The sequence below is a fragment of the Arthrobacter ipis genome (genome assembly GCF_014694315.1).
In the GTDB taxonomy this organism is placed as follows: Bacteria; Actinomycetota; Actinomycetes; order Actinomycetales; family Micrococcaceae; genus Arthrobacter; species Arthrobacter ipis.
This window is the reverse complement of sequence record NZ_JAAOXD010000007.1, coordinates 561121-617397: the sequence shown is the minus strand read 5'-3', so window position 1 is coordinate 617397 and position 56277 is coordinate 561121. Positions and strand designations below refer to the sequence as shown.

Sequence of the window (56277 nt, the reverse complement as noted above, 5' to 3'; positions counted from 1 at the left end):
GCACTGACGGAGCACCGGCATGCCCGCAACCCCAAAAAGACGGCTGCCGTCGTGGACGCACTATTCGACAAGCAGCGCGCAGTGGTGCTGTGCACGCACCGGCCGGCCCTCCCCACCGTCCTGGGCCAGCTCGCCGGTTACATGTCCCCGCGGCTCAAGGGCCTGCTGCCGGTGGCGGACCCCTACCTCGCCCCGGGGGAAATGATCATCTGCCACGTGGCGCACGGCAGCAAGAGCAGGATCGTCTCGGTGGAGCAGTTCAAGCCCTTCGACGACTGAGTCACCGCCTGCAGGCCTCCACCTTGACCGCGCCATCTTTGTATCAAATACTTGGTACAAAGATGGCGCTTCACGTCAGGCGCTTTGAGGATCATTGGGGGGATCTGATGCCACTACAGTTTGAGTTGCCGCCCCTGGCGCTGCTGGGACCGCTGCTGGCCGCGGTGGGCATTTACGGGTTGTTGCGCTGGGTGGTCTGGGCGCCGGGCGGCGGTACCTCGCCGAAGTCCATTTCAGATCATGCGCTCTGGGTCGGCGTCATCGGCTGGCTGGCCAGCACCCTGCAAGGGGCAGCAAACGCCGGCATCATTTTCCTCAACCCCCAGACGCCGTCGCAGACGCAACCTGCGGAGATCCTGGAGGCGCTGGCCTGGCCGGTAGTCGGCTGCCTCGGTGTCCACGCGCTGGGCCAGCTCAGCTACCCGGGTCCACGGGGTTCGCGCCGGCTGGCAACCCTGTCCGTCCGGCGTGTCAGGGATTTTCTGCCCTGGAGGCTCGCTTGGACGACGCTCGGCATTTTCGCCGCGTCCGCCGCGACCATCACATGGGCGGCCATGCAACCCGGGTACCGTCCGTTGCCCTACACTTCCCCGCCCTACGGGGAATCTGGCCCCAATGTGGGCGGCGACGGACGGATTCCCGGGACAGAACTGGCGGCGTGCCTGGCTACTGCGCTGATTCTGCTCGCGGCCGGTACCGTTCTGGTGCTGTGGCTGATTTCCCGCCGCCGGCAACTGGAAGCCCTGGATTCCGGCGACAACGTTCTCCTCCGCACGATCGCGATGAACCGGCTGCTGCGGACGGTCTCGACTGTCGCCGCAGGACTGGCAGCCATCGCCGGCAACTTTGCTTCCCGTCCGGATCCCGCTGTGACCACTGATTGGACCAACCCGACCGCACTGGTCGCCATGGTGGTGCTGTTCGTGATGTGGCTGTGGCAGCCGCCGCAGCTGGCCAGCGTTCGGCCCCGCAAAGCCGAAACCCGCCGGGCCTCGTCTTCCGGCCCGAAAAACGTCCGGAACCTGCGCAGCGAGAAGCATCCTGCCGCGGTGCTCACCGCGTCCCTCGGCGCCCTCCTCGGGCTGGCCGCGGTGGCGCCGGGGATGGCAGTCCTGCTCGTGCTGGGCTCCACCAATCCGGCCCGTGCCACCGTCATCTCAGCTGTAATGGCCGCGTGCGTCCTGCTGGCCATCCTGGCCGGCGAGCTGCTCCTCGAACGGAATTACGGCTCTGCCTCGGCAGTCCGCGGCTGGCCCGTCCAGCCGGTGGCGCCCGCCCTCCTCACCGCTGCGATCATTGGCCTGCTGCTGCTGGCAGTCGTGACTGTGATGACTGCCGTCGGAGAAGCGACGCTTCCGTCCGGAACACCTGCAGCCCCGGGCTGGATTCCGACGGCGGTGGCCACTGCCGCCGTCGCCGTCACCGCGGTGCCCGCCACCCAGGCCGTTCGCCGGCGCCGCGGCATCGTCACCTCCGATGACGGACTGGACGCGGCGCTGCGCGCCGTCACGCTCAACAGGATCGTTCGGATTCTGGCCGCCTTCCTGCTGGCACAGGCGGGTGGCCTGCTGATTTCCGCAGGCCCGGCTTGGGGTGCGCTGCTGGGAACGCGGACGGTCCCGGCGGAACTGTGGGAAGGGACGGCAGCGGCGGCCGGGTACGTGCTGGTGGCAGCCGCCGTGGCGCTTTCCCTGATTCCCGTGACCGCTTTCGGCCCGAGGAGGGCTGCGGCCGCCCGGCGCGCACCGGTGGCACCTGCGCGATGACGGTGGGCATTTCGGTAGACCTCGGCTCCCCCACTCCCCCGTACGAGCAAATCCGGCTGCAGGTCAGCGCGCTGATCGCGGCGGGCGGGCTGACACCCGGGACGCGGTTGCCGGCAGTCCGCAGCCTCGCGGCAGACCTTGGGCTCGCCGCCGGGACCGTCGCCCGGGCGTACAAGGAACTGGAGCAGTCCGGGCTGATCGAGACCCGGCGCCGGAACGGAACCGTCGTCGTCGGGCCACCGGCATACAGCGCGCCGGACGCCGGGGCGACTGGCTCCGGTGCCTCCGGCTCCGGTGCGTCCGCAGCGGAAGTGGGTGCCGCCGTCGAACATGTCATCCAGGCTGCAGCCAAGGCCGGGCTGCCCGACGAGGAGCTACTTGCGCTGCTCCGTGTTGCTCTGCAGAAGCGCCGCGGCCTGCCTCCTGGCGTCGACTAGACTGGACGCGTGAGCACCCCAACGCCCTATGAAGACCTTCTGCGCGACGTCATGGCCAACGGCACGCACAAATCAGACCGCACCGGCACCGGAACCAGCAGCGTTTTCGGCCGCCAAATTCGCTTTGATCTGGGCGAAAGCTTCCCGCTGATCACCACCAAGCGGGTGCACTTCAAGTCCGTTGCCGTCGAGCTGCTGTGGTTCCTCCGCGGCGACACCAACGTCAAGTGGATGCAGGACCAGGGCGTGACCATCTGGAACGAATGGGCCGACGCCGACGGCGAACTCGGGCCGGTCTACGGCGTCCAGTGGCGCAGCTGGCCCACTCCTGACGGCGGACACATCGATCAGATCGCCGAGCTCGTGGAGAGCCTGAAGTCGAACCCGGACTCGCGCCGGCACATCGTCTCGGCCTGGAACGTGAGCGAGCTCAAGGACATGGCACTGCCGCCCTGCCACGCGTTCTTCCAGTTCTACGTCGCGGACGGCAAGCTCTCCTGCCAGCTGTACCAGCGGTCCGCGGACATGTTCCTGGGTGTGCCGTTCAACATCGCTTCCTATTCGCTGCTGACCTGCATGCTGGCCCAGCAAGCCGGGCTCGAGCCGGGTGAATTCGTCTGGACCGGCGGCGACGTGCACATCTACGACAACCACATGGATCAGGTCCTGAAGCAGCTGGAGCGGGAACCGTACGAGTACCCGCAGCTGAAGATCACCCGCAAGCCCGCATCGATCTTCGACTACACCCTGGACGACTTCGAAGTGGTGGGCTACCGGCACCACCCCACGATCAAGGCGCCGATCGCCGTATGAGCACGGAGGGCACAATGGATGCGCAGGCTTTCAGCGAGGACATCGCCGCAGGGATGTCCGGGATCGGACTCGTGTGGGCCCAGACGCCGGCCGGAGTCATCGGCAAGGACGGGGACATGCCGTGGAACCTGCCCGAGGACCTGAAGCACTTCACCAGGGTCACCACCGGCCACCCCGTCATCATGGGCCGCAAGACCTGGCTGTCCTTCCCGGCGAAGTACCGTCCGCTGCCCAACCGGACCAACATCGTCATCACCCGGCAGGAGAACTGGGGCAGCTCGCCCGAGGCGGAGGGCGCCGTCGTCGTCAAATCCCTCGATGATGCCCTGCTGGAATCCCAGTTCGCGCCGGGCTGCGAAGCAGTCTGGATTCTCGGCGGCGGCGAAATTTTCAAGGAGTCCATGGGCCTGGCCAACGTCGCGGTGGTCACCACCATCGATGTGGATGCCGACGGCGACACGTTCGCCCCGGAGCTCGGCGACGGCTGGGTGGCCGGCACATCCGTGCCTTCCGACGGCTGGCTGACGGGCGCCAACGGCACCCGTTACCGGTTCACCAAGTGGAACCGCTCGGAAGGTTAGACCATGCTGCGTAAACCCGAAACCCTCTTCGTGCTCGGCTACATGCTGCTGCCGCTGCTTGCCCTGCTGTCCGCGATTGTCGGGCTCACCATGATCCTGGGCGGCAACAAAATCGCCGGTGTCATCGTCCTGGTGGTGGTGACGCAGGTGTTCGCTTTCGGCGCCTTCTTTGCCCTGCGCGCCCGCAAGACCGCCCTCCTGGAGGAGCCCGACCGCCAGTAGCCCCTCGGATGGGGAGTGCTGCCCATCGCAGCGGCCCGGGGCGCGAACTAGAGTTATGGCTGGACTTAGCAGCAACTGTGCCCGTTTAAAACGGTCAGATTTTGGGGGACGATGTGACAGGTAATTTGTGGGGCGCCGACGTCGCGCAACTGCGCACACTCGCGCAGCAGTTCGGAAACGTCTCCGACAACCTGATGCAGACGTCGTTGCAGCTGACCAACCAGATCAACAGCAACCCTGCCTGGAAGGGCAACGACGCCACCCAGTTCCGTTCGGACTGGAACGGCAACCACAGGGCTCTTATCCAGCGGACGGTGCGCGCCCTCAAGGATGAATCCCGCAAGTTGCTGGACAACGCCAACGAGCAGGAGAAGGCCAGCGACGCCGCCCCGGGCTCCGGCGGCGGGCCGATCACCCTTGGCGATCCAGGAGGATCGCTGGCAGGCGTGCTGGGCGGGGTTCTGGGCGGTGGGATTGCGGCGCTCAAGGCGGGCATGACCATCCAGAAGTTCATCAAGGCCCCACTCACACTGGCCAAGCACGCCGGGCAGTACGGCTGGGTGCTGAAGAACCAGCGGGCGGACTTCATCAAGTCGTTCCTGCAGGGAAGCCACCGCATCGGCGGCCCCGGGTTTGCTGCACACCGGCTGCTCGGCAATTCCGCTCTTGAGGGCCTGCTGAAGGGCTCCGCGTCCGCCAACCGCGGGCTCGGGCTGATCGACAAGGCTACTGACATTGCGTCGCTGAAGAACCTGAACAAACACGTCGGCTTCCTTTCCAAACTCGGCCCTGTCCTGGAGGAGAAGCCCTGGCTCGGTGCGGGTACCAAGCTCGAATGGCTGGGCAAGTCGGGCCTCGCGCGTGGACTTGGCTGGGCCGGCGTCGGCTTCAGCGCTTATGACTCCGTGAAGAGCTTTTCCGATGGCGACATCAAGGGTGGGTTTGTGGGCGTCGGCAAGACGGCGCTCGGCGTTGGCTGCTTCCTGCCGCCTCCGGCCGGGACCGTCTGCCAGGTCGCCAGCGTCGGCATAGCCGTGTACGAGAACTGGGACACTATTAGCAGCGTCGGCAAGGACATCGGTGAAGGAGTGGTCAACGCCGTGCAGGATCCCGGAAAATTCGTCAGCGACACGAAGGATACGTTGGTTGATGCAGGTAAGTCCGTGGGCAAATTCCTCGGATTCGGCGGCTAGGAGAGAAGCATGACTGTTCAGGACCCAACCCAGCAGGAGCCGCGCCTCGGCGTTGACGTCATCGGGTTTGGCGTGGGCGAGTTCGCCTACCTGCTGAACGTTTTTGAGGGCCCTGCCCGCGACCGTTCCGTCAGCGTTTTCCGTGCCGAGGAGATGATCGACGACGTCACCCTGTCCACCGCCGGGGCGTCGTCGCTGCTGGCACGTGATCTGGCCGCTGTTGACGACGACGGCGATCTCGGCGTGAAGGGCGTGGCCGCTGCCGTGGCCACCGCGCTGGGTCAGGCGACCCGGTGGACTGAGATCTCGCTCCTGACCGGCGAGTCGATGGACAATGTGGCAATGCTCGAAGCACCTGGCGTGTCCCTGATGCTCCAGCCACGATTGCTGGGCACCTGGTTCGTCTTTGCCCAGGATCCCGCCCTTTCCTCGGCGGAGGCGACACTCCGGGTGGTCCGCCAGCACGTGGAGCAGAACCAGGGCGGGTCCGCGTACTTGGTTTTCAAAACCCTGGCTTCGGAACAGCACCTCCTGATCCGCCGCGAAGAGAACACATGGACCACCGGCGTTCCCGACTTCGACAAGGACGAGGTGGCAGAAACAGCGGGCCTGGATGATGCCGGGCTGCTTGCCGCGATCGAGGATGCCCGTGGCGAGGCGTAGCGAGGGTGTCCCGCAGGAACCGGGCTACGTTCCGTCCCAGGACCCCGACGACAAGCTGATCTACCGCCGGGCCGAGAACGGCGAGGTGGTGGGCTACTCCCGCGCCGAATACGGCGTGCGCAAGGACGACGGCCGCGGCCTGGTCAAGCCCGTCAACAGCTCCGGCGGGCTGCTCTTCCTCTCAATACTGCTCACCGCCTGTCTGGGGGGCCTTGTTTACGGCGTGGTGCAGGTGGCGCTCACTGACCAGTGGCACATTCTGGCCGAAGTATGGTGGGTGTTCCCGGCCTGCCTCTTCCCTTTCCTTGCCGCGTGGGCGGGTTATTTCAAGGAGCGGAAAGCCGAGAGGCTGCGCCGGGCCCGTAACCTGCCGCGGCCCGTGGACTGAGTCCTGCACTCGCTGCCGCTGCCCGGCAGTGACGTAACCGACTGCGGCCTGCCGAATCGAAAGATAAACTGGCCCAATGACTACAGCAGCTACTCCGTCCGTTGGACTGGTCGGTTGGCGTGGCATGGTCGGCTCCGTCCTGATGCAGCGCATGCAGGAAGAGGGCGACTTCGCCAACATCAACCCCGTATTTTTCTCCACCTCAAACGCAGGAGGTGCCGCGCCTTCATTTGCTGAAGGCGCAGGCAAGCTCGAGGACGCGTTCGACGTCGACACGCTGGCGAAGCTGCCCATTATTGTCACCGCCCAGGGCGGGGATTACACCAAGCAGGTCCACGGCGAACTGCGCAACCGCGGCTGGGACGGCCTCTGGGTCGACGCCGCCTCCACCCTGCGCATGAACGACGACTCCATCATCGTCCTGGACCCGATCAACCGCGACGTCATCGACAAGGGGCTCGCCAACGGCACCAAGGACTTCGTCGGCGGCAACTGCACCGTGTCCTGCATGCTGATGGGCCTCGGCGGCCTCTTCAAGAACGGCCTCGTCGAGTGGGGCACGTCCATGACCTACCAGGCCGCCTCCGGCGGCGGCGCACGGCACATGCGCGAGCTGCTCAGCCAGTTCGGCACCCTCAACGCCGAGGTCAGCACGGAACTGGATGACCCGGCGTCGGCCATCCTGGACATCGACCGCAAGGTGCTGGCCCACCAGCGGAGCGACATCGATGCCACCCAGTTCGGCGTGCCCCTGGCCGGCTCGCTGATCCCGTGGATCGACGCCGACCTCGGCAACGGCCAGTCCAAGGAAGAATGGAAGGCCGGCGTCGAGACCAACAAGATCCTCGGCACCTCGGATGACAACCACGTGATCATGGACGGCTTGTGCGTGCGGATCGGGGCCATGCGCTCGCACTCGCAGGCGCTGACCCTGAAGCTCCGCGAGGACCTCTCCGTTGCCGAGATCGAGAAGCTGCTCGACGAGGACAACGAATGGGCCAAGGTTGTGCCCAACTCCAAGGAAGCCTCGATGGCAGACCTGACTCCCGTGGCTGCCTCGGGCACGCTGACCATTCCGGTGGGACGCATCCGCAAGCTTGAAATGGGCCCGCAGTACATCAGCGCCTTCACCGTCGGCGACCAGCTCCTTTGGGGTGCCGCCGAGCCGCTGCGCCGCATGCTCAACATCGCCACCGGCACGCTGTAACCAGCTTCGCCCCACTCAACCGGCCCTGCCCCGCACGACCTGCCCGCCCTGGCCGTTCATGCGGGGCGGGGCCGGTTTTGCGCCTGCGCCCGGGCGGTCGAGGCCAGGACACGCAGTTTGACGGCAGCGGGAGACGCCAGATGCTGCCAATCAAGCCGCAGGACGACCCACCCCTCCTCGGTCAGAGCGTCTCGCGGGCACGCTCAGCCAACAGCACCTCTTCGGTTGGCGTACGTCATGCGGGGCCGGACCGGTCATGTTTTTTTGCGTCTGCGCCCGGGCGGTTGCGATGGCGGGAGGGCGTCAGGACGCGAGGAACCGCTCGTACCGTTCCGCTGCCCGGCGGAAACCCGCCAGGGCCGCCGGCCCCAGGGGCTTGGTCTCATCGAAGGGAACGTGCACGACGGCGGCCTTCCGCCCGCTACCCTCCCTCGCCCAGGTGCCGGTCACTTCGCCGCCGGCCACGACGGCCTTCTTGAACACGCCGTTCCCGCCAGGAACGATCTTCTGCGCATGCTCGGGCGGCAACACGACGCTCCGGTCCGTGTAGCCGAGGACAAACTCATCGAACCCCGGAAGAGCAAGAACCGTGCGTTGTCCCGGCACCCCGTCGTCCAGCAGTGCTGCGGCCTCCGGTGACATCCAGTACTGAAGCCCGTCGTACTCAAGCTCCACCAAATCGCTGTTCACCGCTGGCAGGGCTCGCCGCACCTCAGTCACAGGAATGCTGGACCACCACGCGAAGTCGCGCAACGTTGCGGGTCCGTGGCCGCGCAGGTACCTCAGCAGCAGCTCGGCGATCCCCTCCTCACGGCCCAGGTCACGGGACGTTGTGATCCAGTGGCTGAACGCAGCGAACTTCTGCTGGTTGCCGTGGAGCGGCCCGGGCACCAGCGTGGCGCTCTGGCACAGCATCCACAGCAGGTGGATCCCGCGCTGCGCCTTAGTGACCTGTCCGGCCGCTTCGAAGGCCGCGAACAGCTCCTCCCGGCTGGCGGCCCGTCCGCCGTCGACCAGGCCGAGGGCAACATGCCGGCACGCTTCGACGTCGCTGCCGGTGATTTCCAGTTGCCGGTGCCGGCCGCCCGTGCCTTGGATCATCCGAGCTTTGGTGATGTTCAGGATCCAGCGCAAATCCTCGGGAGCCAGCAGGTGCAGCGTGCCCCGCATGGGCCATGACCGGACCACGGACCCGTCATCCAGGGCACGGCGAACGTCGCTCAAGCCGGCGCCGGGAACCCGGGCACCCACCGCCCACAGCGCCGCTTGGAGATCCTGGGCCTGCATCGCGGTCATCGAGCGGACTGCCTCCGGCACCCCGGTGAATCCGGTCCCCAGCAGGCCCTGCGACGCCAGCCTCAGCCGGCCCATCACCCTGGGCGTAACCCGGATCCGCACCGCTGCTGCCATGGACCCATCCTAGGGCTCCCCGTAACCGAACAACCCGGTTACCGGAGCAGGCGCCACCAGACCTAGAGCGAGAGACCGATCAGGAGCGGTTCGGGGTGCAGTTCGATGCCAAAACGCCCGACGACGCCGGCACGCACCTCGCGTGCGATCGCCACCATGTCGGTGGCGCTGGCCGAGCCGCGGTTGGTGATGGCCAGGGTGTGCTTCGTGGACAGCGAGGCCCGGCCGCCGGAGACGCTCCCGTCCTCCAGCCCGAAGCCCTTGCCGAATCCGGCGTTGTCGATCAGCCACGCCGCGGACAGTTTGACCGCGCCATCGGAGCCGCCCGGGTAGCGTGGGGCGTTTTCGGGCAATCCGTCCGCCACAGAAGACGGCACGATCGGGTTGGTGAAGAAGGAGCCCGTGGAATAGGTGTCGCGGTCCGCCGGGTCCAGCACCATGCCCTTGGACGCGCGCAGCCGCAGCACCTCCCGGCGGACGTCGTTCGAGTAGGCACGCTTGCCCTGCTCCACGCCCAGGACCCGCGCCAGCTCGGCATAGCGGATGGGTGCGCTCATGCGGCCCAGCGGCAGCTGGAACTCGACGGTCAGCACCACGTAGCGCGGAGAGCCGTTGACGGTGGTCTGCTTGAGGATCGAATCCCGGTACCCGAATTTCAGCTCCGAGTTGGTGAAGGTCTTCACAGCGTTGCGCTCCCGGTCCCAGGTGCGGACCGCGGCGATGGTCTGCGACACGTCCGCGCCGTAGGCACCGACGTTCTGCACCGGGGTGGCTCCGGTGGCGCCGGGGATCCCGGACAGCGCTTCAATGCCGGACCAGGCGTGGAGCACGGCGTGCTGTACAAGCGCGTCCCAGTTGTGGCCCGCCTGGACCACCACGGATACGCCGCCGCAGGAGTCCTCCGCGTTGACGGTAAACCCCTCCGAGGCGATCTTCAGGACGGTTCCGGGGAACCCGTCGTCGGAAATCAGCAGGTTGGAACCGCCGCCGATGATCAGCAGCTGCTCACCGGCGGCGTCCGCTGCACGCACCGCCTCGATGATCTCGGCCTCGGTGCGGGCCTCGACGTATTTGCCGGCGGGACCGCCGACTGCGGCCGTGGTCAGATCGGAAAGCATTGGAGGGGTCACCATCACGTCACGCCAACCGGACGAGGGCCTGGGCTTTCATGAGGACCTTCTGACCGCCGAACACCACAGTGAGGTCCACGCGCGCGGTGCGCGCATCGGCATCCAGCGCGCCGACCGCGCCGCTGACGTCGATCACGGCACCGGCGTCGCCGGTTCCCGTGGTGTCGGTGACCAGCACCGGCTTGGTGAAGCGGGTCTGGTAGTCGACGACGGCGGCCGGGTCACCGGCCCAGTCGCTGACCAGCTGCACGGCGGCGCCCATGGTGAACATGCCGTGGGCGATGACGCCGGGAAGCTCAACGCCCGTGGCGAAGGTCTCGTTCCAGTGGATGGGGTTGAAGTCGCCCGAGGCGCCGGCGTACTTGACCAGGTCCTGCCGGGTCACCTCGATGCTGCGGCCGCCGATGTCCTGGCCGACGCTGAGTTCTTCGAATGTGGGGCTCATGGCTACTGTCCCTCTCCGCGGACCAGGATGGATGACTTGGTGGTGGCTACCGGCTCGCGCCCGTCCCCGTCCGTCAGGGCAAAAATCTCGCTGCGGGTGGTGATCATGGCTCCTCCACCCATCGCGCGCACGCCGTCGACGTGCAGTTCCGCCACGAGCCGGTCCCCGGCAAAGATGGGGCGGTGGTGGGTGAAGCGCTGGTCCGCGTGGACGACGCGGAAGAAGTCGATGCCGGCCTCCGGATCCTCGATCAGCTGGGCGTCGGCGCGCTGCGCGATGATGATCGCGAACGTGGGCGGTGCCACGAGGTCGGGGTGGCCAAGGCCCTGCGCGGCGTCGACATCGAAGTGGGCGGGGTGGGTGGCCTTGACGGCGCGGGCGAACTCGCGGATTTTCTCGCGGCCAACGTCATACACCTCAGCGGCAGGGTAGCTTCGCCCCTGCAGGTCCGGATTGATAGTCATGGGTTCCAGCCTATCGGGGCGTGCGTTCAGGTCCCCTATTTCGGGATGTTCTTGCGGACCGTCTGGCCGCGGACCACCATGCCGACCATGTGCAGCACGAGGCCCAGGCCGATCACCGGCAGGGACGCGATCATCAGCACCTGGTTGGCCGTGACGTTGCCCACGATGTTGAGGATCAGACCGGCGGCGATGAGGCCCATCGCGGTGAAGACCAGGATTTTATAGGACTTGGGGGCGGTGACCCAGAATTGATGCAGCACCGTGCCAGTTTACCCAGTCATGGTGCCGGACCTCAGAACAGCGCTTCCTGCACCGCCGGCACCTCCGAGCTGTACTCCCCCGGTTCCACCAGGCGCCCCTTCAGCAGCCCGAGGTTCACCACGAAGTCGAGCTCCGATCCGTCCAGGCCGGCCAGGCCTTGGCTGCCGCACAGGGCCCTGAGGGTGAAGCCGTGGCTTCCGCCGTGCATTCCGTGCGGGTAGGCCTGCCGGGAACCAGCTGCGCACAGCTCTGCGGCCTGCGCCGGGCGGATCCACTCCTCATCCACAATGGCAAAACCCCCGACGGCGGTGCCCGCCAACAGTGTCCGGACATCCTCCGCCCGGCGCCGGTTGAGGAGGTCAAGCTCATGGGCGGGAAGCGGATCCGTCAGGGCGGCGGCCTTCGCCGTGCCCCGCACCTGCTGGGCAAGGCCCGCTTCGCTCGTGGCCAGGTCCTCAAGGACGCGCACCAGCCGCCCGTCCTCCGCCAGGGCGACGTAACGGGCCACCACGGCACCCTGCTCAGCCAGCCGGTTCCATTTGCGCGGCTGGGAGGCCGTGCCGATTTTGCTGGCACCGTTGGCGAACGTGGCGACGTAGAGCCAGTGCGGCTGCATGAGATAGTCCCGGAGGCCGGCCGGGACCCGTCCGCCACGGTGGAAGTCGTGGGTCAGCCGGGTGTCGTCTGCCAACTGGCAGGGCTCACACTGGCTGCCCCGGACCTCGTGGGCACTGTCCGGGCAGGTGACGTGCCGGCGCTCGGCGGCGGAGAAGACCCTGGTGTGGCCGAGGCAGTGCTTGCCGCCGTCCGCAACGCGGAACCCGAGGCGGGTGCCGGCGTCGAGCGCCATCTCACTGAACCCGCCGGAATGGTGCTGGAGGCGCAAAACGGGCCTGCCGCCGTCGGACGCTGCGGAAACGGCCGGCGGCCCATCCCAAAAGACCCCGTGCACCAGATAACGGGTATCGGTCACGGGGCCTCCTGGTAATACTGATAGCGCTTACAGCGCGGGCTGCACGCCAAACGCTACCGCGAGCTTCATGATCTTCTCTGCGCGGCCGAGGCGGGGCAGATCGGAGCCGTCGCGGATGACGCGGCCGTTGGCCTCGAAGTCGGCCATGAAGTCGGTGGCCCAGGCGACGTCCGACGGCGTGGGGCTGATGACCTCGTTGATGACGCTGGTCTGGTCGATGGCCAGGCAGAGCTTTCCGGTCATGCCCATCATCACCGTGACGCCGGTCTGCTCGCGCAGGATCGGGTGGTTGGTGCCCACGGTGGGTCCGTCGATGGGGCCCGGCAGGTTGCCCACCCGGCTGGCCACGACAAGCTTGGCGCGCGGGTAGGCCATGGCCTCCTGCGTGTTCGCCATGCCGGTGTCGCGGCGGAAGTCGCCGGAGCCGAACGCCAGGCGGAATGCGCCCTGGGCCTTGGCGATGTGGTTGGCCTCTTCAATGCCGAGCGCGGATTCCACGAGCGGGATGACCGGCGTCTTGCCGTCCATGCGGTGGAAGCTTTCGGTGACCTGGTCTGCCGACTCCGTCTTGGCCAGCATGACGCCGAGCAGCCCCGGCGTCCCACGCAGGCCCGCGAGGTCGTCGGCCCAGAACTTGCTGGTGGCGTCGTTGATCCGCACCCAGGCCTGGCCGCCGGCGGAGAGCCAGTTCACCACGTTCTCGCGGGCGGCATCCTTCTGCGAGGGGTCAACGGCGTCTTCGATGTCCAGGATGATCGAGTCCGCGCGGGACACGGCGGACTGGTCGAAAAGCTCGGTTTTCATTGCGTTGACAAGCAGCCACGAGCGGGCGATCTCGGCGGGGATATTGCGTTCTTGCCGGGTGATCTCGGCTGTGGAAGAAGACGTCATGGTTCTACCGTATCGGGCGGTCGCCTGTATGCGCGACGCAGATCGGCCCCGCAGGGCAGACCAATACGAACAAAAGCCACAGTGTACCGCCCAAATCCCACAGTGTACCGCCCATCGCTGGGATCTTTGCTGCCGCCTGTCACGGGGATTCACCGGCCGCAACGGCGCGCCTCATGTCCCGCTGTTGCGCCGTGTTTCCGCGGATTTCCAACGGTTTCCCGCCGTGACCGGGGCACTTTTCTGCGTCGTCCGAGTGCGCTTACATCGATCCATCGGCCGTTGCAGCGGCCGGAGCGAACGTGGCGAACCAGCCAAACCAACCCCTGAAGGAACCCCTAATGAAACGACACCTGACCATCCTGAGTGCTGCGGCCGCCGTCGTCATCGCCCTGACGGTGTCCGGCTGCGGCGGGAGCGCCGCCGGCGATGACGCAGGCGGCACGGGCGCTCCCGGCGCCAGCGAAGTCAAGGAGCTCCGCTACCAGGGCTGGGCCAACAGCGTGACCCTTCCCGAGCTGGCGGAGAACCTCGGCTACCTGGGTGACGTGAAGCTGAACTGGGTGGGCAACACCATCGGCGGCCCTCAGGACATCCAGTCCGCAGCGACGGGCCAGACCGACTTCGGCGGCGCCTTTGCCGGCGCCGTGGTGAAGCTCGTGGAGGCCGGGGCTCCGGTGAAGGCCGTCATCAACTACTACGGCGAGGACAGCAAGACCTTCAACGGCTTCTACGTGAAGGAGGACAGTCCGATCAAGACGGCTCGGGACTTCATCGGCAAAAAGATCGCCGTGAACACCTTGGGCGCCCACTCCGAGGCAGTCATCAACACCTACCTTCGCAAGAACGGTCTGAGCGCGGACGAGATCAAGCAGGTCCAGCTGGTGGTGGTTCCGCCGAACGACACGGAGGAAGCCATCCGCCGCGGCCAGGTGGACGCCGGCTCCCTCGGCAGCATCCTGCAGGACCGGGCCGTCGCGAACGGCGGGCTGCGGTCCGTCTTCAGCGACTTCGACCTGTTCGGCACGTTTGCCGGCGGACCTTACGTCTTCCGGGAAGACTTCCTCGCCCGGAACCCCAACACGGTCCGTACCTTCACCACGGGCGTGGCCAAGGCCATCGAGTGGGAGCGGGCCACGCCCCGCAAGGACGTCATTGCCCGGCTCACCAAGATCCTGAAGGAACGCGGCCGCAACGAGAACCCCGCCGCCCTGCAGTACTGGAAGAGCGTGGGCGTCCCCGCCAAGGGCGAAATCAAGGACGAGGACTTCACCCGCTGGGAGGAGTACCTGAAGTCCGTTGGCATCATCAAGTCCGGCCTGGACACCAAGAAGCTGTACACCAACGAGTTCAACGGTCTCCTGACCGCTTCAAAGTAACGCCCGATCCAAGCACCGCACGATTCAACTAACCGCACGATTCAAAAAGTATCCGCAGCACAAAGTGAGGAAAGAACGATGACTGTCATTACCGAAACAAAGCTCGAATTCTCCAAGCTGGGCTCCCGCATCGGCGCCGAGATCCGCGGCCTGGACCTCAGCGGCGACCTGCCGGCGGAGACCGTCGCACAGATCCGTGCGGCCCTCAACGAGCACAAGGCCCTCGTGTTCCGTGAAGCCAGCATCCTTACCGACGAGGCGCAGGTGAAGTTCGCCAGCCACTTCGGCCCGCTCACCAAGGCACACCCCACCGTTGCGTCGGTTGAGGGTGAGGAGAACGTACTGCCGGTGGACAGCGAGAACGGTTCGGCCAACAACTGGCACACGGATGTCACGTTTGTGGTCAACCCGCCGCAGGCGTCCACGCTGCGCAGCATCGACCTGCCGGCTTACGGCGGCGAGACGCTGATCGCCTCCTCCGCCGGCGCCTACGCCGATCTTCCGGACGAGCTGCGGAACTTTGCCGACACACTCTGGGCCATCCACACCAACGACTACGACTACTCGGTGCCCAAGAACCTGGAGCACGCCAACGCCGAGGACCGACGCAAGGAGTTCACGCGGCTCAAGTTCGAGACGGCCCACCCCGTGGTCCGCGTCCACCCGCTGACCGGCGAGCGCGGATTGTTCATAGGGGGCTTCGCGCAGCGCCTGCGGATCGTGGGTCTGTCCAACACCGAATCCAAGGACATCATCCGGCTGCTCCAGGCCTACGTGACCCGTCCGGAAAACGTGGTCCGCGTGAACTGGGAGCCGAACCAGCTGGTGCTCTTCGACAACCGGATCACGCAGCACTACGCCCCGGACAACTACGACGGCCAGCCGCGCAAGCTCAACCGCGTCACCATCGCCGGGGACATCCCGGTGGGCGTGGACGGCAAGCAGAGCCAGGCCCTGAAGGGTGATGCCTCCACGTACTCAGAGATCGCCCCGCTCTAGGGTCGCTTCCCGCCGGGAGGGCGCCGCCCCCAGGTAGGTCGCAGCAGATGGCGTTCTGAGCCCTCAGAACGCCATCTGCTGCGACCTACTTGGGTTTAAGGGATGTTGCTGCCGCGGGCCGTGACCCACAGCCGGTACCACTCGGCCCGGGTCATGGTCTGGGCCGCGCGCGAGGCCCCGGCGCAGGCACGGATCCGGTCCGGGTTGGCGGTTCCGATCACCGGCGCGATCCCGGCCGGGTGCTTCATCAGCCACCCCAGCAGGACCGCCTCGACGGTGGTGTCCTTCTCCCGGGCCATCTCGGCCAGCAGCGAGGCCGTGGCGCTCTCGGCCGGGGTGGGCCGCTCGGGCGGGTTGCCGGTGTAGTGGCCCCGGGCAAGTGCACCGTAGGCCTGCAGGGTGATCCCTTGCCGGGCGCAGTACTCCAGCGTCCCGTGCGGAAAGCTGTAGCCGTGGGCATCGGGGTGGTTCACCAGCACGGTGCTCTCCAGCCAGTCCCGCTTGAGCAGGCTGAGCTCCAGCTGGTTGGCCACCACCGGGGTTTCCAGGTTGTCCTGCAGGAACTCGATCTGCGCGGCGGACATGTTGGACACGCCCAGTGCCCGCACCTTCCCGTCGGCCATCAGTTTCCCGACGGCGGCGGCCACCTCCGCGGGTTCCATCAGGGGATCCGGGCGGTGCAGCAGGAGGATATCCACATAGTCGGTGCGCAGGCGCTCGAGGCTGCCGTTCACGCGCTCGATGATGGCGTCGGCGCTCAGGTCGTAGTGGGTCTCCAGCCCCCGCTCGTTCAGCCGGATCCCGCACTTGGTCTGCAGCTGGATGCGCTCCCGCAGGCCGCTGGTGCCGGCCAGCACCTCGCCGAAGACAGCCTCCGCCTTTCCGTGCCGGTAGATGTCGGCGTGGTCAAAGAGCGTGACACCGATGTCCAGCGCCGCATCGACGGCCTCAGCCGCCGCCTCGACGTCGGTGATTTCGTGGGGCTCCGTCGACCAGTCCCCGCCCAGGCCCATGCAGCCGTAGAGCAGCCGGCCATTCGGTGCTGCAGTCTGTTCAGTCATGGCATCACTCTTTCACTTGTTCCCGGCCCCGCACAGGGGCCCGGTAGCCGGGCGTTTAACGATCCGCTGGCGGCCCCCGGTCCAATCAGACCAAGGGCCGCCAGCGGCAGGTATCCAGTTAGGTTCAGCGCAGCCAGGCCGTGGTGTTGGCCGGCAGCTTGCCACCTTCCAGCGGTGCGCTGCTCACCAGCACCGTGCCTGCAGGGAGGTCGACGGCGGTGTCCCCGAAGTTGGTGACCGCCTGCCAGCCACCGGGGCGGCTGAAGTGCAGGACGTCCGGGTTTCCGGTTTCGATCCATTCCAGCTCTTCGTCCGCCTGCAGCTCGCGGCGGAGCTTCAGGGCCGCGCGGTACAGCTCGAGCGTCGAGCCCTGGGTGCCGTCCTGCGCCTCGACGGCGTAGCTGCTGAACCAGTGGGGCTGCGGCAGGTGCGCGCCGCCGTCGCCGAACCCGAAGGACGTCCCTTCCACGGCCCACGGCAGCGGCACGCGGCAGCCGTCACGGCCCACTTCCACTCCCCTGTTGCGGAAGAACGACGGGTCCTGGCGTTCGGCCTCCGGGATGTCCGCAACTTCCTGCAGGCCCAGTTCCTCTCCCTGGTACAGGTACGCGGAGCCGGGCAGTGCAAGCATGAGGAGCGTCGCGGCGCGGGCGCGGCGCTGGCCGAGTTCGACGTCGAGTTCCTCCCCAGGTCCGCCGGCGAGCAGCCAGGCCTTGCCGTCCTGGCCCTTGGCGTGCTTGCCCTTGGAGCCCTTGGGCAGCCCGTAGCGCGTGGCGTGCCGGACGACGTCGTGGTTGGAGAACACCCACGTGGAGGAGGCGCCGGTGGCGCCCGCCTCGGCCAGGTTGCGGGTAATGATCTCGTGGAACTCCTCGGCGTCGAAGTCGGCCTGCAGGAGGTCGAAGTTGAAGGCCTGGCCCAGGCCCTCGGGGCTGGCGTAGCGGGCGCGGCGGGTGGCGTGCACCCAAGCTTCGGCGACGGCGGTGCGCGGCGGGTTGTATTCGTTGAAGACCTCGCGCCACTCGGCATAGACCTCATGCACCTCGTCGCGGTCCCAGAACGGGTGCGACCCGTCATCGAACCCGTCGGTTCCGCTGTTGGCAGCGCTCAGCTCCAGCTTGGAGAGCAGTGGTTCGGTGAGGTCCTTGGTGAGCGCATGCGCCACGTCAACGCGGAAGCCGTCCACGCCGCGGTCGGACCAGAAGCGGAGGGTCTTGAGGAAGTCGTCGCGGATTTCCCGGTTGGCCCAGTTCAGGTCCGGCTGCTCCTTGGCGAAGATGTGCATGTACCACTGGCCGGGCGTGCCATCGGGTTCGGTGATGCGCTCCCAGGCGGGGCCGCCGAAGACGGAGTCCCAGTCCGACGGCGGGAACTCGCCGTTGGGGCCCTTGCCGTCCCGGAAGATGTACCGGTCCCGCGCTGCGGATCCCTTCGGGGAGGCCAGTGCTTCCTTGAACCATTCGTGCCGGTCGGAGGAGTGGTTCGGCACGATGTCCGCGATCAGCTTGATGCCGGCGGCGTGGAGCGCGTTGGCCATCTCGTCGAAGTCGTCCAGTGTGCCGAGCTTCGGGTCCACGTTGCGGTAGTCGTCCACGTCGTAGCCGCCGTCGGCGAGCGCCGAAGGGTAGAACGGGCTGAGCCAGACGGCGTCGATCCCGAGGGACTTCAGGTACGGGACCTTGGCCGTGATGCCCTTGATGTCGCCCAGGCCGTCACCGTTCGAGTCGGAGAAGCTGCGGGGATAGATCTGGTAGACGGACGCCTGGCGCCACCAGTTCGGATCGGCCAGGCGGTCGGAATCGGAAAGGGTTGCCAGCGTGGCGGTGGTGGACAAGGGATGATCCTTTTCTAGGGTTGGGTTTGTTGCTGGACTGGTTTGATGGGTCTACTTGACGGCCCCGCGCATGACTCCGGAGAGTACCCAACGCTGGGCCAGGATGTAAACCACCAATGTGGGGGCCATGGCCATCAGGTAGGACGCGAACGCGAGGCTGTAGTTGGTGTTGAACTCTCCCTGGAAGAGCATCTGCACCACCGGGAGGGTCTGCAGGGCGGGATCGGCGATCATCATCTGCGGCAGCAGGAAGTCGTTCCATGAGCCGAGGAAGGCGAAGATGCCCACGGTGGCGTTCATGGGAGCCAGCAGCGGGAAGATGATCTTGCGGAACACCTGCCAGGTGGTGGCGCCGTCGAGCCGGGCCGATTCCTCCAGCTCCACCGGAATGGAGCGGACGAAGGCGATATACAGCAGCGTGTTGAACGAGATGCCGCCCAGTACGTGCAGGAACACCACGCCGCCCGGGTTGTCCAGGCCGAGGAGGGCCGTCTGCTTGATCAGGGGCAGGATGATCACCGGGAACGGGATGAACATGGCCGAGAGCAGGTACACGAAAGAGCCGCGGAAGAACCTCCGGTTCCAGTTCCTGGCGATTGCGTAGGCCACCAGCGAGCTGCAGGCCAGCGAACCGAGGACGCTGAAGACCGTGACAAAGGCGGTGGACATGAAGGCAACCGGGAAGTTGGTGGCCACATACGCGGCGGCGAAGTTGTCCCAGTTCATCGGGTTCGGCCAGGCCAGGCCTGTGCCCGTTCCGATCTGGTCCGGGGACTTTAGTGCCATGGCCACGGTGAAGTACAGCGGCAGCAGGACGGTCAGGGACGCCACGAGCATCAGCGCGGTGAGCCACCAGTTGACCTTGTAGCCCTCCCGGCCGGACTTGCGGGTCCTGCCGGACCGGTTCTTCAGGCCGAGCGGGGCCATTTTGTTCACCGGCTTGGAAAATGTGGATGCGGTCATTACAGAGAAACCCCCCGGCGCTGGATGAGGCGCAGCTGGATGACGGAGATGAGCAGGGTGATCAGGAAGTAGATGACCGCGTTCGCCATCTGGTAGGAGTAATCCCCGCCCGTGAAGCCGGAGAAGATCCGCATGGCCACGGACTGGGTGGCCATGCCCGGCCCTCCGCCGGTGAGGCCCACGATGATTTCGTAAGTCCCCAGGAAGCCCTTGAAGCCGAGGATCACGTTGATGACGAGGTACCCGAGGATCAGCGGCAGGGTCAGGCTAAGGAACTGCCGGAAGCTGCCGGCACCGTCGAGGTCGGCGGCTTCATACACCTCGGCCGGGACGCTCTGCAGCCCGGCCAGATAGATGATGGTGGCGCCCGGAGCCACCTGCCAGACCGTGACCAACACGATCGCCAGCCAGGCAAGGTTCTCGTTCGCCAGGATGCTCGTGGCCAGCGGCGTCACGCCGAAGCGCTCCGCCAGCACGGGCAGGGTGTTGGAGAACAGGTAGTTGAACACGAAGGACACCACCAGGGCCGAGAGCACCATCGGGATGAAGAAGACGGTGCGGATGCCTGTACGCCACTTGATTTTGGCGTTCAGGCCAAGGGCGATTGCGAGTGCCACGATGTTGACCACCACGGTGGTGGTCAGGGCGAAGATGAACGTGAAGATGTAGGACTGCAGGATCGCCGGGTCTTTGAAAATGTTGACGTAGTTGGACAGTCCAATGAACTTCCAGTCACCGTAGCCGGCGTAGTTCGTCAGGCTGAAAAACACGCCCACGAGTGCCGGAAGGGTGATGAAGAAGGCGAACAGTGCCAGGACCGGCACCACCATCCAGTAGTAGGTGGGGTCGATCCTGTTCTTGGACCTGACAGCCCGCGACGCGGCTTTCGGGGGAACGGTCGAAGCGGCGGGCGGTGCTGCCTGCGCCGTCTCTGAGGTTGTAGTCATGGGGACTCCTGGATTCGGGCGGATCAGACCGCGGTGCGCTCGGCGACCCGGCGCCATTCGTCGTCAAGGGCGGAAAGGAACTGCTGGCTGTTCTTGCCGTACACGAAGGCCTGGACGTAGTTGTACAGCGGGACCGACGGCGGGAAGTAGGTGGTGGCTCCCTGGTAGTAGCGCCCCTCCCGCACCGAGGCGGCGAGGCCGGTGATCTGGGGGTTTTCGACGGCGGGAGCTTCCTTGAGCGGCGAGAACGCCGCGTTCTTCTCGTTGTAGGCGTTCACCACCGAGGGGTCCAGCAGGTAGCTGACGAACCGCCGCGCGGCCGCCATGTTGGGGGTGTTGCGCGTGATGGACAGGGCCATGTCCACGTTCACCCGGACCTTGGTGTCCGCGGGGTTGTTCGTGACGGGCAGCGGGAAGCTGCCGAGCCTGACGTTCTTGTTGGCGGCCACGAGCTGGGAAAGCGCCCACGGGCCCTGCAGGTACATCGCCGCCTGGCCCTTGGCGAACGCAGCATTGCCGTCCGCGTAGTTCTTGCTGGCGGCGCCCTTCTGCGAGAAGGAAGCCAGCTCCAGCATCTTGGGCAGGGCGGGACCGAAGTTGCTGGTGAAAGACTCCGCGGCGTCCGCGCTGATGGCGGCGCCCTTGGCCGTGAGCCTGGCGAAGAAGTCCGCGATGTCGAGGGCGCCGCCGGCCACGTAGTCGAACATGCCCTGCCCGAGGGTCCAGTTGTCCTTGAAGGTGCCGTAGATGGGGGTAATGCCGGCGGCCTTGAACTTCTCGCAGGCAGCGACGAACTCGTCCCACGTCTTGGGGACGGACACGCCCTGGGCTTCGAAGATGTCCCGGCGGTAGATGACCCCGGCAGCGGCGAGGGAGAACGGGAGGGCGCTGGTCTCATGCCCGTTGTACTGTCCCCACGAGCTGACCAGGTCCTGGATCTTGGGGTCGATCGTGGACGCGGCGGGCAGGTCGGAGAGGTCCGCGAACACGCCCTTGCGGACATAGTCGGCGGTGGCCTGGGCGAAGCCGCGGGTCACGACATCGGGCGGGTCGTTGCGGACCAGGCCCGGAACGAAGTTGCCCTCGTTGAAGTCCTGGATGACGCGGATGTCCGGGTTGAGCGCCTCGAAGTCCTTGATGACCTGGTTAAAGTAGGCCACCACCTCGGGCTTGTTCTGCATAAAGCGCAGCGTGCTGACGCCGTTCTGGCTGCTGGGCCCAGAACCACTGGGCACGGAGCCGCAGCCCGCCAGCGGAAGGACGGCTGCCGCGCCGGCGAGCCCGGCGGCCTTGAAGAGCGCGCGGCGGCTGAGCGGGGTTGCGCTCACAGCGCGGAGGCCGGGGCGGAGTGCCGGCAGGTGGCGCGCGGTTGCGGGTTGCGGAATGGGGAGTAATTCAAAGGGCTGATCACAGTTGCTCCTTTGCAAAAGGCGGAGAAAAGCTGGAGGGAAATTTCCGTGGCCGGTGGCCGTCCGGCCCACGTGGTTATTTTATATGGAATCTAAATTTAGTTCCTCAAGTATTATGTGGGGCAGAGCACAAGGAGGTCAACACCATGTCCGAAATGACGGCGGCCACGCCCCAGCTGCTGCGCCGCGTGAGCGCCGGGGCGGTCCTGGACTTCATGCGCGCCTCCGGTGCGGTGACAGTCACTGAGGTCATCCAGGCCACCGGCCTGACCCGGGCCACCGCCATCTCCGTGTGCGAGGACCTCATGCAGCGCGGGTGGATCACCGAACTGGAGAACCAGCGCGCCTTCGGCGGCTACCAGAAGGGGCGGCCTGCCCGGCGGTTCGAACTCAACGAGCGGGCCGGCTACGTCCTGGGAATGGACGTGGGCTTCTCGAAGGCAACGGTGGTGGTGTCCGATCTTCGCGGCAAGGCGCTGGGACGGGCCAGCCAGCCGTTTGACATTGAGGACATATCCGCTGAGGAACGGGTGGCTGTCATTGACCGGGCCGCCATGATGGCGCTGCACGGCGTCGGGGCCTCCCCCGACGCCGTGCTGGCCGTAAGCGCCGGCATCGCCGCCCCGGTGGATCGGAAGGGCAACGTCCTCGCGTCCCAGCACTTCTGGGGGCTGTTCGACGTCGGCCTTGGGTCCGCGCTGCACAAGCTGCGGGGATGGACGGTGCTGCTGGAGAACGACGCCAACCTGGCAGCCCTGGGCGACCGGTGGCGGGGAGCGGCGGCGGGTGTGGACGACGTCGTCGTGATCCTGGCGAGTGAGCGCTTCGGTTCCGGCGTCATCGAAGGCGGCCGCCTGCTCCATGGCAGCGGCGGCGGCGCGGGTGAACTCGCGTACCTGGACCTGGTGGAGGGCGTGGGCGACACGTTCGGCATAGCGATGCTGGCGCGGATCTGGGCCGCGGAGGCGCTGGAGGGCACCGCAAAGACGTCCCTCCGCGACCATGCGGCCACGGGGGCCGAGGCGGAGCACGTCTTTGCCGCGGCGGCCGCCGGCGACTCGGAGGCGCTGAAAATCCTGGACCGGCTGGCCGACAGGATGGCCCGGGTCATCGGCTCGGTGGCCACCATGATCAACCCCGAACTCGTGGTGATCGGCGGGGCCGTGGCCAACTCTGCGGGGGTCCTGCTCGGGCCCATTGCCGCCCGGCTGCCGGAGTTCACGGCCACCCCGCCGCGGGTGGCGGTCTCGCCGCTGGGCGATTCAATCGTGACAGTGGGCGCGGTCCGGCGTGCCCTGGACTACGTGGAGACGAACACGCTGGACCTGGAGCTCAACCTTCCGGCGTAAAACAAGACAGGTGCGTACGTACACCTGGGGCCCCAAAGTCAAACACTCTTGGGCCCCAACTGTACGTTCGCGCTGTTCTACTCCGGCATGATCATGGTCCGCAGGTCGAGCTGGCGCAGCACCCTGTCCGCCACTTCGGGGTCCATGTCCGGTTCACTGCGGGCCGCGACGACTTCCTGCCGCGCAGCATCCAGCGCGATGGTCTGGACCGCGATGGCCAGCTCCCTGCCCCGCTCACGCTTCTCGGCCAGGCTCTCGTTGCGGAGGCTGCCGTCCAGCAGTTCGGCATGGAGCCGGGTCATCTTCTCCTTGACCAGCGCCACCTTCTCCGGCGGCAGCTCCTTCATGAGCTCGTTGTCCTTCAGCGCGGCCACGGCGGCCGCCTGGGCACGGCGGGCCAGGAGCCGGGCGGCGTCGCGCTCCTCCGTGCCGTCCTGGGACGCGTTCAGGACCTTCATCAGCCACGGCAGGGTCAGGCCCGGCAGCACCAGTGTGGCCAGCAGCACCGCACAGGCGATGACCAGCAGTTCATCCCGCGCCGGGAACGGCGTGCCGTCCGCGAGCGTCAGCGGCAGTGCCAGCGCAAGGGCCAGGGTGGCGAGGCCGCGCATGCCGCACCACGTCAGGATCAGGACCTCCTTCGCGGAGGTCGGCTGCAGCAGGTTCTTCCGTTTGCGTGCTGACACCGCCAGCAGTCCCAGCCAGCCGAACCGGACGGCGAACACCAGGACACAGACCACGACGGCGGTTCCCACCATGCCGAAGATTGCCGCGCCCTCCGTATGGACCACGTCCTGGATCTCGAGCCCGACGAGTCCGAAGGCAAGCCCCGTCACCAGGAGCTCCACCACGTCCCAGAAGGCCGTCCGGGTCACCCGTTCCGCGGCGTCCTGCGGGCGGGTGTGCCGCTGCATCTCCAGGGCGGTGACCACAACGGCGATAACGCCGGAGGCGTGGAATTCCTCCGCCAGGATGTAGGCGGCAAAGGGCACCACCAGGGTCACGGCGCTGCGGGCCACCATGGAGGCCACGAGCCGCGTGATCAGCGACGTTAGCCAGCCCATGGCGATGCCGACCACGACGGCAAGTGCAGCACCCACGACGAACTTGAGCACGACGTCGGGCCCTATCCGTGTACCGCCGACGGCGGCGGCAACAGCTGCCTGGAAAATGACGATGGCGGCGGCGTCGTTGAACAGCCCTTCGCTCTGCAGCACCGTGATAAGCCGCCGGGGCATGTGCACGCGGCCGGCAACGGACTCCACCGCGACAGGGTCAGGCGGGGCCACCATGGCTCCGAGCGCGATGGCGGCGGGGATCCCGATGCCCGGGATCATGAGCCAGGCGGCGCCGGCGACCACCGCTGTGGAGATGACCACCAGGGCCACGGCCAGCATGATGAGTGTGCGCCACCGGACCCGGAAGACGGCCCAGGAGCTCCGCTGTGCCGTGGCGAATAGCAGCGGCGGAAGGAAGATCGGCAGGATCAGCTCCGGCGGAATCTCGATATCCGGGAAGCCCGGGATGAATGTCAGCGCCACAGCCAGCAGCAGCATCAGGACCGGATAGGGCAGCCGCAGCCGGTCCCCGAGGCCTACGGCCACCACGGTGGCGAGCAGGAGCCCGATGATGAGTGCCAGCTGGTCCATGTGCCCACTTTCCCCGGAATGCGCCGCGCCTCTGGACGGAGGGCGGCCGTGCCTTTCAACACTACCGGGAACACCCGGGGCGGACTCGTCAGCTGCGCTGCTTCCTGCCGGGCTACCCCCAGGGCTACTGCAGGGCGTCCAGCGCGGCCGAGACCGGCTCCGTGCCGTCGCGGAATTCGATGGTCCTGCGGGCAGTTTCCGGCCGCTCCAGCACCGCGGCGGCAACGATGGCCACGTTTGCGCGCGAGGTGTGCGTGCCGGAGCCGGCGTCCTCGGGGTTCACGTCGATCAGACCGTTCCCCGGCCCCTCGGTCAGGGAGCCCGGACCCAGGATGGTCCATTCGAGGTTGGTGCCGCGGAGGTACGCGTCGGCGGCGGCCTTGGCCTCGGCGTACGCGTGGAAGCTGTGGCCCTCAGGAACGCCGTGGTCCGGGCCTGCGCCAAAGTAGGACACCATCACGTAGCGCCCGACGCCGGCCTCCGCGGCCGCGTCCATGGAACGGATGGCGGCGTCCCGGTCCACCGCGTACGTGCGGGCCGGGTCCCCTCCCCCGGCGCCGGCTGACCAGACCACGGCGTCGTGGTTCCGGAGTGCGGCGGCGATGTCCGCCGTCGTCGAGTTTTCAACGTCAAGGACCGACGGCGATGCACCGGAGGCGGCGACGTCGGCCGCATGGTCGGGGTTGCGGATGAAGGACGTGACGCTGTGCCCCTGTTCGGTGAGGAGGGCGGACAGTTGCAGGGCCACCTTGCCGTGGCCGCCGATGATTGCGATGCGGGTCATGTCCCCATTGTGTCCCACCCCTGTCCCAGTCGCTGCGCCGGGCGCAGGCCATCAGCCCGCCCCTCTGCATTCAACCCGGTCATTCGGTCCGGTTGGCGTAGCGGAGGAACACCGTGCCATTGCCGAACCGCCGCTCCTCGAGCAGCTCAAGCCGGAGGCGGACGTCGTCCGGGAGGAAGCGCTTGCCGCCGCCCACAGCCACGGGCGAGAGGAACATCTGGAACTCGTCCACCAGCCCGGCCCGGATGGCCGCCGCGGCGAGCTCCGCGCCGCCCACCGCCAGGTCCCGGCTGGCGTCTGCCTTGAGCCGTCCGACAGCGCCGGCGCTGAAGTCCCGCTCGATCCTGGTCCGGGCGGTGGCCACATCCTGCAGGGTGCGGGAGAAGACCACCTTGTCCGCTGCCTTCCAGAGGTCGGCGAAGTCACGGATGTAAGCGGGCAGGTCGGCGATCTCGCCGAAGTCCTCCGGATGCTCCCAGGCGGCCATCACCTCGTACATCCGGCGGCCCAGCAGGTGGGTTCCCGCCGGCCGCATCTGCTCGTTGACGAAGGCGTGCACCTCGGCATCCGGCTGGGCAAAGTCGAATTTGCCGTCCCGGTCCGCGACGTACCCGTCGAGGGACATGAGTCCGGAGTAGATCAGTCTGGCCATGCCGGCTCCTCTTGTCCGTCTGGCTGTTCGTATGCCTCCTGCAGCAGTCCGACCTTAGGTTCATGCCGCCCGAAAGACAACGCTTGCGCTGATTTTGGCGGCAGTCGCAACGTTCCCACAGGATTGCGTCAAGACCCGATCAAGGATCCGGTTCTCCCATATTCCGGCTGACATGCTGGTTGATGCATCAAGCAATCCGTACTGTTCCAGGAATCATCATGGGGGAATCATGCCGCTAGGCACGTTCAATCACACAGGCCCGTTCAAACAGGCACGACGCCGGGCGGTTGCGGTCACGGCGTCCATCACGTCCGGCCTTTGGGTCCGGTCGCTCTCCGCTACCGCCGTGGCCGCCGGCCTGCTGCTCACCGGGCTGGCCGTCCCTGCCGAGGCTGCCAGCTACTATTCCGCCCCGCTGCGCACCGCCGCCCGCGCCCTTTCGGTGGCCGCGGAGAACAATGCCGGCTACGACCGGACGCGCTACTTCGGCACCTGGCTGGACACCAACCGGGACTGCCAGAACACCCGGGCGGAGGTCCTGCTGCAGGAGGCAAAAGCGGCCGCGACGTACACCACCACGCGCCGCTGCACCGTGCGCACGGCCCGCTGGGTCACCAGGTGGGACAACCGCACGCACACCCTGGCGTCGGCCGTGGAGATCGACCACACCGTGCCCGTCCACGAGGCGTGGGGCTCAGGTGCCCGCTACTGGTCGCAGGCTCGCCGTGTGGCGTTCTACAACGACCTCGCTGACAGCCGGTCCCTGAACGCGCAGACGGCGGCGCTGAACTCCGCCAAGCAGGCGAAGGGTCCTGAGGCCTGGATGCCGCCGGCCAACCGCTGCGAGTATGTCGGCAACTGGATCGCGGTGAAGATCCGGTGGAGCCTGCGGGTGGACAGCGCCGAGAAGGCAGCCCTGATCCGCTACGCCGACTCCTGCCCCAACGTGCGCATCAGCGTCACCAAGGTTTAGGCCTGCGCGGGAGCCCCGCAGCCGAAAAAGCCCCGCACCGCCAGACTGAGCAGTTCAGAACGGGGATGCGGGGCTTTTTCGTACTTTGAGCCGTGGGGCCGGTCCAAGACGGGGCACTTCGGCACGGGAGACGCCGGCCGCCGTCGTGATTTACGACGCCGGCGCGCCCAAAGTGCCCCACGACGGATCCGCGTTGGCCGGGCCCCCAAAACCAGACCATGCCCAAAACAAAAGCAGGCCAGGGGCTGAATGCCTCTGACCTGCAGTCTCTGTAGCGGTGGGGAGGCTCGATCTCCCGACCTCACGATTATGAGTCGTGCGCTCTAACCAACTGAGCTACACCGCCATGAATGAGAAAAACCTGTGTCAAGCCGGTCAAGACCGCCTTGACACAGGCCCTCATTCAGAGCCCCCCACCGGAATCGATCCGGTGACCTCGTTCTTACCAAGAACGCGCTCTACCACTGAGCTAGGGGGGCAACGAGTAAATACTCTACCGGAAGATTTCGCACTCAACAAATCGGCGGCATAACGGGGTCCGCAGGGCCGAAAAAGCCCGGAAATACAGGCTCGGAGGGGGCTGCAAGCCACCTCCGGATGCTTCTTGAGGACCTTTCCGGACGCGGATGTGACGAAGGAAACACACCGCCAGGTAGAGCGGCCTTTAAATAGAAACAGGCCGGCTGATCAGCCGGCCTGTTTCTATTCGGATGCGGAATTCACCGCAGCGTCATCATCGCGGGAATTATCGCGATGATGTGACTACCACTTGCCCTTGCGGTTGAAGTCGCGGTGGCCGCCCTCGTTGCCGTGGCGCGGCTTGCGCGAGCCGTCGCCGTGGCCGCCGAACCGGGAGTCGCTCGACTGGCTGCGGTCACCGAAGGAACGTTCGGAACGTTCGCTGTACGAACGGCCGCCACGGTCAGCCGAGGATCGCTCGCCGTCGTTCTTGCGGAATTCCTTCTTGAAGCCGCCGCCGCCCTTGAAGTTGCCGCCGCGGTCGCCGCCACGGTTGCCCTGGTAGCCGCCGCGGTCACCGGAAGGCTTGCGGCCGGAGTCCAGCTCGAGGTGGATCAGCTCGCCGCCGATCCGTGTGCGGGACAGGGCCTTCAGCTGATCGGGGCTCAGGTCGGCCGGCAGCTCGACGAGCGAGTGGTCCGAGCGGATGTCGATGCCGCCGATCTGCGACGACGAAATGCCGCCCTCGTTGGCGATGGCGCCCACGATGGAACCCGGCATGACGCGCTGGCGGCGTCCGACGGCGATCCGGTAGGTGGCATTGCCCTCAGTGAGCGTACGGGTCGGGCCGCGTGAGCCGAAACCGTCCTTGGACCGTTCGCGCTTCTGGTACTCCGGAGCAGCAGGCAGTTCCTTGACCAGCAGCGGCTGGCCGCCTTGGGCCATCACGGCCAGTGCCGCAGCGATTTCTGCTGCCGGCACGTTGTGCTCTTCCTCGTAGGACGCGATCAGGTCACGGAATGCCGCCACGTCCTCGGACTCGAGCGTCTCGGTGATGCGCTCGGCGAACTTGCCCAGACGCAGGGTGTTCACTGTTTCGGCGGTGGGCAGGTGCATCTGCTCCACCGGCTGGCGCGTGGCCTTCTCAATGGAACGCAGCAGGTACTTCTCGCGCGGAGTCATGAACAGGATCGCGTCGCCGGAACGGCCGGCACGGCCGGTGCGGCCGATACGGTGCACGTAGGACTCGGTGTCGTGCGGGATGTCGTAGTTGACCACGTGGCTGATGCGCTCGACGTCCAGGCCGCGGGCGGCGACGTCGGTGGCAACCAGGATGTCGATGCGGCCTTCCTTGAGCGCGTCAACGGTGCGTTCGCGCTGCTGCTGCGGGATGTCGCCGTTGATGGCGGCAGCCTGGAAGCCGCGGGCGCGCAGCTTGTCGGCGAGGTCCTCGGTGGCCATCTTGGTGCGGACGAACGCGATGACGCCGTCGAACTCTTCGACCTCGAGGATGCGGGTCATGGCGTCGAGCTTGTGCGGGCCCATGACCTGCAGGTAGCGCTGGCGGGTGTTGGCGCCGGTGGTGGTCTTGGACTTCACCGAGATCTCGGCCGGGTTGTTCAGGTACTGCTTGGACATCCGGCGGATCTGGCTCGGCATGGTGGCGGAGAACAGTGCCACCTGGCGGTCCGACGGGGTCTGCTGGAAGATCTGCTCCACGTCTTCGGCGAAGCCCATGCGGAGCATTTCGTCGGCCTCGTCCAGCACCAGGTACTGGAGCTCGGACAGGTCCAGGGAGCCCTTGGCAATGTGGTCGATCACTCGGCCGGGAGTACCGACGACAACCTGTGCACCGCGGCGCAGGCCGGCGAGCTGGGGTCCGTAGGCGGAGCCGCCGTAGACGGGGAGGACAGTGAAGTCATCGATGTGCTTGGCGTACGAGGTGAAGGCCTCGGCGACCTGGAGCGCGAGCTCGCGGGTCGGGGCGAGAACCAGGGCCTGCGTCTTGCGGGACGGGCCGTTGAGGTCGTGGAGCTCGGCCAGACGGGACAGTGCCGGTACTGCGAATGCTGCAGTCTTACCGGTGCCGGTCTGGGCGAGGCCCACGACGTCGCGGCCTTCGAGCAGCAGCGGGATGGTTGCTGCCTGGATCGGGGAAGGCTTTTCGTAGCCGACGTCCTGAAGTGCGGCCAGCACGCGGCCGTCGATGCCGAGATCGGCAAACTTCACGCCTTCCTCATCGTCCTCATCGGCCTTGGCACCCGGGGCGGGGGTCTCAGCGGCAGGGGCAGCGGCTTCGGCGGGCTCGGCTGCGGGGGCAGCAGCCTCAGTGAATTCAACGTTGGCGGTTTCGGCGGTTGCCGTCTCGGTGGCGTCGATGTTCTGGGCGTCGTCGTGATTTTCGGGCATAGGGAGATGTTCCTCATCCATAGGGGGCCAGGCGGCACAACCCGAGGTGAGCGGAGCCGCAGTACATGTGCCGTGGGCGCCGGGCATACATTGACCGGCCGGTCACGTAGAAGTCCGGCGCTTTCGCAATCCCGTGGCAGGACTTCACACTGCATCTCTTGGCTGCTATCCCAGCAGTCTGTACAGCGTTTTCTTCAGCCGGCTCTCCCTATGAAACTGCCCGCATCACATTTGCGGGCCCCAACACTTGCCAGTCCTGCCTCAAAAATTGGGCAGGAATAAGGGATTTCCGGAGTGGGGGATATTTCAAGTGTAGGGCATGACCCCGCATGCGGACGAACCGAGGGACCGGCAGGGGCGGTGAGCTTGCGCACACAGGGCCGGCGGCCAGCTTCCGCGCACTAGCGGCCGACGCGCCGGAGCATCTTCTCGAAGCGGTCATGGTACTCGGGCTGCAGCCGGATTTCGCCGTCGGCCTCGGCGTCGCGAAGGGCCTCGATGGCGTCGACGTCGGGTTCGCTGAACCAGCGGCCGACGGTCACTCCATGCTTCGGAACGAAGAGGCGGTGGATGTGGTCGCCGGCCTGCACGGAGCCGGTCTTGGTAACGCGCAGGTAGGCGCCCACCCGGCCTGCCTGCGTGAAGCGCTTGACCCACTGGGCCTCGTCCATCCGCCGCTGGAAGGTCGCGCACGGAACCCGCGGCGAGGTGACCTCAACTTCAACGTCCAGCCCGATCCGCCAACGTTCACCGATGATGGCTCCCGTGGTTTCGATCCCCGCGACGCGCAGGTTCTCACCGAAGATTCCCGGCGGCAGTTCGCGCTGCAGCTCGCCGATCCAGTAGTCGGCGTCGGCCTGGGAGTAAGCGTAGAGTGCCTGGTCCTCTCCCCCGTGGTCGATGCGGCTGGCCTGGATGTCGGCGTGCAGACCAAGCTTGTGCACCTTGACCGGGCCGTCCACCGGCCGTTTGTCGATGGCGGTGACGCCCACGCTTCCCTCGTCCGGGAGGAGCTGGTGGACCCGGCAAACGGCAAGAAGAGTGGCTGTGTGCATGGCATTAGTCTAGGTTCTCGGCCTGACCAGCGCTTTTGGTGGTTTCGAGGGAATAGTTGGGCATGGAAATTTATTCACCGCAGCACCTTCCAGCCACTAGGCTTGCTGCAGTGTTCACCGGCTGGACGGACAGCCGGTTCTGCCGGCCGCAGACAAGCGTTCCGGCTGCCAACAGCACCCGCGTTCAGCAGCACCCGTATTCAACAGCACCCGTATTCAACAGCATGGAGCAGCAGAGGGGAACCATGGACCCGGAGAAGGACCCGAGCAAGGACGCTCACGGGGGCCGGAGCGACGACGTGTCGGGCGGGGACGGCCCGTCGTCGGGCGGCCCGGCCAAGCCGCCGCCATGGCAGGTGCCAAAGCCTGAGCTCCACCCCGAACTGCTGACCCCCGGCACGCCCGGACAGGAAAGCCGCGGACAGGAGGGCCCTGGACAGGAAAGCCACGGAAAGCCGCCGACGGGCAAGGCCCGCAAGGGAACCGCAGGTGCACAGAAGCAGGGCGCAGGCAACCAAGGCCCAGGTAACGAGAAACAAGCCGGCTTCCCCCAGCCCAGCCCCGTCTTCGACCCGTTCGCCCGTGACCGCGAGCGCGACGCCGCGGCACGGAAGAAGCGGTCGCAGCGCCGCACGGTGGTGGTGGGCCTCGGCGTCACTGCGCTCCTGGCCGGCACCATCACGGCAATTGTGGCCAGCAACGAGCAGGACCCCGACTACGCCCAGGTCTGCTTCAACGAGGAAACCGGTGAGCGCGTCGAGGACACCCAGTGCAACAGCTCGGCCGGGCGCGGCGGGGCCCTCTATGCCTGGTACTTCTATGCGCGCGGGGCCAGCGTCCCGGGCATTGGCCAGAACCGGACGGCCTACCCGAACTTCACCAGGACGGTGCCGCAGGGGGCCAAGACGTCCACGGGCTACAGCAGCAAGGGCGGCACAGTCAGCAGGGGCGGCTTCGGCAGCAGCTCCAAGGGCGGAAGCACGGGAGGCTAGGACTTGAAGCGGTTACTTTCGGAGCCCCGGCCGGACTGGAAGCAGAAGATTGAAGAGCAGGGCCTGGTGTTTTCCACCACCACCCTGCCCGGCGGCAAGAAGATCGAGTACTGGAACGAGGCCGCGTACTACGAATTCACCATGGACGAGGTGGAGGCGCTCGAGGTCACAGCGGAGGACATGCACAGGATGTGCCTGGAGGCCGCGAAGTTCCTGGCAACGGGTGCCATGGGCCCGATCGGCATCGGTCCGCAGGCGCTGGAACTGGCCGCAGAGTCGCTGCAGGCCGGCGACGTGGACATCTATGGCCGCTTCGACTTCATCTATGACGGCCAGGGCGGCGCCGCCAAGATGCTTGAGTACAACGCGGACACTCCCACCGGCCTCATCGAGGCGGCCGTGGCCCAGTGGTTCTGGCTGCAGGACGTCTTCCCGGAGAAGGACCAGTGGAACGGGATCCATGAGGCCCTGATCCGGCAGTGGAAGAAGCTGCAATACCGCACAGGGATGAGCACCTTGCACGTGGCCCACTCCGAGGCCGAGGAATCAGGCGAGGACTGGATGACGGCCGCCTACATGCGGGACGTGGCCGGCCAGGCCGGGTGGACCACCATCGGCATCAACATGTCGGACATCGGCTGGGACCCCAACCTCAAGCGCTTCGTGGACATGGACAACTTCATGATCAGCACCATCTTCAAGCTCTACCCCTGGGAGCTGATGATGAAGGAGCCGTTCGGCCACCGCCTGCTGCAGCGCTCGCACAATCCCCGCTGGGTGGAGCCCGCCTGGAAAATGCTGCTCTCCAACAAGGCGCTCCTGGCCGCCCTCTGGCACCTCTACCCGGACCACCCGAACCTGCTGCCCGCCTACCTCAATGATCCGGGCCCGCTGCGGGAGTGGGTGGCCAAGCCGCTGCACGGCCGCGAGGGCGACAACATCCGGATCCATGCGGAGGGCATCAGCCTGGAGAAGCCGGGCGGATACGGCCGCGAGGGCTGGTGCTACCAGCAGTACCACTCCCTCCCCGACTTCGACGGCAACCACCCGGTCCTGGGCCTGTGGGTGGTGGACGGCGAATCGGTGGGTTGCGGCATCCGCGAGTCGGACGGGCCGGTCACCGATTATTTCTGCCGCTTTGTCCCGAACACCATTGACGCGCCGGCGCCGCTGAGCATCCAGGCGGCACAGGCCAACGCGAACAAGGCAGGTATAGCTTTATGAGAACCCGAACGACGACGGCGGCCGGCGGCGCCGGGGGCCAGCCCGGCAGTGCCGTCCCCGGCAAGGGGCTCCGCGCCGGGATTCTGGACCTTGGGGACTCGGTGATGCTGGGCCTCGCCTCCACCGCGCCGGTGTACTCGCTGGCCGCGACGCTGGGCCTGATCGTCGCCGTCAACGGGAACTACACGCCGCTGATCCTGGTCCTGGGCTTCATTCCCGTGCTGTTCATCGCCTACGCCTTCCGCGAACTCAACAGCGCCATGCCGGACTGCGGCACCACCTTCATCTGGGCCCGCCGCGCCTTCGGCCCCTGGGCGGGATGGCTGGGCGGCTGGGGCGTGGCCCTGGCCGGCGTCGTTGTCCTGGCCAACCTGGCGCAGGTGGCGGGCCAATACCTTTGGCTCCTCATCGGCGACGGGTCACTGGCGGGGAACAAGGCGGTGGTGACAGCCACCGGCGTCGTTTTTATCGGCTTCATGACAATGGTCAACTACCGCGGGATCCGGCTGGGTGAGCACGTCCAGCGCACCCTGACGTACGTGCAGTACATTTCGCTGGGCATCTTTGCCGTGGCCATCATCGCCAGGATCGCCGGCCTCACCGGCGGGGCGCCGGCGGGCCAGCCGTTCGACGTCGAATGGTTCAACCCGGCCGGGGCCTTCGCCGATCCCGGCGCGGTGGTCCACGGCATCCTGCTGGCCCTGTTCATCTACTGGGGCTGGGACACGTGCCTGGCGGTGAACGAGGAGACTGAGAACCCGGCCACCACCCCGGGCCGCGGGGCGGTGATCTCGGCGTTCGTGCTGGTGGCCATCTACGTCTCGGTGGCGCTGCTGGTGATGATGTACGCCTCCGTGGGAACAGAGGGAATCGGGCTTGCCAACGCCGAAAACCAGGACGACGTGTTCCTTGCGATGAAGGACGTGGTGCTGGGTCCGTGGGGCTGGCTGATTGTGGTGGCAGTGCTGGCATCCGTGCTGTCCTCCACCCAGACCACCATCCTGCCCACCGCCCGCGGCACCCTGTCCATGGGCGTGCACCGGGCCCTGCCGCCGAAGTTCGGGGAGGTCCACGAACGGAACCAGACCCCCGGCTTTTCAACCCAGGTGATGGGCGCCGCCGCGGTCGTCTACTACGTGGCCATGAGCTTCCTCAGCGAGAATCTGCTGTCCGATTCCATCAGCTCCATCAGCCTGTTTATCGCGTTCTACTACGCCCTGACCGGCTTTGCCTGCACCTGGTACTTCCGGAACACCCTGCGTGAATCCGCCCGCAACCTGTGGTTCCGCGGCATCCTTCCGCTGTTCGGGGCCCTGCTGCTGACCGCGGCATTCTTCGTGTCCGCGGCGCAGATGTGGGATCCGGCCTACGGGAATACGCAGATCTTCGGCGTGGGCGGGGCGTTTGTCAGCGGCGTGGTGCTGCTGGCCCTGGGCGTCGTGCTGGCCGCGGTCTGCCGGTTCCTGCCGTCAACCCGTGAGTACTTCGTGGGCCGGAAGCAGGTTCCCGCAGGAAAATAGGGCGGGCACGTAGGATGCTGCAATGAGCAACGACGCCGGCAATGACGCCCTTGATCCTGCGGAAGCCACGGCCGAGTACGGGCTCCCGGACCCTTCAGATGTCCTGGCGCTGGACTCCCTGCTGTCCCACGATGAGCTGGCCCTGCGCCAGCGGATCCGGGACTTCACCGACCAGCAGATCCGCCCCGACATCGCGGACTGGTACGACCAGGGTGTCTTCCCCATGCACCTGCCCGCGCAGCTGGGCGAGCTGGGCGTCCTGGGCATGCATTTGGAGGGCTACGGCTGCCCGGGCCGGTCTGCCGTCGAGTACGGCCTGGCCGCGATGGAGCTGGAGGCCTGCGATTCCGGAATCCGCACGTTCGTCTCGGTACAGGGGTCGCTGGCGATGAGCGCCATCCACAAATGGGGTTCGGAGGACCAGAAACAGGAGTGGCTCCCCCGGATGGCCGCCGGCGAGGTGATCGGCTGTTTCGCACTGACGGAGCCGACGGCGGGCTCCGACCCGTCGTCGATGACCACCACAGCGCGGCGGGACGGAACCGGCGAGGACGCGGGCTGGATCCTGGACGGCGCCAAGCGCTGGATCGGGCTCGCCTCCGTGGCCGACGTCCTGGTGGTCTGGGCGAGGACCGACGACGGCGTCCGCGGCTTCCTCGTTCCCGCCGCCACGGCGGGCGTCACCGCCGCGCCGATCGGGCGGAAACTGTCCATGCGCGCATCGATTCAATGCGATGTGACGTTCGACGGCGTCCGGTTGGGTCCGGAGGCGCAGTTGCCGGGCGCCCACGGACTGAGCGGCCCGTTCAGCTGCCTCAACGAGGCACGGTACGGCATCGCCTGGGGTGCCATGGGCGCGGCCCGGGACTCCTATGAGGCAGCGCTGCGGTACTCGATGGAGCGCCAGCAGTTCGGCAAACCGCTGGCCGGTTACCAACTGACGCAGGAGAAGCTCGTCAACATGCTGCTCGAAGTCCAGAAGGGCACCATGCTCGCACTGCACCTGGGCCGGCTCAAGGACGCCGGGCGTCTCCGTCCCGAGCAGATTTCGCTGGCCAAGCTGAACAACGTCCGCGAGGCCATCAAAGTGGCGCGGGAAGCCCGGACCATCCTGGGCGGCAACGGCATCACGCTTGACTATTCGCCCCTGCGGCACGCCGCCAACCTCGAGTCGGTGCGCACCTACGAAGGGACGGACGAGGTGCACACCCTCATTCTGGGCCAGCACATCACGGGGCTCCCGGCGTTCCGGTGAGCCTTGCCGCCGCCCAACCCGCGGTCCAGAGTAGGGAACATGACTAACCCGACAGACACGAGCCGCGAGAGGAAGCGGGCGGCGGTAGGCACGGCGGTGTTCGCTTTGGCTCCGGCGACGGCGGCGGGCCTCGTCCCTTGGCTGCTGACGCGCTGGGAGGTGCAGAGTCCGGTGCCCGGCGGCGCGGTGGCCCAGGTAGCCGGCGCACTCTTCGTGGGGGCGGGCGCTTCCGTTGTCGCAAACTCCTTTGTGCGGTTTGCCACTGAAGGCGTGGGAACGCCTGCACCCTTCGCGCCGCCGAAGCATCTTGTAGTCAGCGGGCTGTACCGCCATGCCCGGAATCCCATGTACGTGTCCATTGCCGCCGCCGTGGTTGGCCAGGGCCTGCTGCTGGGCCAGCCGAAACTGTTCGGCTACGCCGCGCTGGCGGCGGTCCCGGTTGCGGGCTTCGTCAGGTTCTACGAGGAGCCCGCGCTCGCGCGCAAGTTCGGGGCTGAGTATGAGGAGTACCGAAAGAACGTTCCGCGCTGGCTGCCGCGGCTGGCGCCGTGGCGGCCAGACCACTGACGACATAGGGGTCCGGCGCCTAAAACGCGTTCGGCAAGGTCTGGGAAGATGCCTATGCTGGGCGGCTCTTGAGCATCCAGAGGGCGAGCCAGATGACCGAGGCGCCCAGTAGCGCGAGGGCTGCATCGAGCGCGAGCTCCGGGACGAGGCTGCGCAGCGCGATTGGAATGGTGGCGATGGCGTAGGCGATTGTTGGGATCCGGGGTGCGTTGCCGTCCCGCAGCAGCGCAAGGCAATACAGGATCGAGCCGAGTAGGAAGACTATTGAACCTGCCAAAAGGGCTGTTCCGAGCGGCCCGCCCCGCAACGCGGCGATCTGGAAGGGATCGAGCCGGATAAACACCAGGTTTATCACCCATTCCGCGCCGGTCGCGGCGCTGAGCCCCACGACGTTCAGCGCGAGGGCGACCGAGGAAAACTTTGATGATCGGCGCAGGGCAACCCGGCCGAGGCCCACAACCAGGATGATCGCGAATGCCTGCGCCAGGGGCGCGGCAAGCTGCGTCGCAGAGCTGACCGGTATCAGTTCGGCACGCTTGGCCGCATTGACGAACAAGACGGCGGCTGCGGCCAGGCCGGTAACTGCTGCGAGGGGGGCCGGAAGCAAGGTAGTGGATAGTTTTTCCAGGGATGGATTGGCGAGCGTGAGCATGGCGTTCATCTTTCGGGAGGGTGCAGTGGGTAGGTTCTGATGGGCTGGCGGGCTTCAGGACGCCGGTGTTTCGGTGTTCAGGCGGGGACGCCTCTATGCGTGGGTGCTGAGACGGCAGCCGTCATGCCTTTCGTGATGGGACTGGGGCTGAAGCCTTTGGCGACCAGCCAAACGCCCAGCGAAAACTCCCAAAGCGCGATGGGGGCGGTCGCGATCACCGACCACACGGAGAGCGTGTTGTTGAGGCCGAAGTATGTTGCGGCGGTGGAAGCGAGAAGCAACGGGGCACCGACGAGTCCCAGGAGCGGAAGAACCCGGGGCACCAGGCGGGACCTGTACAGGAGGGAGCCCAGGAGCAGCGCGTTCACGGCAGGCATGAGGGTTTGTCCGAGGAGGAACGTCCAGCCATACATCGCAGCCAGCGCCTGGCCCGTGGGCAAAGCGTTTGCTCCGGCTCCGGCCTGCCGCAGGGTCACGACTGAGAGAAGGCAAACGACGCCGGTGACAATGGCAGCGGCTTCGAGGACGCGCGCGCCGACGAAGCCGAGCGCGACCACTTCGTTTTGTTTCTTAACGACCGGGTACAGTGCGACCGCGGTCCCGATGCAGGCTAGGGCTACGATCATTTCCAAGGCACCGCCCCAGAGCGTGGCGGTGTCCGGGCCGGGGCCGGTGATGTAGTTGGGGTCCGTTCGCACCGGCCCGTAGAGGGTGAGTGTCGGGATTGAGACAAAGGTGATCAGGTAGAGCACGCCCGCGGCCAGCGCGGTCTTCCGTAGCGAGTCCATGGGCACTCGTTTCGTTGCGGCCTCTGGTCGGATGCTGGTCATGATGTCGTTCTCCTTCGTGGGATGGTGGTGGAAGATTAGCTTCGGAGGTTTGTGGCGGACCCGGGCTTGTCGGCTTCAACCTGAGCTACAGAGAGCAGGGGCAGGCCGATATCGCGCACTTTCTGGAGCAGGCCGTACAGGGCGGACTGGTCCGCCACCTGGCTCCGGAAGACTGTGGTGCCGTCGCTCTCATTGGTCAGGCTCAGTGCGTCGAACCAGGCAGCCCACCGGGAATCCAGGTGGCCTTCGATCCGGACTTCGTACCATCCGGAGTCGTGATGATGTCTGATCGGCATGTCAGGCACGGGCCCTCCTTTCGCTTCATCCGGCCAATGGACCTCAGCCGGCGTCGCGTCTGTTCGTTGTCCTGATCGAACAGTAGAAGGAGACCTAAGGAGCGCGCCTCACCACATGTGGTGATTACCGTGGTGATTTAGTGCCGGTCGCTGTCCCGGGAGAACAGATCGAGTTCCTGGCCCTGACGGACCGCGGCCCGACGGTTGTTCACGCCGAGCTTGGCGTAGATGTGTCTGGTGTGAGTGCGCACCGTGTTCAGGGACACCACGAGCACGCGGGCGATGTCCGGGCCGTCGAGGTCCGTTCCGAGCAGCTGGAGAACGTCCAGCTCACGTTCACTCAGCGGCTCGATCAGGCCCCCGCTGACAGGCGCAGTGGCTTCGGCGTTGTTCATGAACGTCATGAGCCGGCGGAGGTAACCCGGGGCTATCCGTTGTTTCACAGCCGCTCTCAGCAAAGAAACCATCGGGTCGCCCTCATCAGCGAAAACGCGAACGTAGCCCTCCGGCTCCGCCAACGCTACTGCTCGACGCAGTGATGCAAGAGCGGCCGGGATGTCGCCCCGCGTCTGGTCGGCGAGCGCCTGAAGCACGAGGATCTCGATGACGCTTCCCGTTCGCCCGCCGTCGTCTGCCGCTCGCAGCAGGCGCCCCAGCAGCCGGATGGCCTCCTGGAGCGAGGGCGATGAGCCCTCTTTTGCATACCGGGCCAGGAGCACCCTGGCAAGAGTGATGTGCTCGAACTCCCGAAGGTAAGTGAGGTCATCGTCCACCGACAGGCCTCGCTCCCGGACCCAGCCGAGGGCTTCACCCAGCCGCCCTTGCGCGGCCTGGATCCGGGCCCTTGAAGCCGGCACCGGACGTACGTTGGGGAAGTAGTCGCCCACATAGAGTCGCTCCGCCTCAGCCAGGAGGTCGAGCGCACCGGCCAAGTCACCTTCCCCCTCCAGGATCCGCGCCATGGCGACCCGCCAGCGATACAGGTTCTGAGGCAGCTCGCCAAGGGGACCCAACTCCTGGCTGCGCGCCAGGAGTCGGATTGCTTCCTGCTGGTCGCCGCGCTCCCGGCAGACCCCGCTCATCCCCACAAACATGTCCGCTTCCCCCCGCAGAACCGAGCCGCGCCGGCCAGAAGCACGCTCCAAAGCTTGTTCGTAGGTGCACGTGGCATCGGTGAGACGCCCTTGCGCCAGCCGTATGTCCGCCAAGGCGAGCGCGCATCCCAGGGTGTCCGCGAGGTGCCCTGCACGGTGCAGGCCAGCCATGCATTCGTCATACCCCCGATGGGCTGCCTCGAGCTCCCCACGCCCCCAGTAGGCGAGTCCCAGCAATCCGGAGGCTGCGGCGCGGCCGACATGGTCATCCTCAGGTGCAAGATCAAGCGCACGCTGGGCGTGACTCACCGTCCCGGGTCCATCGCCCCGGCCAAGCGCCAGCGCGGCCCGGTACACTTCTATGGTCTCGGGAAGGCGGCGAAATTCCTCGTCGTCGGCTAGGACCATTTCCGTTGCTCGGCCTTGAAATTCCTGGCTCACACCTTCCGGTGGATCCAACCACTGTTCGACGTCCCGCAGCCGGGCTTCGACTCCCTCGACATCGCCACACACCACCAGCGCGCCGACCAGCCCCACGCCCAGCACCGGCCTGACTCGGACCACATCGTACGGGAGCAGCTTCAGCCAGCCGCGCAGCATGGCCTCCTGCCTGTTCCGCCGAATGTCCGGAACCGCCCGCTCGATGAGGTCCGCCGCCCGTTCGAAATCCTCCCCAGCCAAGGCATGGCGGATGGCGCCGAACGCCTCACCGTTCTGTTCGTACCAGATGCTCGCGCGCCGATGCAGACTCGGGAGCTCGTCGCCGCGTTCCTCCACCAAGCGCGCCTGCAGAGCATCCGCAAAAAGCTGGTGATAGCGGTACCACTGACGGCGGTCATCCAAGGGAACCAGGAACAGGTTCGCCCGCTCCAACGCCGCCAGCCTGGGCTTGCCGTTGTCCTGTCCTGTGACGGCATCGCACAGAGGGCCGCTGAGCCGATCCAGGATGGAGGTCTGGAACAGGAAGTGTTGAACATCCTCTGGCTGGCGGTGCAGGACCTCCTCGGCCAGGTAGTCGACGATGTATCGGTCGTCCCCGGCAAAGCCTGCGATGAAGGCGGCGACGTCCTCGCGGCCCTGCATCGAAAGCGCAGCGAGCTGGAGTGCCGCGATCCACCCTTCGGTGCGATCTTCCAGTGCTGCTACATCCCGGCCCGCCAGCTCCAAGCCCATGGAGCCGTTAAGGTAGCCCTCCGCCTCCTCTGCGGTGAATCGCAGATCGGCGGCGCGGATCTCGACGAGCTCGCCCCGGGCCCGTAACCGCGCCAAGGGCAGCACCGGGTCGGCCCGGCTGGCGATGACCAGGTGCATCTGCGGGGGCAGGTGCTCCACCAGGTAGGCGATCCCGTCCTGCACGTCGGGCGCGTCGATCACGTGATAGTCATCGAGAACCAGGACCACATCGTTCGAGACAGCGTGGAGGTCGTTGAGAAGAGTGGCAAGGAGCACTTCGATGGGGGGCTGCGCCGACTGCAGGAGCGAGAGCGCAGCGGCGCCAACCCCGTTGGACGCCCTCTTCAGTGCCGTAACGAAGTAAGTCCAAAACAGCGCGGAATCGTTGTCACGCTTCTCGAGTGAGAGCCACGCCGCCGACCATCCATTCGCGGAAATAGTTGCCAGCCACTCAGTCAGCAGCGTCGTCTTACCGAACCCGGCCGGAGCCGACACGAGCGTCAGCGTGGAATCAGATCCACGGTTCAGGCGCTCGATCAACCTCGGGCGCGTCGCCAGTCCGGGCCGCCGCCTGGGGACGTGAAACTTGGTCTCGAGAAGTAGGCCCATCCTGACCGCCTCCCCTCACCGCCAGTGTACGGCTGCCGCGGCTGCGGTCTCCACTGTCTGGTCGCTCGGGCGCTCTGCATCCGAAAGCGTCAGGCAGAGAACCCGCCGTCGGCCTTAATGAGCTGCCCGGAAACCCAGCGGCCCTCCGGGGACAGCAGGAACGCCACGGTTCCCGCCACGTCGGCGGGGGTGCCCAGGCGGCCGCCGGGCTGGCGCCGGGCCAGCTCTTCGCGGATCCGGCCGTTCATACAGCCGGTGTCCACGGGTCCGGGGTTCAGCACATTGGCGCTGATGCCCAGCGGTCCAAGCTCACGCGCCGCCGCGATCACGATCCGGTCCAGCGCCCCCTTGGACGCACCGTACGGCAGGTTGAACGCTGTGTGGTCGCTGGTGAGCGCGACGATCGCGCCGCCGTCGTCCGCTGCCTGCTGTGCGAAGCCGCGGACCAGCTGCCAGCTGGCCCGCGTGTTCACGGCGAAATGCCGCTCGAAGCTTTCGAGGGTGGTGTCCAGGATGCCCGAGTCGACGGATTCGGCGTGGCTGAGGACCATTCCGTGCAGGGTCCCCGCCTGCGCGGCCACGTCTGCCATCAGCCGGTCGACGGCGCCCGGGTCCTGGAAGTTGGCGGGCAGCGCCACCACCTTGGAGCCGATGGCCTCCAGTTCGGCGGTGAGCCGGCCGACGTCGTCCGGCTGGATTCCCCAGGGCATGCGGGCGTCGTAGTCCTGCCAGTAGGTCAGCACCAGGTCCCAGCCGTCGGCGGCCAGCTGGCGGGCGATCCCCGCGCCTATCCCGGCAAGGCGGCCGGCGCCGGTGACCAGTGCGGTGCTCATGCCGCCAGCTCCGCCACCGCATCGCGCCGCAGGGCCACGAGCCAGCACACCATGATGGCCAGCGCGCAGAAAACTCCGGCGCTGGATGCCATGATCCACAGCACCGGCGTCTGGAGATTGAGGTTTTCGGCGCCGAGGGCCGTGCCGATGGTCTTCGGCGAGAACAGGAAAGCGACGGTGGACACGCCCAGGACGGCGCCCATCACCCCGCGCTGCAGCCGGTACCGCTGAGGCGTTTCGCGCAGCGTCCAGGCGAACGCCGGAAGCACGGCGGCCATCCAGACCCAGTGGTGCGACCACGAGACGGGGCTGATCAGGAGCATGGTGAGCGCCGTGGCGGAAATGGCCACCACCCTTGCGCCGTGGCTGCTGGCCACCTTAATGAGGGCGGCGCCCAGACCCACAACGAGCAGGCTCAGAACCAGCCAGGGCACGTTTACTGCGTCCGCCGGAACTCCGAAGTGGAGCAGCGCACCCTTGATGGAAAGGTTGTCCACGTAGCCGGCGCCGCCGATCCGGGACGTGTCGGGAAGAATCTCCAGCCAGAAGCTGAGGGATTCGGCCGGGCGGAGCAGCCAGCCCAGCAGCACGGTGAACGCGAAGCCGGCGCACATGTTCAGCAGCCCGCGCCAGTCCTTCCGCATCAGGAAATACAGGCCGAAGACCAAGGGTGTCAGCTTAATTCCTGCGGCAACGCCCACCAGGAAACCGTTGCCGGGCAGGCCATTCCGCCAGCGGGGGCTGCGGGACAGCAGGTCCGCCGTCATCAGCCCCAGCAGGAGGATGTTGATCTGGCCGAAGGCCAGCGTTTCGCGCCACGGCCCAAGATTCAGGACGGCCAGAAAAAGCAGGACGGCGCCGAGCCGGTTGAGCGCGGACCGGAGGGTCAGCGCAGCGAAGGTGCTGCGCCAGCTGGGCTTGCTGTTCCAGTAGCGGACGCCGAGCGCCGCCACCCAGACTGCCACCGCAACGCCGGCGGTGTTGAACAGCATCAGCGCGGCGGCCTGCGGCAGTTTCGCCAGCAGACTGAAGAGCAGCGCCGCGAACGGCGGATAGGTGAAGGGCAGTTCCGGGCCGCCGGCCCAGTTCACAGTGGGCTGGTAGAGGCCCGACGGCGCCAGGCCGGCGTCGTTGAGGATCTTGCCGCCGAACCAGTAGACGCTGAAGTCCAAACCTTTGTCGCCCCAGGCGTTCAATCGCGACGCGACGAAGACGGCGGCGGCAAGCACGGCGAGAAGAACCACCAGTTCGACGGCGGCCAGCGCGGGCCGGCGCCGGCGCTGCTGCAGACCGGACGTCTGATCAGGTCCCCCGGCGGGTTTGTCGTTCTTTGTTCGGGCAGTAAGCAGTGCCATTCAGTGTCCCCCAGCTGTAGTCCGGCAGTGCGCGCCTCCGGGACGCGTAGCGCGTTCTGCCGCAAGAGCCGGCGCCGCCGCGGGCGCCCCGCTTAGTCTACTGAAGCCGCGGCCACCGCTGCGGGCGTCCGTCGCCCGGCGTCTTTGCGAATGGTGGCGCTGATCACCGCGGCGATGGTGCACATCGCGGCGGCGCCGAACCATGCGTAGGTGTAGTGGCCCGTGGCGTCCCGGATGGCTCCGGCGGCCAGGGCTGCCGCGGCGGCGCCGAGCTGGTGCGCCGCGAACACCCAGCCGAACACCACGCTGCCGTCGGCCCCGAACACCTGGCGGCAGATCGCCGCGGTCGGCGGAACCGTGGCCACCCAGTCCAGGCCATAGATCACCACGAACACGATCATGCTGGGCTGGACCGAGGAGCCCAGCAGCAGCGGGAGCACCAGGAGCCCGATCCCGCGGAACTGGTAGTACACGGCCAGCAGGATCCGGGGGTTGAACCGGTCGGTCAGCCAGCCGGAGGCGATGGTGCCCAGGATGTCGAAGATCCCGACGACGGCGAGCAGGCCGGCCGCCGTCGTCTCCGGCATGCCGTGGTCATGGGCGGAGGGGATGAAGTGCGTGCCGATCAGCCCGTTCGTCGTGGCGCCGCAGATGGCGAACCCGGCCGCGAGCGCCCAGAAGGTGCGGTTCCTGCTGGCGCTCCGCAGCACCTGCAGAGCCCGGACGGCTGCGTTGCGGCGGGGTTCGGCAGGCCCGGCGGGGGCCACTGCCGTCGTTCTTTCGGCCGCACCTGACAGTTCCTCTGTCCCGTAAGGCAACACCCCGACGTCGGCCGGTGAATTTTTCAGCAACTTCAGCACCAAGGGAACCACGGCCAGGGCACCGGCGGCGATGAGCAGCGAGGCCTGGCGCCAGCCCGGGTCCTGGGCGAGCATCGCGATGAAGGGCAGGAAGACCAGCTGCCCGGCGGCGCTGCCGGCGGTCAGGATGCCGATCACCAGTCCGCGGCTTTTGCTGAACCAGGTGTTGGCGATGGTCGCCGCGAACACCAGCGCCATCGATCCGGTGCCCAGGCCGATGAGCAGGCCCCAGGTGAGGAGGATCTGCCAGGACTGGGTGACCAGAACCGTCAGGGCACTGCCGGCGCCAATCATCCCGAGCGCGACGGCGGTGACGGCCCGGACGCCGAACCGTTCCATGAGGGCCGCGGCGAAGGGGGCCGTCAGCCCGAACAGCACGAGGTTGATGCTGACCGCGGCCGACAGCACGGTGGTGGACCAGCCGAACTCCTGCTGCAGCGGCACCATGAGCACACCGGGCGCGGCACGGAACCCGGCAGCCCCGACGAGCGCCAGAAACGCCACCGCGGCAACGGCCCATGCCGGATGCAGCCGGCGCCGTTTCTTCGGCCCCTCCTCAGGATTCTTCGACCCCTCCTCTGGCTTCTTCAACCCCTCCTCTGGAGTTTTTCTCCAGACATCGTCCTCTAATCGGCCTTTAGGGCGCGATATCTGGACAAAAACTCCGGGGTCCTCGGGGGTGGTCATGCGGCTGTTCCTTCTTTTCCGCCGCCTGGTACGCGGTTGGTCGGTGTGTCGGTCAATGTCTCGGGTTGCCGGGGCGCCATTGCCAGCTTGAGCGGCTCTTCGCTGCGGGTCAGGCTGTGCCAGCTGGTGTTCTCCGCGGTGAGCCGTTCCCCGCATTCCGTGCAGGTGTCCGCTGACCCCGTCCGTTGCCCGCAGGCTGCGTGGATTACGTACATGTGCGCCTGCTCCGACGGCGCCTGCAGGTGCTTTTCGGACCAGATCACGACGGCGTTGAGCACCGGCAGGGCGTCCTCGCCTTTGGCCGTGAGGGCGTACTCCTGGCGGGTGCGTCCGCCGTCGTCGTAGGGCTGTTTGGCCAGCAGGCCGGCCTCCACGAGGGAGGCGAGCCGCCGGGTGAGGACCGAGTCGGCCACCTGGAGGCGCGTCTTCATCGAGTCGAAGCGGCCGTTGCCGAAGAAGACCTCGCGGAGGACCAGCATGCCCCAGGGGTCGCCGAAAATGTCCAGCCCGCGGGCCATGCTGCAGTTTCGCTGGGACCAGTCGGAGCGGAGAGCCATGCTGCGAGACTAGCTGACTTTCTTGAAGAAAGCTAGCACTTACCCTGCGGACGGATGCCGGTCCGCGACGGCCGGTATGCAGCGGCCCAATACACCAGGAGCGCCACGCCGCACAGCACGCCCAGGCTGGAGACCATGAGCGGCCACTGCGCCCGCGGGTTCACGCCCCACACCTCGGCCCCGGCCGCCATCGCAAGGTCCTTAGGCGCTAGGTAGAAGGCCACGGCCGACGCCGCCACCACCAGCCAGCCGGCCAGCCGCATCAGGCCGGTCCTGGAGGGTACGCGGCGCATGGCGAAGGCCATGGACGGCAGTGCCACCGCGATCCATACCCAGTGGTGGGACCACGAGACGGGACTGACCAGGAGCATGAGCACGGCGGTCGCGGACACCGCCACGAAGTTTTCCTCCACGGCCACCGTCCACCTGATCACCAGGGCGGTGAGTCCGGCCAAGGCCAGCGCGAGCACTAGCCAAAGCAGGCTGGTGAACCCCGAGTCCGGCAGCCCCGCGTGGAGCAGCAGCCCCTTCAGCGACAGGTTGTCCACGTACCCCGGATCGCCGATGCGCCCGGTGTTGGGCAGGATCTCGGTCCAGAACGTCACCGAGGCGTGGGGCAGTGCGGCCCAGGCAACGGCGATAGAGCCGAGGAAGCCGGCCGCCATCCAGCCCAGGGCCTTGAAATCGCGGCGCACCAGGAAATACAGGCCAAAAGCCAGCGGTGTCAGCTTAATGCCGGCAGCGACGCCGATCAGGAGGCCGGCAGGCCAGCGGATCTGACCCGCCCGCGATTTCCCGTGCAGTGCGAAGTCGGTGAGGATCAGGCCCATCAGGATGATGTTGATTTGCCCGAACACGAAGGTGTCGCGCCACGGCCCCAGCAGCACGATGGCCCCGGTTCCGGCCAGGGCCACAGTTCTGAACCTCCAGTCCGCGAAGGCGTCCCGCCAGCGCATCATCCCGAAGTAGTGCCGGGCGAGCCAGGCGGAAACCACCGCGGCCCCGCCCAGCGCGGCCCAGATGAAGAGCTGTCCGCTTTGGCCCAGGCTCATGGTGGCCAGGCCGGCGAACAGCAGCGCGGCAAACGGCGGATAGGTGAACGGCAGGCCGTCCCGGGGCGCGTACAGCTCGCTGATGCCGGCTTCGCCGGTCTGCAGCACCTTGGTGCCGCCGTAGTAGTAGACCTCGAAGTCGTTCATGGCCGGGGCATACCCGGCGTACAGCCACACCAAAGCGAGGACGACGGCGGCAGCACCGCCCGCCGTCGCCAGCCAGCCGAGGACAGCCCGGCGCGCCTTACCCTGGCCGCCCGTCCCCTCTCGGGGCCCGGCACCTTCCTGCGTCTGCGGGGGGGCCGTCACTGGATGTGTGTGAAGGCTTGCTCAAGGTCGGCGATGAGGTCCTCGACGTCCTCGATGCCGCAGGAGAGCCTGATGAGGTTCACGGGGACGGCCAGCTCGGTGCCCTTGACCGAGGCGTGGGTCATCTCGGACGGGTAGTTCATCAGCGACTCGATGCCCCCGAGCGATTCCGCCAGGGTGAAGACCGACGTCGATTCGGCCACCTTCCGGGCAGCAGCCTCACCGCCCTTGAACTGCACGGAGATCATGCCGCCGAACTTCTTCATCTGCTTCTTGGCCAGCTCGTGGCCGGGGTGCGAGGGCAGGCCGGGGTACAGGACGGCTTCCACCTCCGGGCGTTCCAGGAGCCATTCGGCTACGGCCTGGGCGTTCTCGCTGTGCCGGTCCATGCGCACGCCCAGGGTCTTGAGCCCGCGCGTGGTGAGGAACGCGTCCATCGGGCCGGAGACGGCACCCACGGCGAACTGCACGAAGCCGATCTTCTCGGCCAGCTCGGCGTCCTTGACCACGATCGCGCCGCCCACCACGTCGGAGTGGCCGCCGATGTACTTGGTGGTGGAATGAACCACGACGTCGGCACCCAGGTCCAGCGGGGTCTGGAGGTAGGGCGAAGCGAAGGTGTTGTCGACGATCAGGAGGGCCCCGGCGTCGTGCGCCACCTTGGCGAGCGCCTCAATGTCGGTGATTTTCATCATCGGGTTGGACGGGGTCTCCACCCAGACGAAGCGGGTCTTGTTGGCGGCAACCGCCGCCTGAACGGCGTCGAGATCCGCCATGTCCACCGGGGTGTTGCCGATCCCCCACTCACCCAGCACGCGGCTGATCAGCCGGTAGGTGCCGCCGTAAGCGTCGTTGCCGAGCACGATGTGGTCGCCGGGCCGCATCAGGGCGCGGATGAGCGAGTCCTCGGCGGCGAGTCCCGAACTGAAGGAGTAGGCGTGCGTGCCCCGCTCGAGCGCCGCGAGCTGCTCCTGCAGGGCATCACGGGTGGGGTTGGTGCCGCGGCCGTATTCGTAGCCGTCCCGCAGCCCGCCGATGCCGTCCTGGGCATAGGTCGAGCTGAAGTGCAGGGGCGGAACGACGGCGCCGGTGCGCGGCTCGAAGGCCTGGCCGGCGTGCACGGCGCGGGTGTTGAATCCTTGGTTCTCAGAGACAGACATGGGGCTCCTTCGATCAGTTGCTGAGGTAGGCGAGGAGGTCGTGGCGGGTCAGGATGCCGATGGGCGCACCGACGAATGTCACCATCACGGTGTCGACGTCGGAGAGCAGTTCGCGGGCGGCGGAGATGGTTTCGAGCGAGCCGATCACCGGCAGCTTCTCCCCCATGTGCTCGGCTATCTTGTCCGTCAGCTTGGCCTCGCCGCGGAACAGCTTGGCGGTCAGGGTCCGTTCATCCACGGCCCCGAGGACTTCGCCCATCACCACGGGCGGCTCCGCGGAAAGGACCGGGATGTGGCTAACGCCGAACTCGTTCATGATGTTGATGACGTCGCGGACAGTCTCGTTGGGGTGGATGTGCACCAGGTCCGGCAGTTCGCCCGTCTTGGATTTGATGACCTCACCGACCGAGGCCTCCTCGCCGCCGGAGAGGAAGCCGTAGGAGCGCATCCACTGGTCGTTGAAGATCTTGGCGAGGTAGCCGCGGCCGGAGTCGGGCAGGATCACCACCACCACAGCGTCCTCGGGCAGGTCCCGGGCCGTGCGCAGGGCGGCCACCACGGCCATGCCGGAGGAACCGCCCACCAGCAGGCCCTCCTCGCGCGCCAGCCGCCGGGTCATCTCGAAGGAGTCGGCGTCGCTGACGGCGAGGACCTCGTCCGGGACCGACTTGTCGTAGTTGCCGGGCCACATGTCCTCGCCCACGCCCTCGACGAAGTAGGGGCGGCCGGTGCCGCCTGAGTAGACAGAGCCTTCGGGATCGGCCCCGATGATCCTGACCCGGCCGCCGTCGGACTCCGGACGGTCCGCCGACACCTCCTTGAGGTAGCGGCCGGTGCCGGTGATGGTGCCGCCGGTGCCGGCGCCGATGACGCAGTGGGTCACCTTGCCGTCGGTGTCCCGCCAGATCTCGGGGCCGGTGGTCTCGTAGTGGCTCAGCGGCGCCGCGGGGTTGGAGAACTGGTCCGGCTTGTACGCGCCGGGGATCTCGGTGACCAGGCGGTCGGACACGCCGTAGTAGCTCTGCGGGCTGTCAGGCTCGACGGCGGTGGGCGTCACCACCACTTCCGCGCCGTAGGCCGCCAGGACCGCGCGTTTGTCCTCGCCCACCTTGTCCGGGACCACGAAGATGCACTTGTAGCCCTTTTGCTGCGCCACCAGAGCCAGTCCGACGCCGGTGTTCCCCGAGGTGGGCTCGATGATGGTGCCGCCGGGCTTGAGCTTGCCGTCACGCTCGGCTTCCTCGACCATCTTCGCCGCGATGCGGTCTTTGATGGATCCGCCGGGGTTCACATATTCCAGCTTCACGAGGACAGTGGCCTTGACGCCCTCGGTGACGTGGTTGAGCTTGATGAGCGGGGTGTTGCCGATGAGGTCCAGGACAGACTGGGCGTACTTCATGGGTACCAACTTACCTTCTTGGGCTGCTAGGTTGCCCCGACGGCGTTCGGTGCGAAGATTGGGCCGTGGCGCCCCTGCGAATACCGAAGAATGTGCGGAGCTATCTGCTGCCGGGCTGCATGCTGCTTGCCGGGGCGGGCTGCCTTGCCGCCGGTCTCCTGCCGTGGCCCGCGTTCGGCTCGCTGGCGGAACGCACGGCCCCCATCCTGGCCTTCGTCGTGGCGATGACCGTCGTCACGGAACTGGTTGACGCTGCGGGGCTGTTCCGCGTGCTGACGGACCGCATTGCGGCGCTGGGCCGGGGCAGCGTCTTCCTGCTGTGGCTCTTCGTGCTTGCCCTGTCCTCCGTCGCCACGGCCTTTCTGTCGCTCGATACCACGGCCGTGCTGGTGACTCCCGTGGTGGTGCTGCTCGCCGTCCACGCGAAGATCCCGCCCCTGCCGTTCGCCCTGAGCACCGTGTGGCTGGCCAACACCGCGTCCCTGTTCCTGCCGGTCTCCAACCTCACCAACCTGCTGGCGCAGTCGAGCATGTCCCTGAGCCCACTGGAATTCGCAAGGCTGATGTGGGCGCCTGCCGCCGTCGGCTTTGTGGTGCCCTCACTGCTGCTGTGGCTGGCCTTCCGCCGGGACCTGCGGGGCCGCTACGGACCGCAGCCTGTCCACCCGGCAAGCGACCGGACGCTGCTCCGGGCATCAGCGGGCACGCTGTTCGTGCTGCTCCCGGCGCTGGTTTCCGGTGTCCCCGTGGTGATTCCCGCGGCCCTCGCGGCAGGGTTCCTGGTGGCCATGTTCGTGGGGCGGCGGCCGTCAGCCCTGCGCTGGGCGATGCTGCCGTGGCGCCCGCTGATGCTGACTGCCGGGCTGTTCATAGTGGTCGAGACCCTGCACGCGCATGGGCTCACCCAGGCCCTGGCACCCGCCGCCGGGGCCGGCGAGACGTTCCCGGACCTGCTGCGGCTCGCGGCACTGGGCGCCGGTTCCGCCAACATCGCCAACAACCTCCCCGCCTACCTGGCCCTGGAGCCGGCGGCCAGGTCGCCGCTGCGGCTGGCTGCGCTCCTGATCGGGGTGAACCTGGGTCCGCTCATTTCGCCGTGGGCGTCGCTCGCCACTCTCCTGTGGCACGAGCGGCTGCAGAGCCTTAACCTGCGCGTGCGCTGGGGCGGGTTTGCGGTTGCCGGCGCCACCGCGGTTGTCCTTACGCTTCCGCTGACGGTCCTGGCGCTGTGGCTGGGAAACGGGATGCCGTGACGGGCTGCTGGCCGTTCCGCTGCCCCGGTTCCAGCCAAAGTACTAGCCAAGGCCTGCCCGGGCAGGGCAAGCTTGCAACGGCGCCCGGGACCGCGTGCCGTTGAATCAGTGCCGTTGAAAGGAACCGTGCCTTGGACTGGACCCTCGAAGTGGTTGTGCTGCCCGTGAACGACATCGGCCGGGCTGTGGAGTTTTACCGGGACAAGGTCGGCTTCAACCTTGACCACGACACGCAGAACGAGCACATGCACGTGGTCCAGCTGACACCACCCGGCTCGGGGTGTTCGATCGTCATCGGGGACCTGCCCTCACAGAACGAGATGGCGCCGGGCTCCATGCGCGGTCTGCAGCTGGTGGTGGCGGACGCCCAGGCCGCGCGGGACGAGCTGCTCAGCCGGGGCGTGGAGGCGAGCGGGATCACCGTTTTCGACGAGCGCGACGGCGGCACCTTCTTCGGGTTCAGCGACCCCGACGGCAACACCTGGGCGGTGCAGGAGCTCAGGATCCGCGCCCAGAAACCGCTGATCCCGGTGGAGGCCCGCGGGCGCTTCGGCGAGGAGCAGGTCAGCCCGTAGCGCCGCCGGAAGCACTGCCGGTGTCGGCGGGCAGGTTCTCCCAGAGCCCCAGGATGTTGCCCTCGGTGTCCTTGAAGTAGGCGTAGTGGCCCATGCCCGGAATGGTTTCCTTGGCCTTCACCACGGAGCCGCCCAGCTGCTCGACAGTCTTCAGCGTCGCGTCGATGTCCTCAACGTCCACGGTAATGACAGGGCTGGTCAGTTCGCCGTCCCTGCCCATCATGCCGCCGTTGATGGCGCCCGGCTCGGTGGGCCGGCCGGTCTTTTCGTCCATCGGGGTGGTGACGACCACGTCGTAGTCCATCTCAGCCATGGGGTCGATCCGCCAGCCGAGCGCCTGATTGTAGAAGTTCCTCGCCCGGTCCCGGTCGTCCGCGGGGATTTCAAAATGCACTACTCCACCCATTGCGATCACCTACAGCTCGAAGAAGGGCACGGCCGACCCGCGCCACACGTGGATTGTAGTCCTGCCCCGGCCGCGGGATAAGGGCCTTGCGCAACCCTCCAGACGGACGGGCGGCAGCTTTGTCAGTCCTGCGTGGGACGATGTTTGTATGACCATTGCTGACGCACCCACCCGGCTGGCGGCCGCGGCGGACGCGTCCCTCAGGTGGCATCCGGGCGGCCCGTACAACCTGCACCGCACCCTGGGCATTCTGATGCGCGGCAACGGCGACCCCTCCTTCTCCTCGCGGCCGGACGGGCTGTGGATGGCGTTCACGACGCCGGATGGCCCGGTCACGCTGCGGCTCACCGAGGCGGGCCCGGCGGAATTAGGGCCGGCCGCCGCCGGCGCTTACGTCGACGGCCAGGCCTGGGGCCCCGGTTCCGGCGCCGCCATCGCAGGCCTTCCGCGGCTCCTCGGCGCCGATGACGACTGGACAGCGTTTGACGAGCCTTCCTTCGCGGCGACACTGCCGCGCATGGTCCGTGAGGCCCGACGCCGGAATCCCGACCTCCGTCTGCCCTCCACCGGGCGGATGGTTGACTCGCTCGTGCCCACCATCCTGGAGCAGAAGGTCACCGTCATCGAGGCGCGGCGGGGTTTCCGCTACCTGATGTACCGGCACGGCACGCCCGCCCCCGGCACCGGGACCGTCGCGCCAACCGGGCTGCTGGTCCGGCCGACCGCCGAGGCCTGGCTCCGCATCCCGTCCTGGGAGTGGCACAAGGCGGGAGTCGGCCCGCAGCGTTCGGCGACCGTCATGCGGGCCCTGCGTTCCGCCGTCGCACTTGAACGTCTGGCTTCCCTGCCGGCGGCGGAAGCGGCCGCCAAAATGCAGACCATCCCGGGGATCGGCGTGTGGACGGCCGCCGAGGTGGTGCAGCGGACGCACGGCTGCCCCGACTCCATCGCGGTGGGCGATTACCACCTGGCCGCATACGTGGGCGCCGCGCTGACCGGACGGCGGACTGACGACGCCGGCATGCTGGCCCTCCTCGAACCGTGGACCGGACACAGGCAGCGGGTGGTCCGGATGCTCGGCCTGACCGGCTTCCGGAAACCCACGTTCGGCCCGCGGATGACCATCCAGGACCACCGAGCCCACTGACCCGCCAGACCCACCTCCACAGACCAGCGCGAACGTACAGTTGAGACCCTCGTTCTGCGCGAACTTAGTTGGGGCCCTCGTGCAATGCGAACGGCGGCCTCCTTGAACCACGTGGCCATCTCGCACACCCGGGAGCCTGCCCTGCGATACCCACCGCACCCTGCGACGCGCATAATCGCCAGCGCAGCCGGAATACCCGCAGCGAGCGGCAATATGCGAGTCGCCTGATAAGTTGCGCGTCATAGGCGTCAGAGCGAGCGGGCCCTCGTCTGGGGCCACAACTGGACGTTCGCGCTTAGAGGCCGAGCCGGGCGACGGCTTCCTCGCGCATCTCCACCTTGCGGACCTTCCCGGACACCGTCATGGGGAAGCTGTCGCGCACATCGACGTAGCGGGGCACCTTGTAGTGCGCCAGCTTGCCGCGGCAGAACTCGGCCACCGCTGCCGCGTCCAGCGGTTCGGCCCCTGGTTTGAGGATGATGCAGGCCATGAGCTCCTCGCCGTACTTGGCATCCGGCACGCCGATCACCTGCACGTCCTGGATGGACGGATGCGTGTAGAGGTACTCCTCGATCTCGCGCGGGTAGATGTTCTCGCCGCCGCGGATCACCATGTCCTTCATCCGGCCCTCGATCACCACGTACCCGTCGTCGTCCATGCGCGCCAGGTCGCCGGTGTGCATCCAGCCGTCCGCGTCGATGGCCTCCGCTGTCTTGTCGGGCTGGTTCCAGTACCCCTGCATGACGGCGTAGCCCCGGGTGCACAGTTCACCGATCTCGCCGCGCTCCACAACTTCCCCGGCCGGGTCCACGATCTTGCTTTCCAGCCGCGGCATGGTCCGTCCGACGGTTTCCGTCCGCTGCTGGAGCGTGTCGCCGTCGCGGGTCATGGTGGACACCGGCGATGTCTCGGTCATGCCGTAGCAGATGGCCACGTCCTTCATGTTCATCTCGGTAATCACGCGGTTCATCACCTCGATGGGGCATAGCGAGCCCGCCATTACCCCGGTGCGGAGCGTGGACAGGTCATACGAGGCGAAGTCCGGCAGCGCGAGTTCGGCGATGAACATGGTGGGAACCCCGTACAGGGAGGTACCGCCGAAGTCCTGCACGGCCTCCAGCGCGGCGGCCGGCGTGAACCCGCGTCCCGGAATGATCGTCGCGGCGCCGTGGCTCAGCGCGTTCAGGTTGCCGATCACCATCCCGAAGCAGTGGTAAAACGGCACCGGAATCACCACGCGGTCATGTTCGGTATATCCCAGCAGCTCGCCGATGGAATACCCGTTGTTGAGGATGTTGTGGTGCGTCAGCGTGGCGCCCTTGGGAAAGCCCGTGGTTCCGGACGTGTACTGCAGATTGATCGGATCGTGCGGATCCAAGCCCGCCATGCGGGCCTTCAGCTCAAGATGCCCGACGGCGTCCGCCCGCTTGAGCAGCTCGGCGTACGTGAGCTCCTCCTCACCCAGGGGGACGCCGGCGTCGAGCCCTTCCAATTCGAAGGCCGGCAGGAACACGAGCTCCTGGAGGTCCGGGCATCCGGCGAGCGCCTGGCGCGCCATCCCCACGTAGTCGCTGTTCCGGTCCGACGGCGCCGTGACCAGCATCCGCATGCCGTTCTGCTTCACCACGAACTCCAGCTCGTGGCTGCGGTAGGAAGGATTCACGTTGACCAGGACCGCCCCGATCTTCGCCGTCGCGTACTGCAGGATGGTCCATTCCGCGCAGTTCGGGCTCCAGATGCCGACCCGCTCCCCCTTCGCGATGCCACGGGCGAGGAGAGCGCGGGCCAGGCGGTCGACGTCGTCGTTCAGTTTGGTGTAGCTCCAGCGGCGGGCGTCCGCGCCCGGCACGGCGGCAGCCTCGATCAGCGCGTCGTGCAGGGGGAACTGCCCCACCACGCGCTCAAAGTTCTCGCCGATGGTTTCCTCGAGCAGGGGGACGTCCGCGTCCCCGGCGGTGTAAGCGCGCATGATGGCACGCTATCAAGCCGGTATTGTGAAATCCATGAGTGCACCCATCGACCTGCAGGCCACGTTCATCCCCAACGACGGCGAGTTCTTCCGCGTGAAGCTCGCGCTGGAAATCGCCATTGACGAGGTAGTCAACGAACCTGGCTGCATCCGTTACGAGCTCACCGAGGCGACGGAGGAGAAGCTGGTCCTGACCGAGCGGTGGGAATCGGAAGAGGCCCTCGACGCGCACTCAAAGGGCATTGCCCTGCAGGACCTGAACGAATCCCTCAGCGCCCTCCTGGCCGAACCTGCCCAGGTGAAACGCCTCTAGTCCTCCACATACAAAAACAACGCGGGCTCACTCCTCGCCCAATACCAGGTGGTTATTGGGCGGAAAGTGACCCCGCGTTGCTGTTTAAGGTGATCTTAGAAGTCGGGGATCTGCGAGCCGTCCTGGGGCCCCGCGCTCTTGCCGGCGCTGTTGCCCGCGGCCGCAGCTGCCTCGGCCTGGGAGCGGGCCACATGGGCGTGGACTTCCTCCATGTCGAGCGCCTTGACGGCGTCAATGACCTGCTCAAGCTGCGGGGCACCCAGTGCGCCCGGCTGTGAGAAGACCAGAACCTTCTCGCGGAATGCCATCAGCGTGGGGATTGAGGAAATGCCCGCCTCTGCTGCCAGCTGTTGCTCGGCTTCGGTGTCCACTTTCGCGAAAACGACGTCCGGGTGCTTTTCCGAGACCGCGGAGTACGTGGGGGCGAACTGGCGGCACGGGCCACACCATTCAGCCCAGAAGTCCACCAGGACAATGTCGTTGCCCTCGATGATCGATGCGAACTGTTCACCTGTGATGTCAACGGTAGCCATGGTTCAACCGTACGCGAGCCGTGTCCGTAAGTCCCGCGGCCGGGTGGCTTGTTCGCTCCCCGCGTCACGGGGAATATTCTGCGCGCCCGCTGTTTCCCGTTCAGCCCTCTGGCAGGCGCCGGCGGCCACAGCGCACGGGCAACGCCGGATACTGCGGGAAACAAGTGCCCGGTCCCGGAAAAACAGGTATTCCCTACTCGTGCAGTGCCTCTGCGGTGGTCCCATACTCGAATCAGGCTGGGGCCGGCACGTTCGCGAGCAGCGTGCGCCACTCATGAATAGCGGTCATGCGAACCATATGCCGTGCTTCCGCCCCCGTGGGCCCCAGCGCCTCCTGTGTCTGCGCGTTACCGTCCGCCGCGCACCCGGACAGCCGCCTGCGCCGAAGCAAAGGTCCGCCATGAACCAGCAGGAGACGCCAGATCCCCAGAACACCCCTGGCCATGAAGACGATCCGCAGCGCCTGCCGTCGGGGCCCCCGAGCTTCGTCAGGCCAGCCCCGGGGCGGCATGGACCGCTGGCCGGCAGGCCCGGCGCCAGGGTGCTGCTCATCTCGGCAGCGGTGGCCGCTGCCCTGCTGGCGGCGTCGGCCGGCGTCAACGCGCTGGTGGCGTT

Annotated in this window: 54 protein-coding genes, 2 tRNA genes and 1 pseudogene (1 of these 57 only partly in view); 24 read left to right on the top strand and 33 right to left on the bottom strand. The window is 67.0% G+C overall.

Translation table 11 applies throughout. The features are described 5' to 3' along the window. From G9E11_RS17780 to asd, 10 genes are all read left to right on the top strand, one after another. Window positions 1-279 carry the final stretch of an NUDIX hydrolase gene (locus G9E11_RS17780; protein WP_190608151.1) on the top strand. Its footprint begins 693 nt before the window's first position, so only the last 279 of its 972 coding nucleotides appear in the window; its start codon lies beyond the left edge, outside the window; its stop codon occupies window positions 277-279. Between the two features lie 107 nt (window positions 280-386). After that, a complete protein-coding gene (locus G9E11_RS17775; protein ID WP_190608150.1) occupies window positions 387-2045 on the top strand; it encodes a hypothetical protein in 1659 nt (552 codons plus the stop codon). Continuing rightward, a complete protein-coding gene (locus G9E11_RS17770; protein ID WP_190608149.1) occupies window positions 2042-2482 on the top strand; it encodes a GntR family transcriptional regulator in 441 nt (146 codons plus the stop codon). Before G9E11_RS17775 ends, G9E11_RS17770 begins: the two co-directional genes overlap by 4 nt. Window positions 2483-2491: 9 nt before the next feature. After that, on the top strand, window positions 2492-3295 hold the full coding sequence (locus G9E11_RS17765; RefSeq protein ID WP_190608148.1) for a thymidylate synthase: 804 nt from the start codon (window positions 2492-2494) through the stop codon (window positions 3293-3295). Further along, window positions 3292-3876, top strand: coding sequence for a dihydrofolate reductase (locus G9E11_RS17760; protein ID WP_190608147.1), 585 nt, complete (start codon window positions 3292-3294; stop codon window positions 3874-3876). Before G9E11_RS17765 ends, G9E11_RS17760 begins: the two co-directional genes overlap by 4 nt. 3 nt (window positions 3877-3879) lie before the next feature. After that, window positions 3880-4098: an NF038396 family protein gene (locus G9E11_RS17755; RefSeq protein WP_190608146.1), complete on the top strand. Its 219-nt coding sequence runs from the start codon at window positions 3880-3882 to the stop codon at window positions 4096-4098. Between the two features lie 113 nt (window positions 4099-4211). Next, window positions 4212-5291: a WXG100 family type VII secretion target gene (locus G9E11_RS17750; protein ID WP_190608145.1), complete on the top strand. Its 1080-nt coding sequence runs from the start codon at window positions 4212-4214 to the stop codon at window positions 5289-5291. A 9-nt stretch (window positions 5292-5300) separates the two neighbouring features. Beyond that, entirely contained in the window at window positions 5301-5954 is a 654-nt protein-coding gene (locus tag G9E11_RS17745) for a hypothetical protein (protein ID WP_190608144.1), read from the top strand. Next, window positions 5941-6342, top strand: a complete 402-nt coding sequence (locus G9E11_RS17740; RefSeq protein WP_190608141.1) for a hypothetical protein — start codon at window positions 5941-5943, stop codon at window positions 6340-6342. The genes G9E11_RS17745 and G9E11_RS17740 overlap by 14 nt, the downstream gene beginning before the upstream one ends. Window positions 6343-6418: 76 nt before the next feature. Continuing rightward, a complete protein-coding gene (gene asd / locus G9E11_RS17735) occupies window positions 6419-7549 on the top strand; it encodes an aspartate-semialdehyde dehydrogenase (RefSeq protein WP_190608139.1) in 1131 nt (376 codons plus the stop codon). A 303-nt stretch (window positions 7550-7852) separates the two neighbouring features. Here asd and G9E11_RS17730 read toward each other — a convergent pair whose 3' ends face one another. The 7 genes from G9E11_RS17730 to G9E11_RS17700 all read right to left on the bottom strand — a co-directional run bounded on the left by G9E11_RS17730 (window position 7853) and on the right by G9E11_RS17700 (window position 13123). Next, on the bottom strand, window positions 7853-8959 hold the full coding sequence (locus tag G9E11_RS17730; RefSeq protein WP_190608137.1) for a winged helix DNA-binding domain-containing protein: 1107 nt from the start codon (window positions 8957-8959) through the stop codon (window positions 7853-7855). A 62-nt stretch (window positions 8960-9021) separates the two neighbouring features. Continuing rightward, window positions 9022-10089, bottom strand: coding sequence for a UDP-N-acetylmuramate dehydrogenase (locus G9E11_RS17725; protein WP_190608440.1), 1068 nt, complete (start codon window positions 10087-10089; stop codon window positions 9022-9024). 7 nt (window positions 10090-10096) lie between these two features. Next, complete coding sequence (locus G9E11_RS17720; protein WP_190608134.1) at window positions 10097-10534, bottom strand: MaoC family dehydratase; 438 nt, start codon at window positions 10532-10534, stop codon at window positions 10097-10099. A gap of 2 nt (window positions 10535-10536) precedes the next feature. Next, complete coding sequence (locus tag G9E11_RS17715) at window positions 10537-10998, bottom strand: FAS1-like dehydratase domain-containing protein (RefSeq protein WP_190608132.1); 462 nt, start codon at window positions 10996-10998, stop codon at window positions 10537-10539. Window positions 10999-11033: 35 nt separating this feature from the next. After that, the gene (locus G9E11_RS17710; RefSeq protein WP_190608129.1) at window positions 11034-11258 is read right to left on the bottom strand and encodes a DUF3188 domain-containing protein; all 225 of its coding nucleotides are present in this window, start codon (window positions 11256-11258) and stop codon (window positions 11034-11036) included. 32 nt (window positions 11259-11290) lie between these two features. After that, window positions 11291-12232: a DUF2797 domain-containing protein gene (locus tag G9E11_RS17705; protein ID WP_190608127.1), complete on the bottom strand. Its 942-nt coding sequence runs from the start codon at window positions 12230-12232 to the stop codon at window positions 11291-11293. Between the two features lie 27 nt (window positions 12233-12259). Further along, window positions 12260-13123 (bottom strand): HpcH/HpaI aldolase/citrate lyase family protein, encoded by an 864-nt coding sequence (locus tag G9E11_RS17700; RefSeq protein WP_190608124.1) that lies wholly within the window; start codon window positions 13121-13123, stop codon window positions 12260-12262. A gap of 338 nt (window positions 13124-13461) precedes the next feature. On the opposite strand from G9E11_RS17700, the gene G9E11_RS17695 reads away from it, so the two are divergent. Then, window positions 13462-14499 carry an ABC transporter substrate-binding protein gene (locus tag G9E11_RS17695; RefSeq protein ID WP_190608121.1) on the top strand — a complete coding sequence of 346 codons (1038 nt, stop codon included), beginning with the start codon at window positions 13462-13464 and terminating at the stop codon, window positions 14497-14499. A 78-nt stretch (window positions 14500-14577) separates the two neighbouring features. Continuing rightward, complete coding sequence (locus tag G9E11_RS17690; protein WP_190608119.1) at window positions 14578-15498, top strand: TauD/TfdA dioxygenase family protein; 921 nt, start codon at window positions 14578-14580, stop codon at window positions 15496-15498. A 95-nt stretch (window positions 15499-15593) separates the two neighbouring features. Here the strand turns inward: G9E11_RS17690 and G9E11_RS17685 are convergent, their stop codons facing one another. The 5 genes from G9E11_RS17685 to G9E11_RS17665 form a co-directional block, all read right to left on the bottom strand. After that, window positions 15594-16559, bottom strand: coding sequence for an aldo/keto reductase (locus G9E11_RS17685; protein WP_190608117.1), 966 nt, complete (start codon window positions 16557-16559; stop codon window positions 15594-15596). A 124-nt stretch (window positions 16560-16683) separates the two neighbouring features. After that, complete coding sequence (locus G9E11_RS17680; RefSeq protein ID WP_190608115.1) at window positions 16684-18393, bottom strand: glycoside hydrolase family 13 protein; 1710 nt, start codon at window positions 18391-18393, stop codon at window positions 16684-16686. Between the two features lie 51 nt (window positions 18394-18444). Next, entirely contained in the window at window positions 18445-19356 is a 912-nt protein-coding gene (locus G9E11_RS17675) for a carbohydrate ABC transporter permease (RefSeq protein ID WP_190608113.1), read from the bottom strand. Continuing rightward, window positions 19356-20303 (bottom strand): carbohydrate ABC transporter permease, encoded by a 948-nt coding sequence (locus G9E11_RS17670; protein ID WP_190608111.1) that lies wholly within the window; start codon window positions 20301-20303, stop codon window positions 19356-19358. The genes G9E11_RS17675 and G9E11_RS17670 overlap by 1 nt, the downstream gene beginning before the upstream one ends. A 23-nt stretch (window positions 20304-20326) precedes the next feature. Continuing rightward, window positions 20327-21631 carry an ABC transporter substrate-binding protein gene (locus G9E11_RS17665; RefSeq protein WP_190608108.1) on the bottom strand — a complete coding sequence of 435 codons (1305 nt, stop codon included), beginning with the start codon at window positions 21629-21631 and terminating at the stop codon, window positions 20327-20329. 227 nt (window positions 21632-21858) lie between these two features. Between G9E11_RS17665 and G9E11_RS17660 the strand changes: the two genes are divergently transcribed. Then, window positions 21859-23061: an ROK family transcriptional regulator gene (locus tag G9E11_RS17660; RefSeq protein WP_190608101.1), complete on the top strand. Its 1203-nt coding sequence runs from the start codon at window positions 21859-21861 to the stop codon at window positions 23059-23061. Between the two features lie 77 nt (window positions 23062-23138). On the opposite strand, the gene G9E11_RS17655 is transcribed toward G9E11_RS17660, so the two are convergent. From G9E11_RS17655 to G9E11_RS17645, 3 genes are all read right to left on the bottom strand, one after another. Beyond that, the gene (locus G9E11_RS17655) at window positions 23139-24710 is read right to left on the bottom strand and encodes a Na+/H+ antiporter (RefSeq protein ID WP_190608082.1); all 1572 of its coding nucleotides are present in this window, start codon (window positions 24708-24710) and stop codon (window positions 23139-23141) included. Window positions 24711-24834: 124 nt separating this feature from the next. Further along, window positions 24835-25494 carry an NAD(P)H-binding protein gene (locus tag G9E11_RS17650; RefSeq protein WP_190608080.1) on the bottom strand — a complete coding sequence of 220 codons (660 nt, stop codon included), beginning with the start codon at window positions 25492-25494 and terminating at the stop codon, window positions 24835-24837. Between the two features lie 79 nt (window positions 25495-25573). Continuing rightward, the gene (locus tag G9E11_RS17645) at window positions 25574-26146 is read right to left on the bottom strand and encodes a dihydrofolate reductase family protein (RefSeq protein ID WP_190608078.1); all 573 of its coding nucleotides are present in this window, start codon (window positions 26144-26146) and stop codon (window positions 25574-25576) included. 229 nt (window positions 26147-26375) lie between these two features. On the opposite strand from G9E11_RS17645, the gene G9E11_RS17640 reads away from it, so the two are divergent. Continuing rightward, window positions 26376-27119, top strand: a complete 744-nt coding sequence (locus G9E11_RS17640) for an HNH endonuclease family protein (RefSeq protein ID WP_190608076.1) — start codon at window positions 26376-26378, stop codon at window positions 27117-27119. A 272-nt stretch (window positions 27120-27391) separates the two neighbouring features. On the opposite strand, the gene G9E11_RS17635 is transcribed toward G9E11_RS17640, so the two are convergent. From G9E11_RS17635 to G9E11_RS17620, 4 genes are all read right to left on the bottom strand, one after another. Beyond that, window positions 27392-27465 (bottom strand) — tRNA-Met (locus G9E11_RS17635). A 61-nt stretch (window positions 27466-27526) separates the two neighbouring features. Beyond that, window positions 27527-27598 (bottom strand) — tRNA-Thr (locus tag G9E11_RS17630). A 283-nt stretch (window positions 27599-27881) separates the two neighbouring features. Next, window positions 27882-29987: a DEAD/DEAH box helicase gene (locus G9E11_RS17625; RefSeq protein ID WP_190608073.1), complete on the bottom strand. Its 2106-nt coding sequence runs from the start codon at window positions 29985-29987 to the stop codon at window positions 27882-27884. 401 nt (window positions 29988-30388) lie between these two features. After that, window positions 30389-31042 (bottom strand): MOSC domain-containing protein, encoded by a 654-nt coding sequence (locus G9E11_RS17620; RefSeq protein ID WP_190608071.1) that lies wholly within the window; start codon window positions 31040-31042, stop codon window positions 30389-30391. A gap of 245 nt (window positions 31043-31287) precedes the next feature. Here G9E11_RS17620 and G9E11_RS17615 point away from each other — a divergent pair, with 245 nt between their 5' ends. From G9E11_RS17615 to G9E11_RS17595, 5 genes are read left to right on the top strand one after another with little or no spacing between them, the layout of a single operon-like run. Further along, window positions 31288-32034, top strand: a complete 747-nt coding sequence (locus G9E11_RS17615; RefSeq protein ID WP_190608439.1) for a Tat pathway signal protein — start codon at window positions 31288-31290, stop codon at window positions 32032-32034. A 3-nt stretch (window positions 32035-32037) separates the two neighbouring features. Further along, a complete protein-coding gene (locus G9E11_RS17610) occupies window positions 32038-33258 on the top strand; it encodes a glutathionylspermidine synthase family protein (protein ID WP_190608069.1) in 1221 nt (406 codons plus the stop codon). After that, window positions 33255-34778: an APC family permease gene (locus G9E11_RS17605; RefSeq protein ID WP_190608067.1), complete on the top strand. Its 1524-nt coding sequence runs from the start codon at window positions 33255-33257 to the stop codon at window positions 34776-34778. Before G9E11_RS17610 ends, G9E11_RS17605 begins: the two co-directional genes overlap by 4 nt. A 22-nt stretch (window positions 34779-34800) precedes the next feature. Then, window positions 34801-36033, top strand: a complete 1233-nt coding sequence (locus G9E11_RS17600; RefSeq protein WP_246469009.1) for an acyl-CoA dehydrogenase family protein — start codon at window positions 34801-34803, stop codon at window positions 36031-36033. A gap of 39 nt (window positions 36034-36072) precedes the next feature. Continuing rightward, window positions 36073-36600, top strand: a complete 528-nt coding sequence (locus G9E11_RS17595; protein ID WP_190608065.1) for a methyltransferase family protein — start codon at window positions 36073-36075, stop codon at window positions 36598-36600. A gap of 52 nt (window positions 36601-36652) precedes the next feature. Here G9E11_RS17595 and G9E11_RS17590 read toward each other — a convergent pair whose 3' ends face one another. The 11 genes from G9E11_RS17590 to G9E11_RS17540 all read right to left on the bottom strand — a co-directional run bounded on the left by G9E11_RS17590 (window position 36653) and on the right by G9E11_RS17540 (window position 49466). Then, window positions 36653-37261: a hypothetical protein gene (locus G9E11_RS17590; RefSeq protein WP_190608063.1), complete on the bottom strand. Its 609-nt coding sequence runs from the start codon at window positions 37259-37261 to the stop codon at window positions 36653-36655. Window positions 37262-37329: 68 nt separating this feature from the next. Continuing rightward, window positions 37330-38082, bottom strand: a complete 753-nt coding sequence (locus tag G9E11_RS17585) for a DUF4386 domain-containing protein (RefSeq protein ID WP_203219260.1) — start codon at window positions 38080-38082, stop codon at window positions 37330-37332. A gap of 35 nt (window positions 38083-38117) precedes the next feature. Beyond that, window positions 38118-38387 (bottom strand): hypothetical protein, encoded by a 270-nt coding sequence (locus G9E11_RS17580; protein WP_414635204.1) that lies wholly within the window; start codon window positions 38385-38387, stop codon window positions 38118-38120. A gap of 128 nt (window positions 38388-38515) precedes the next feature. Next, the gene (locus tag G9E11_RS17575; RefSeq protein ID WP_190608060.1) at window positions 38516-41254 is read right to left on the bottom strand and encodes a winged helix-turn-helix domain-containing protein; all 2739 of its coding nucleotides are present in this window, start codon (window positions 41252-41254) and stop codon (window positions 38516-38518) included. An 89-nt stretch (window positions 41255-41343) separates the two neighbouring features. Next, window positions 41344-42087 carry an SDR family oxidoreductase gene (locus G9E11_RS17570; RefSeq protein ID WP_190608058.1) on the bottom strand — a complete coding sequence of 248 codons (744 nt, stop codon included), beginning with the start codon at window positions 42085-42087 and terminating at the stop codon, window positions 41344-41346. Continuing rightward, a complete protein-coding gene (locus tag G9E11_RS17565; RefSeq protein ID WP_246469008.1) occupies window positions 42084-43442 on the bottom strand; it encodes a glycosyltransferase 87 family protein in 1359 nt (452 codons plus the stop codon). The genes G9E11_RS17570 and G9E11_RS17565 overlap by 4 nt, the downstream gene beginning before the upstream one ends. 92 nt (window positions 43443-43534) lie before the next feature. Then, window positions 43535-44989: an MFS transporter gene (locus G9E11_RS17560; protein ID WP_246469007.1), complete on the bottom strand. Its 1455-nt coding sequence runs from the start codon at window positions 44987-44989 to the stop codon at window positions 43535-43537. Further along, complete coding sequence (locus G9E11_RS17555) at window positions 44986-45546, bottom strand: winged helix-turn-helix transcriptional regulator (RefSeq protein WP_190608053.1); 561 nt, start codon at window positions 45544-45546, stop codon at window positions 44986-44988. The genes G9E11_RS17560 and G9E11_RS17555 overlap by 4 nt, the downstream gene beginning before the upstream one ends. Before the next feature lie 32 nt (window positions 45547-45578). After that, window positions 45579-46907, bottom strand: a complete 1329-nt coding sequence (locus G9E11_RS17550) for a glycosyltransferase 87 family protein (protein WP_190608051.1) — start codon at window positions 46905-46907, stop codon at window positions 45579-45581. Continuing rightward, on the bottom strand, window positions 46904-48067 hold the full coding sequence (locus G9E11_RS17545; protein ID WP_190608049.1) for a cystathionine gamma-synthase: 1164 nt from the start codon (window positions 48065-48067) through the stop codon (window positions 46904-46906). Before G9E11_RS17545 ends, G9E11_RS17550 begins: the two co-directional genes overlap by 4 nt. A gap of 13 nt (window positions 48068-48080) precedes the next feature. Next, window positions 48081-49466: a cystathionine beta-synthase gene (locus tag G9E11_RS17540; RefSeq protein WP_102973883.1), complete on the bottom strand. Its 1386-nt coding sequence runs from the start codon at window positions 49464-49466 to the stop codon at window positions 48081-48083. Window positions 49467-49585: 119 nt separating this feature from the next. Between G9E11_RS17540 and G9E11_RS17535 the strand changes: the two genes are divergently transcribed. Further along, window positions 49586-50719, top strand: coding sequence for an ArsB/NhaD family transporter (locus G9E11_RS17535; RefSeq protein ID WP_190608427.1), 1134 nt, complete (start codon window positions 49586-49588; stop codon window positions 50717-50719). Window positions 50720-50850: 131 nt separating this feature from the next. Then, entirely contained in the window at window positions 50851-51294 is a 444-nt protein-coding gene (locus tag G9E11_RS17530; RefSeq protein ID WP_190608046.1) for a VOC family protein, read from the top strand. Here G9E11_RS17530 and G9E11_RS17525 read toward each other — a convergent pair. Continuing rightward, on the bottom strand, window positions 51284-51700 hold the full coding sequence (locus G9E11_RS17525; RefSeq protein WP_190608044.1) for a VOC family protein: 417 nt from the start codon (window positions 51698-51700) through the stop codon (window positions 51284-51286). The genes G9E11_RS17530 and G9E11_RS17525 overlap by 11 nt on opposite strands. A 148-nt stretch (window positions 51701-51848) precedes the next feature. Here G9E11_RS17525 and G9E11_RS17520 point away from each other — a divergent pair, with 148 nt between their 5' ends. Beyond that, window positions 51849-52847: a DNA-3-methyladenine glycosylase family protein gene (locus tag G9E11_RS17520; protein ID WP_190608042.1), complete on the top strand. Its 999-nt coding sequence runs from the start codon at window positions 51849-51851 to the stop codon at window positions 52845-52847. A 295-nt stretch (window positions 52848-53142) separates the two neighbouring features. On the opposite strand, the gene G9E11_RS17515 is transcribed toward G9E11_RS17520, so the two are convergent. Continuing rightward, on the bottom strand, window positions 53143-54816 hold the full coding sequence (locus G9E11_RS17515; RefSeq protein WP_190608040.1) for an AMP-binding protein: 1674 nt from the start codon (window positions 54814-54816) through the stop codon (window positions 53143-53145). 34 nt (window positions 54817-54850) lie between these two features. On the opposite strand from G9E11_RS17515, the gene G9E11_RS17510 reads away from it, so the two are divergent. Next, the gene (locus G9E11_RS17510) at window positions 54851-55129 is read left to right on the top strand and encodes a putative quinol monooxygenase (RefSeq protein WP_190608038.1); all 279 of its coding nucleotides are present in this window, start codon (window positions 54851-54853) and stop codon (window positions 55127-55129) included. A gap of 95 nt (window positions 55130-55224) precedes the next feature. Here the strand turns inward: G9E11_RS17510 and G9E11_RS17505 are convergent, their stop codons facing one another. Beyond that, a complete protein-coding gene (locus G9E11_RS17505) occupies window positions 55225-55662 on the bottom strand; it encodes a thioredoxin family protein (protein ID WP_190608036.1) in 438 nt (145 codons plus the stop codon). Window positions 55663-56062: 400 nt separating this feature from the next. Between G9E11_RS17505 and G9E11_RS17500 the strand changes: the two are divergent. Beyond that, window positions 56063-56277, top strand: a pseudogene (locus G9E11_RS17500) (LysM peptidoglycan-binding domain-containing protein); the annotation flags it as partial.

Excerpts from the sequence above, each read along its gene's own strand:
- G9E11_RS17775 (WP_190608150.1), top strand. The coding sequence starts at position 387 with ATGCCACTACAGTTTGAGTTGCCGCCCCTGGCGCTGCTGGGACCGCTG.
- G9E11_RS17770 (WP_190608149.1), top strand. The coding sequence starts at position 2,042 with ATGACGGTGGGCATTTCGGTAGACCTCGGCTCCCCCACTCCCCCGTAC.
- G9E11_RS17760 (WP_190608147.1), top strand. The coding sequence starts at position 3,292 with ATGAGCACGGAGGGCACAATGGATGCGCAGGCTTTCAGCGAGGACATC.
- G9E11_RS17755 (WP_190608146.1), top strand. The coding sequence starts at position 3,880 with ATGCTGCGTAAACCCGAAACCCTCTTCGTGCTCGGCTACATGCTGCTG.
- G9E11_RS17745 (WP_190608144.1), top strand. The coding sequence starts at position 5,301 with ATGACTGTTCAGGACCCAACCCAGCAGGAGCCGCGCCTCGGCGTTGAC.
- asd (WP_190608139.1), top strand. The coding sequence starts at position 6,419 with ATGACTACAGCAGCTACTCCGTCCGTTGGACTGGTCGGTTGGCGTGGC.
- G9E11_RS17730 (WP_190608137.1), bottom strand. The coding sequence starts at position 8,959 with ATGGCAGCAGCGGTGCGGATCCGGGTTACGCCCAGGGTGATGGGCCGG.
- G9E11_RS17720 (WP_190608134.1), bottom strand. The coding sequence starts at position 10,534 with ATGAGCCCCACATTCGAAGAACTCAGCGTCGGCCAGGACATCGGCGGC.
- G9E11_RS17715 (WP_190608132.1), bottom strand. The coding sequence starts at position 10,998 with ATGACTATCAATCCGGACCTGCAGGGGCGAAGCTACCCTGCCGCTGAG.
- G9E11_RS17700 (WP_190608124.1), bottom strand. The coding sequence starts at position 13,123 with ATGACGTCTTCTTCCACAGCCGAGATCACCCGGCAAGAACGCAATATC.
- G9E11_RS17695 (WP_190608121.1), top strand. The coding sequence starts at position 13,462 with ATGAAACGACACCTGACCATCCTGAGTGCTGCGGCCGCCGTCGTCATC.
- G9E11_RS17690 (WP_190608119.1), top strand. The coding sequence starts at position 14,578 with ATGACTGTCATTACCGAAACAAAGCTCGAATTCTCCAAGCTGGGCTCC.
- G9E11_RS17685 (WP_190608117.1), bottom strand. The coding sequence starts at position 16,559 with ATGACTGAACAGACTGCAGCACCGAATGGCCGGCTGCTCTACGGCTGC.
- G9E11_RS17675 (WP_190608113.1), bottom strand. The coding sequence starts at position 19,356 with ATGACCGCATCCACATTTTCCAAGCCGGTGAACAAAATGGCCCCGCTC.
- G9E11_RS17670 (WP_190608111.1), bottom strand. The coding sequence starts at position 20,303 with ATGACTACAACCTCAGAGACGGCGCAGGCAGCACCGCCCGCCGCTTCG.
- G9E11_RS17660 (WP_190608101.1), top strand. The coding sequence starts at position 21,859 with ATGTCCGAAATGACGGCGGCCACGCCCCAGCTGCTGCGCCGCGTGAGC.
- G9E11_RS17655 (WP_190608082.1), bottom strand. The coding sequence starts at position 24,710 with ATGGACCAGCTGGCACTCATCATCGGGCTCCTGCTCGCCACCGTGGTG.
- G9E11_RS17650 (WP_190608080.1), bottom strand. The coding sequence starts at position 25,494 with ATGACCCGCATCGCAATCATCGGCGGCCACGGCAAGGTGGCCCTGCAA.
- G9E11_RS17645 (WP_190608078.1), bottom strand. The coding sequence starts at position 26,146 with ATGGCCAGACTGATCTACTCCGGACTCATGTCCCTCGACGGGTACGTC.
- G9E11_RS17640 (WP_190608076.1), top strand. The coding sequence starts at position 26,376 with ATGCCGCTAGGCACGTTCAATCACACAGGCCCGTTCAAACAGGCACGA.
- G9E11_RS17625 (WP_190608073.1), bottom strand. The coding sequence starts at position 29,987 with ATGCCCGAAAATCACGACGACGCCCAGAACATCGACGCCACCGAGACG.
- G9E11_RS17620 (WP_190608071.1), bottom strand. The coding sequence starts at position 31,042 with ATGCACACAGCCACTCTTCTTGCCGTTTGCCGGGTCCACCAGCTCCTC.
- G9E11_RS17615 (WP_190608439.1), top strand. The coding sequence starts at position 31,288 with ATGGACCCGGAGAAGGACCCGAGCAAGGACGCTCACGGGGGCCGGAGC.
- G9E11_RS17605 (WP_190608067.1), top strand. The coding sequence starts at position 33,255 with ATGAGAACCCGAACGACGACGGCGGCCGGCGGCGCCGGGGGCCAGCCC.
- G9E11_RS17600 (WP_246469009.1), top strand. The coding sequence starts at position 34,801 with ATGAGCAACGACGCCGGCAATGACGCCCTTGATCCTGCGGAAGCCACG.
- G9E11_RS17595 (WP_190608065.1), top strand. The coding sequence starts at position 36,073 with ATGACTAACCCGACAGACACGAGCCGCGAGAGGAAGCGGGCGGCGGTA.
- G9E11_RS17590 (WP_190608063.1), bottom strand. The coding sequence starts at position 37,261 with ATGAACGCCATGCTCACGCTCGCCAATCCATCCCTGGAAAAACTATCC.
- G9E11_RS17585 (WP_203219260.1), bottom strand. The coding sequence starts at position 38,082 with ATGACCAGCATCCGACCAGAGGCCGCAACGAAACGAGTGCCCATGGAC.
- G9E11_RS17575 (WP_190608060.1), bottom strand. The coding sequence starts at position 41,254 with ATGGGCCTACTTCTCGAGACCAAGTTTCACGTCCCCAGGCGGCGGCCC.
- G9E11_RS17570 (WP_190608058.1), bottom strand. The coding sequence starts at position 42,087 with ATGAGCACCGCACTGGTCACCGGCGCCGGCCGCCTTGCCGGGATAGGC.
- G9E11_RS17565 (WP_246469008.1), bottom strand. The coding sequence starts at position 43,442 with ATGGCACTGCTTACTGCCCGAACAAAGAACGACAAACCCGCCGGGGGA.
- G9E11_RS17560 (WP_246469007.1), bottom strand. The coding sequence starts at position 44,989 with ATGACCACCCCCGAGGACCCCGGAGTTTTTGTCCAGATATCGCGCCCT.
- G9E11_RS17555 (WP_190608053.1), bottom strand. The coding sequence starts at position 45,546 with ATGGCTCTCCGCTCCGACTGGTCCCAGCGAAACTGCAGCATGGCCCGC.
- G9E11_RS17545 (WP_190608049.1), bottom strand. The coding sequence starts at position 48,067 with ATGTCTGTCTCTGAGAACCAAGGATTCAACACCCGCGCCGTGCACGCC.
- G9E11_RS17540 (WP_102973883.1), bottom strand. The coding sequence starts at position 49,466 with ATGAAGTACGCCCAGTCTGTCCTGGACCTCATCGGCAACACCCCGCTC.
- G9E11_RS17535 (WP_190608427.1), top strand. The coding sequence starts at position 49,586 with ATGCTGCTTGCCGGGGCGGGCTGCCTTGCCGCCGGTCTCCTGCCGTGG.
- G9E11_RS17525 (WP_190608044.1), bottom strand. The coding sequence starts at position 51,700 with ATGGGTGGAGTAGTGCATTTTGAAATCCCCGCGGACGACCGGGACCGG.
- G9E11_RS17520 (WP_190608042.1), top strand. The coding sequence starts at position 51,849 with ATGACCATTGCTGACGCACCCACCCGGCTGGCGGCCGCGGCGGACGCG.
- G9E11_RS17515 (WP_190608040.1), bottom strand. The coding sequence starts at position 54,816 with ATGCGCGCTTACACCGCCGGGGACGCGGACGTCCCCCTGCTCGAGGAA.
- G9E11_RS17510 (WP_190608038.1), top strand. The coding sequence starts at position 54,851 with ATGAGTGCACCCATCGACCTGCAGGCCACGTTCATCCCCAACGACGGC.
- G9E11_RS17505 (WP_190608036.1), bottom strand. The coding sequence starts at position 55,662 with ATGGCTACCGTTGACATCACAGGTGAACAGTTCGCATCGATCATCGAG.